The sequence below is a fragment of the Pseudomonas sp. WS 5410 genome (assembly GCF_012985645.1).
Classification (GTDB): Bacteria; Pseudomonadota; Gammaproteobacteria; order Pseudomonadales; family Pseudomonadaceae; genus Aquipseudomonas; species Aquipseudomonas shahriarae.
In genome coordinates this window covers 573,594-630,295 of the sequence record NZ_JAAQWS010000001.1, presented here as the reverse complement: position 1 = coordinate 630,295, position 56,702 = coordinate 573,594, and the positions used below count along the sequence as shown (strand labels likewise).

Below are 56,702 nucleotides of genomic sequence, written 5' to 3'. Positions count from 1 at the left end.
GCGACGAGCGCGTGCTATGGCCCGAACAATGCCAGGGCCTGTACCAGCAATTCGGCCACCCGGTGCTGGGCGCCGGGCTGGCCAGCGCCAGCGCGCAACGCCTGTCCACCCCAGGCATGCAGGTGTTCCGCCGGGGCGGCGTGCGCATCGCTGTGGTTGGCATTACCGACCCTTATGCGCGGGACCAGCAAGGGTCTTTGAAAGAGTGGTTGCACAGCCTGCAACCGGTGCTCACCCAGGCCCGTGAAGAAGCCGACCTGGTGGTGGCCCTGGCCGATGTCGGTACCGGCCCGGGCTTCTGGCTGGCCGAGCGCCTGAGTCAGGTGGACTTGATGTTGTGTGCCCGTGGCCAGGACCTGTGGCCGCAGCCGGTAGAAATCCTGCAAAGCTCCGGCAAGCGCGTCCCGGTGGTGCTGGGCGGGACCCGGGCCAGCGGCGCCTTCCGTATCCGCTGCCAGGCCCAGGCCGGGCAATGGCGCTTTGATGCGCGCTTTTTTGCGGCCCAGGCCAGTGCGTTGGACGCTCCCGCCCAGGCCCACGCCCAGCGCCTGCAACCACGCCTGCAACAACAGCGCGCAGCCCACGCGGCGTGGCTCGACCAACCCTTGGCCAAGGCCCCGGAAAACCTCTGGCGCCGCGATGTACGCGCCGGCAGTTGGGATCGCCTGTTGCATCAGGCCCTGGCCCGCGAGCCCAAGAGCGCAGTACTGCTGCCGGGCCTGCGCTACGACAGCCCCTTGGCCCGTGGCCAGATGATTACCCGCGAACACTTGATCAGCCTGAGCGCCAGCTACCCGGCGCCGGTCGTGGATGTCCCGGCGCAGCAGGTGCGCCAGGTCCTGGAAAACGGCGCCGAACAGCTGTTTGGAGAACCACTGCTATTGGATAACAGCCAGGACTTGCCACGCTGGCTCGGCCAACCCTGGCAGGTCACCTATAGCCCGGGCGGCAAGCGGGTCAGTGAGTTTGCCGAGCCGGTCGGCACCTGCCGCACCTTTGGCCTGGGCTTTGCCGCCGATGCCGGGCAACCGCTGTGGCAGCACCTTGAAGGCTGGTTGCGCGAGCAGCCGGCGGATTGGCAACTGGCGCCGCTGCAATTGCCTGAAGTGCGCTACGTGCAGGGGCATCCGGGATGGCATCCACGGAGCCTGGTCAGTTGAACCGTGCGGGCAACCTGCTGCTGGCAACGCTCCTGGCCTGGCTGGCAGCGCAATGTGTGCTGCAACTGTGGCACGGCATCGCGCAACCGATCGCGCTAAACCCGCCAGCGGCGCCGGTCGCCGACCTGTTGAGCAACCACTGGACACCGCGTCAGGCTCCCAGCGACGACCTGCCGTTGACCACCCTCAAGGTCGATTACCTGGGCAGCCTCAAGGCCACGCCGTTGCGCGCCACGGTACTGGTCCTGCGCTATCAGCAACAAGAACGCACGCTGACCCTGGGTCAGCGTCTGGCTCCCGGCATCGTCCTGCAAGACATTGATGACCGTGGACTGATTTTCGACAATCAAGGGCAGCGCGAGCGCTTGCCATGGCCGACTGAGCGACCGGTGATCGGCCTCAAGCGCAAGGAATGAACCGACGATGCACATGATCAATAAATGCCTGGGCCTGAGCGCATTGTGCCTGGCCTTGAGTGTGACTCCAGCCCACGCCGAAGACGCGCCAGCCTTGTATGAAGTGAACTTCATCGACACCGAACTCACGGACTTTATCGACAGCGTGTCGCGCATCACCAACACCACCTTCATCATCGACCCACGGGTCAAGGGCAAGGTCACGGTGCGCAGCCTCGATATGCTTGGTAGCGAGGCCATCTATGACATCTTCCTCGCCCAGTTGCGCGCCCAGGGTTTTGCTGCGGTCAACCTGCCCAATGGCAGCGTGAAAATCGTGCCGGACCAGGCCGCGCGCCTGGAGCCGGTGCCGGTGGAGTCTGCACGGCAGGCCGTGCAAGCCAACGATGGCATGGCCACCCGGGTATTCAGTGTGCGCAACGCCGCCAGTGAACAGATGCTCAATATCCTCAAGCCGCTGATTGACCCCCGGGTGGGAGTGATCAGCCCGTACCCGTCGGCCAACCTGCTGGTGATCACCGACTGGCGCAGCAACCTCGACCGTATCGATGCGCTGTTGCAGCAACTCGACCAGGTCAGCCAGGAGCCCCTGGAAGTGCTGCCCCTGGTCAATGCCAGCGCCAACGACACCGCACAATTGATGACCCGCCTGCTGGCCCGCGAGCAGGGCGCCGATGGCGCGCAGGTGGTTGCCGACCCGCGCAGCAACGCGTTGCTGGTACGCGGCAGTGCCGACAGCCGCCAGCGGGTGCGCGCGTTGCTCAAGCAATTGGACCAGCCACAAACTGCCTTGCGACCTTCGAACACGGTGGTGATGTACCTGCGCCATGCCAATGCGGCTGAGGTGGTCAAGGTGCTGCGCGGCTTGAGCCAGGACACCCCGGGCGCCGGTGGCGAAGGCGTGCCCACCGAAGGTGCGCCCAAGCAGATGGCGGTCAGCGCCTCAGGCATTCGCATGGAATCGGAGGAGGGCACCAACGCCGTGGTGATGGTCGGCCCGGACAGCGAAATCGCCGCCTACCGCACCATCGTCGAACAACTGGATATCCGCCGCGCCCAGGTGGTGGTGGAAGCAATCATCGCCGAAGTCTCCGACACCCGCGCCCAGGAACTGGGTGTGCAATGGCTGTTTTTGGGCGACTCGTTTGGCGGCGGCGCGGTGAACTTTACCAATGGTGGGACGAGCATCGCTGGCCTGGCCGGGGCCGCTGGCAGCGGCGACACCGCAGGCCTGGGCAAGCTGTTGGCCAATGTGCCAGGGGCGACCGCCGGCTTTGGCAAGCTCAATGGCGGCGGGCTGAACTTCCTTGCGCTGCTCAATGCATTGAAAAGCGAAAGTGGCTTCAACCTGCTCTCGACCCCGACCCTGCTGACCCTGGACAACGCCGAAGCGTCGATCCTGGTGGGCCAGGAAGTACCGTTTGTGACGGGCTCGGTGACACAGAACAACACCAACCCCTACCAGACCATCGAGCGCAAGGAAGTGGGGATCAAGCTGCGGATCAAGCCGCAGATCAATATCGACAACACCGTGCGCCTGGACATCGTGCAAGAGGTCTCGTCGATTGCCGAGAGTACCGGCGCCAGCGATGTGATCACCAACAAGCGCGAGATCAAGACCAAGGTCATGGTCGAAGACAACGGCCTGGTGGTGCTGGGCGGGCTGATCGGCGACGAGGCCAAGAACAGTGACCAGCGTGTGCCGTGGCTCGGCGATATCCCAGGGATAGGGCGGCTGTTCCGCTCCAACGCCAGCCAGCGCACCAAGCAGAACCTGATGGTGTTTATCCGCCCGCGGATCATGCGCGACGGCGAAACCCTGGCCCAACTGAGCAGCGAGAAGTACCGCAACCTCAAGGTCAATTCGAACCTGGCATTGCCCGCGATCTCCGATAACAACGCCTTGCTGCGCCTGTTCCCGGCCAGCCGCGAGCGTCTCGACGAGGGCGTGTGGTGAGTATGTTGTTGCCCTATAGACTGGCACGCCAGGCGGGCCTGGCGCGGGCGCCGGGCGCGCAAGGCTGGACCTTGTGTTTGCGCGAGGATGTCGACACCGACGCCTTGCAGGAAGTGCTGCGCGTGCATGGCCTGCCGACGCTGGTCGAGCACCTCGATCCGGCCCAATACGAACTGCGCCTGGGGGCCTTGTACCAGGCCGGCGAGTCGGCCACGGCAGCGTTGATCGAGGGCATCGGCGAGCAGGTCGATCTCGACAGCCTGATCAACGAACTGCCACGGATCGAAGACCTGCTGGAGAGTGACAACGAAGCGCCGGTGATCCGCCTGATCAATGGCCTGTTCGCTGAAGGCCTGCGTTTGCGGGCCTCGGATATCCATATCGAGACCTTCGAACAGAGCCTGGTGGTGCGCTTGCGGGTGGACGGCCATCTGCGCGAGATCCTGCGCCCGCCACGGGCCTTGTCGGCCATGCTGGTGTCGCGGATCAAGGTCATGGCGCGCCTGGATATCGCCGAAAAACGCCAGCCCCAGGACGGGCGCATTACCTTGCGCTCCGGCGGGCGCGAGGTGGATATCCGGGTTTCGACCTTGCCCGGCATTCACGGCGAACGTGTGGTAATGCGTGTGCTGGACAAGCAGGCCAACCTGCTGGACCTGAACAACCTGGGCATGCCTGCAGAGGTCGAACAGGCCCTGCGCGCCTGCCTGTCGCGGCCCAACGGGATCTTGCTGAGCACTGGGCCCACCGGCTCGGGCAAGACCACCACGCTGTATGCCAGCCTGAATGCGCTGAACGATGGCTCGTGCAATATCCTCACCGTCGAAGACCCAGTGGAGTACGCGATTACCGGCATCGGCCAGACCGCGATCAACCCCCGCGCCGGCATGACCTTCGCCAGCGGCCTGCGGGCGATCCTGCGCCAGGACCCGGACGTGATCATGCTCGGCGAAATCCGCGACCAGGAGACCGCACAGATCGCGGTGCAAGCCAGCCTTACCGGGCACCTGGTGCTGTCGACACTGCACACCAACAGCGCGGTGGGCGCGGTCACGCGGTTGCGGGACATGGGCATCGAACCGTTCCTGATCGCCTCCAGCCTCAAGGGCGTGATGGCCCAGCGTCTGGTGCGGCGTTTGTGCCATTGCGCAACGCCGGCACCGTTGCTGGCCGCCGAACGCCAGTTGTGGCCGGAGCTGGCCCTGCTGGAACACAGCTTTCACCCCCAGGGCTGCGACGACTGCCAGGGCAGTGGTTACCACGGGCGGATCGGCCTCTATGAATTCATCACCCTGGATGCCGGCTTGATCAGCCTGTTGTACGACGGCGCCAGCGAAGCGGCCATGCACGAATACCTCGCCGACAAGCGCCAGAGCCTGACCGCCATGGCCACCGAATGCCTGCGCCGTGGCGAAACCAGCCTGGAGCAGGTTCTGCGTGCGGTGCGCGACTGATGCCGACCTATCGCTACCAGGCGCTGGACCTGCGCGGCAATCGCCGCAAAGCCAGCATCCAGGCGGAAAACGAGCGCCATGCCCGGCAACTGCTGCGTGAGCAGGGCCTGTTTGCCCGTGAGTTGCAGGTGCAGGGCGCAAGCCTGTCGAGCCCGCGCGGGCAACGGTTGAACCATGGGCAACTGTGCGAATTAACCCGCCAGTTGGCCACGCTGTTGAGCGCCGGCATCCCCTTGGTGGATGCCTTGGCCACCCTGGAACGCCAGTTGGCGGAACCGGCGATTCGCAACCTGCTGGTGGCGGTGCGCGGTGCCCTGGGCGAAGGCTTGAGCCTGGCCCAGAGCCTGCGCCGCCAGGGTGGGCAGTTCAATACGCTGTATTGCGCACTGGTCGAGGCCGGCGAGCGCTCGGGCAAATTGGCGCCGGTGCTGGAGCGCCTGGCCGAGCACCTGGAGCAAGTGCAGAAACAACGGCACAAGGCGCGCACGGCGTTGATCTACCCGGCGGTGCTGATCCTGGTGTCGCTGGCGGTGGTGATCGGCCTGATGACCTTTGTGGTGCCCAAGCTCACCGAGCAGTTCAGCCACACCGGGCAAAGCCTGCCGCTGATTACCCGGGTGCTGATCGGCGCCAGCGAGGGCCTGGTGATGCTCGGCCCGTGGTTGCTGGGGCTGGGCTTGTTGCTGGCGCTGGGCGCGCGGGTGTTGCTGCGCCAGGCGGTATGGCGCTTGCGCCGCGACAGTCTGGCCTTGCGCCTGCCGCGCATTGGCGTGCTGTTGTCGGTGCTGGAAAGCGCACGGGTCTCACGCAGCCTGGCGATTTTGCTCGGCAGTGGCGTGCCGTTGCTCGAATCCCTGGAGGTGGCCACCGCCACGGTTGGCAACCGGCAGATCCACCAGGCCCTGGAGGCGGTGCGTGAGCAGGTCGAAGGCGGCGTGACCCTGTACCGCGCCCTGAGTGCCAGCGGACACTTCCCGCCAATGCTGCTGAACATGGTCGCCAGCGGCGAGGCCAGCGGCACCTTGCCCGACATGCTGGAGCGCGTCGCCGACAACCAGGAGCGTGGGTTTGCGCGCCAGGTCGACCTGCTGCTGGCGTTATTCGAACCCCTGATGATTCTGCTGATGGGCGCGGTGGTGCTGTTCATCGTGCTGGCGGTGTTGCTGCCGATCATGCAGCTCAATCAGGGCCTGAGCCTTTGAACAGACAACCTGAAAACGGAGAACTTGAAATGCAAAAGCACGCCATGCCTGGCAATCGTGCGGTCAAGCGTCGCGAGCGCGGCTTTACGCTGATGGAAATCATGGTGGTGATTTTTATCATCGGCCTGTTGATCGCGGTGGTCGCGCCCAGCGTACTCGGCAGCCAGGACAAAGCCATGCGCCAGAAGGCCCTGGCCGACCTGGCGACCCTGGAGCAGGCGCTGGATATGTACCGCCTCGACAACCTGCGATTCCCCACCTCCGAGCAGGGTTTACAGGCCCTGGTCAGCAAGCCGAGCCTGGAACCCTTACCGCGCAGCTGGCGTACCGACGGCTACATCCGCCGGTTGCCCGAGGACCCGTGGGGCAATGCCTATGGCTATCGCACCCCGGGGCAGCATGGCCGGGTGGACCTGTTTTCCCTGGGCGCCGACGGCCAGGAAGGCGGCGAAGGCACCGACGCCGATATCGGTAACTGGGACCTCTAGGCATGCAGCGCAGTCGCGGGTTTTCGCTCCTGGAAATGCTGGTGGTGTTGTTGATCGTCGGCTTGTTCAGTGCCCTGGGCGTGGCCTACCTGGACGCTGGCCAGGCGCCGATGCGCCAGGCCCTGGCCCAACTGGCCAGCGAGGCGCGCAGCCAGGCGGCCCAGGCGCGGCATGCCGGGCAGTTGCTGGGCTTGCGCTGGAATGGCCGCAGCCCGGAGTTCGTGCGCTGGCAGGTGGGGCGGGGTGCGCCTGGGTGGCAGGTCGCACCCTCGCGCGGTGCGCCCTGGCCGGCCGGCTTGCAACCTGACTGGCCGGTGAGCCGCGAGCCCCAGGTGATGTTCACCCCGTCGGGGCTGGCCCGCCCGGTGTCACTCACCTGGCGCTGGGCCGAGGGCCGCCAGCGTTGGCAATGGCAAGCGGACAACACCTTGCATATCGCGACGCTGCCATGAAGCGCCAGCGCGGTTTTACCTTGCTTGAAGTCATGGTCGCCCTGGGGATTGCTGCGTTGATGGCGGTGATGGTCAGCCAGTTGTTGCGCCAGCGCATCGCCACCCATCAAGCGGTCGCGCAACATCGCCTGGGCAGTTTGTGCGCGCGGGAGCTGGAGACGCGGTTTGGCGTGGAACAGTACTGGCCGCAGATCAATGCGGTGAGCGGCGAGCTGCGTCAGGGGCCTGCCACCTGTTACTGGCAACTGACCCTGGGCAACACCGGGGTCAACCGCTTGCGCCGGGGTGAGTTGAGCTTATTTGCCGATCCCCAGCAGCGTCAGCCCCTGGGTCAGTTCAGCCTGTTCCTGGTGCGCCCATGAAGGCGGCGCAGCGTGGCCTGACCCTGATTGAGCTATTGGTAGCTATGGCCCTTACGGCGGTGGTCGGAGTGTTGCTGGCGGCCTTGGTCAATGGCTGGGTCAAGGTGCGTGAGCGCCTGGACGAGCCCGGCAGCGAACCCCAGGTATTGGAGTTCTGCATGGCCCTGGAGCGCCGCTTCGATGGCCTGGTGTTGCGCCAGTTGTATGAGCAGCGCTTGCCCCTGGACCTGGCGTGGCTGGAGTGGCAGCCGAGCCTTGGGCAATTGCAGTGGGTGGCCCTGGGCGCCTGGCCGCCGGCAGAGGGTGCGTCGCGTGTGCAACGTCAGCGCCTGCTGTTCGATGCGCGCCAGCAGCGCTTGAACCTGCTGGTCTCGGCCGACCTGTACGCCGCCGACAAGCCGCGCTGGCAACTCAAGGAGTCACTGGCGCCGGTCGAGCGCGCCACGTTCAGTTTTTACCAGGGCACGCGCTGGCTGGCCTTTCCTTCTACTGTTGCCGCCCAGCCCAATCGCGGCGTGCGGATCGAGTTCGAGCACCATGGAGCCCCTTATGTCTGTACTTTCGCCTTGCCCGATACCCAGCCATGAGCCGGAGCGCAGGCATGTTTGAGCGTCTGCGGGGCAAACCGCGGGAATGGTTGCTGGTGCGCCCGCCGGCCACCGCCGAGGGCCGTTGGCAGTGGTTGCACTACAGCGCGCACCGGGCTTGCGCAAGCGGCGCCTGGCCGCCACCGTCGGCGCTGCTGCAATTGCCGGGTGCCTTGATTATTCCAGCGCTCGATTGCAGTCACTTCTGCCTGCCGGCGCCGCCGGGGCTCAAGCGCCACGAGTGGCCGCAGTTGTTTGAAGAGTATGCGCAGCAGCCTGGCGAAGCGTTGCTGGTCAGCTGCCTGTCCCGCGAGGCCGGGCAGCTTGAGTTGTTGGTGATGCAACGCGAGCAGGTCCAGCAATGGCTGGCCGAGTGCGCCGCGCTTGGGCTGCAGATCACCCATGGCTGGGCGGAGTTGCAGTTGTTGCCGCCAGCAGAGCCTGGGCAGGTGGTGGAGTGGCGGCGCGAATCGCTGCGTTGCCTCAAGGCGCATTCCCGGCAATGGTTGGTGTGGCCGCCGGTATTGGGTGAGCGCTTGCCCCAGGCTTGGCGCGACCTGCCTGGCGAGACGATCGAGGGCGACTGGCCGTCGCGCCTGGCGCGCCTGGAGCAGTTGCCCAGTGTGCTGGAGGGTATGCGGCCGACGCGTACACGGGGGCCGCGAGCGCCACGGGTGAGCCGCGTACAACGACATTTGCTGCTGGGTTGCGTGGCGTTGGCGGCGTGTTGGAGTGCGGTGTATCTGGTGCAGAGTCTGCGTCAGGTTGATGTTTGGAAAGCCCAGGTCAGGGCGCTGGCCGGGCCGGCCAACAACCCGCAACAGGCGCGTACGGCCCTGGCGCGGGTGCAGGGCGAGGCGACCGAATGGCAGGTGCGTCAACAAAAAATCGTGGCCCTGGAGCAGGCGCTCTCGGGCTGGTTGCAGCAGCAACCGGGCTGGTCGGTGTCGCGCATCGAGTTTGACGGCAGCCGTTGGCGCCTGGCCTTGCGCGGCAATGGCCCCCAGCCGCTGCCCGCCGAATGGCAGGCCATGGCCCAGGCTGCCGGCGCGCAATGGACTGACCAGGCGCAACATGTCGCCGGTCAACTGCACCTGAGTTTTGATCTGGGAGAACAACCATGAAAGCCCGGATGCTGGAGTACCTGGCCCACTTCAACCAACTGCCACCCAAGCGCCGCTATGGCCTGTTGGCCGGCTGGTCAACCGTCGGGCTGTTGTTGCTGGTGCTGGTGACACGGCCGCTGCTGGCGGCCTGGCAGGATGCCCGCCAGTGGCAGGCGTTGGCGCAACAGGCCGGCGCGCTGGTGCCGCCAGCGGCGTTCTCCAACGAGCAGTGGCAGGCCCTGGCCGTGTCGCGCCAATGGGTACTGACCCGCGTTGAACAGCAGGGCGACCGCTGGCAATTGCAGGGCGAGCTGCCGGGGCCTCAGGCCCTGCAGCTGCTGCTACGGACCGTGCAGGAGCAGGGTGGGCGACCCGTGCAGTGGAGCCTGGAGCAGGGCGGCGGCCAGGGTTATGCCTTCAGCCTGGAAGTGGCGGCGCGGCCATGAGTCGCGCGGTCATCCTCTGGGGTATTTGGGTGTTCAGCCTGACCGTGCTGCTGGAGCTGCCGGCCGCCTTCGTTGCCCGCCAGTTGCCATGGCCGACCGGCTGGCAGCCCAGCAGCGTTTCGGGCAGCCTGTGGACTGGCCGAGCGGCTCGCGTCGGAGCCCTGGCGCCGGTGGACTGGAAGATCCGGCCGTGGGCGGCGCAAGTGAACCTGGGCTTTCAACAGCGCATCTGGGAGCTGTCGATCCATGGCTGGCCGTGGAACTGGCAGGCGCAGATGGCACCGCGTGCGGTCAGCGCCTGGCCCGCGCCGATGTACGTGCTGGACGGACGTTGGGAAGGGCGATTGCAGGTCAATGGCGCGGGCATGAGTTGCCTTCGGGCCGAAGGCGAATTGCTGGGGCACGAGCTGGCGCTGTTGAGCCCGTGGCTGGTCAAGCTGGGCAATACCCGGATCGAGTTGCAGTGCCGGGATGGGGTGCAGTTGCTAGCGGATCTGCAACTGGCTGGCGAGCATCATTTCAAGGTCGAAGCCAAGCCACAGCGGTTGCAAGTAGACGGGCAGGTGGAGCCGGGTGCTGCCGTGATTCCGCTATTGGTGCAGGCGCGATGGCTGCAGCCCGCTGCCCAGGCGTTCAGCAAGGTGCTGGGTAAACCCTGAGGGTTCGATGGATCACCAAAAACTGTCTATTGTCTATGGGCAGGTAGTCTCGCACTTGCGTGTGCGTGGTGTGATTTTCGGTGCGGGTTGTTAGGGCGCCCTGGCGCCCGGAGCGTTCATGGAAAAGCTCAACGTTGGCCCCAAGTCGTCGCTGCAAGGCAAGGTTTCCAATCTTTCTACTGCACGGGCTTATCTGCTCGCCTGTTCGCTGCTGCTACTGGCCATGTTTCTGTTGGTCGGGGTGTTGCTGGTGTCCATTGCCGAGCACTTGAATCACGATGCCGGCGAGCACAGCCGCATTGATATCGAAAACGCCCTGCTGTCGGTTGAGCGCGTCGCTGGTTCGACGGTCAAGGACTATGCGTTTTGGGGGGATGCCTACGAGCACCTGCATCAAAAGGTGGATGTGGACTGGGCGTTTGGCCGGCAAAACATCGGCACGACGCTGTTTTCCGACTTCGGTTTCCAGGGGGTGTTTGTTGTCGATCCAGCCGGTCGCACGGTGTATTCGCTGATTGACGGCCAGTTGCAGAGCGTCGCCGTGCAGGACTGGTTGCACCTGCCGATCGAGCCCCTGCTGGCCCAGGCCCGGCAGGCCGCGACCAACAGCCAATCGGTGACCCGCCTGATACAGGCCGATGGCATGCCGGCGGTGTTGGCCGCCGCTGCGCTGACGCCTGGCACCGATCCGAACGTAGAGGCCGATAGCGGTCCCGCTTCGGTGTTGATCTTCATTGCCAAGCTGGCGCCGCAACGGCTGGCTGCACTAGGCGAGGATTTTGGTGTGCAAGGTCTGCGGGTCGCCCCGGCCGGCGGGGCGGCGGCGGGCGCACCGAGCCTGAGCCTCAGGGACAATGCAGGTGTTGTGCAATGGACCGCGGAGGATCCTGGGCGCCAGTTGCTGGGGCTGGTTGTGCCGCTGGTGACAGTTGCCGGCCTGATCTTTGCCTTGATGGCCTGGGTTATCCAGCGCCGCAGTACCGCTGCCGCGCGGCTCATGGACCTTAATTACGCCACCCTGCAAGCCAGTCGTGCGGCGCTGGCGGTCAGCGAGGAGCGCTTTCGTGATGTGGCCGAAGCGGCGTCCGACTGGATCTGGGAAGTCGATACCCAACTGCGGTTTACCTACCTCTCGGAGCGCTTTGATGTAATTACCGGCCTTGTCGGGGCCAACTGCCTGGGGTTGGCGGTGGATCAGCTGCTGACCTCTGATCAGGGCCTGTTGGCCATCTGGTTCAAGGACCACGCCCATCGCCCGAATGCCATCGTGCAGTGCAGCTATGTGTCTGGCGAGGGTCAGCGACGCATTTGCCGGCTATCGGTGCGCGAGATACCTGGCCAGGGTTATCGAGGCACCGCCAGCGACATCACCGAAGAGGTCGAGGCCCGGCGGCGCATTGAATATCTGTCGCAACACGATGCCTTGACGGGGCTGGCCAACCGCACGCGCATGCAGGAATTCCTCGAGGGCAAGCTCAAGGCGGTGCCGACCCTGGCAAGGCCGTTGGTCATGCTCAGTATTGATCTTGACCGCTTCAAGCCGGTCAACGACCTGCTGGGGCACGCGGCTGGCGATGATGTACTCAACCAGGTGTCCCGGCGTTTACAGGGCTGCCTGCGTGGGGATGATCTGGTGGCGCGCATAGGTGGCGATGAGTTTATGTTGGTGGTGGCGGGCGTGAGCTCGCCGCTGGAGGTGGAAGGCCTGTGTCGGCGCCTGATCGACTGCATCGAACAGCCGTTTTACATCACCGAACATGAAGTGTTTATCAGTGCCAGCATTGGCATTGCCATGGCGCCGGCGGACGCGACCCTGGCCGAAGAGCTGCTGCGCTATGCCGATATCGCCCTCTACGAAGCCAAGGAAGGCGGGCGTAACACCTGGCGCTTTTATGCGGGCGATATGAACGCACGCATCATTGAGCGGCGCCAACTGGAAGCCGATTTGCGCCAGGCGATCAAGCACGGCGAACTGCGCCTGGATTTCCAGCCGCGCTACCGCATTGAAGGCAAGCGCCTGGCCGGTGCCGAGGCCCTGGTGCGTTGGGAGCACCCAAGGCGCGGGCTGCTGGGCCCCGACGTATTCGTCCCCATCGCCGAAGAAACCGGGCTGATCCTGCCGTTGAGCAACTGGGTGCTGCACGCGGCCTGCCAGACGGCCGCAGGCTGGCCTGACGACGTGATGATTTCAGTCAACCTGTCCTCCACCGAGTTCCAGCGTGGGCACTTGGTGTCGCGGGTCAAAGCGGTGTTGCTGGAGACGGGCTTGAACCCGGCGCGGCTGGAGCTGGAGCTGACCGAAAGTGTGATGCTCAATGACGAGAAAGTCGCCTTGAGCATCATGCAAGGCCTCAAGGCCCTGGGCGTGCGCTTGCTGATGGATGACTTTGGCACCGGCTACTCGTCGCTGAGTTATCTGCGCTCATTCCCCTTCGACGGGCTGAAGATCGACCGCAGCTTTGTCGGCGGCCTGACCTCCGGTGGTGGCGATCAGTCGATCATCCAGGCGATTGTCGGCCTGGGCCGGGCGCTCTCGCTGACGGTGACCGCCGAAGGCGTGGAGACCCTCGACCAACTCACGGCGCTGAAGGACGTGCAGTGCGATGAAGCGCAGGGTTTCTACCTCAGCGTGCCGGTGGATGCCCAGGCGATCAGCGCGCTGATCACGGGCCGGACTGCTTAGCCGCTCCTGACCCTGCTTGCACTGACCGCATATAGATAATATGTTAACAATATAACTATAAATGGTCTGTGGGAGGGGGTATGCCTGCCTTGTTCAACCCTTGCGTTGAGTTCGCCAACTGGAATCGTGACTTGCGTGCAGTCTGCGGCAATTTCAGCACCGCGCAGTCAGATCGACACAGCCTGTTTATTGGCAGCGTCCACGGCCAGGACGTGTGTGGCCTGGAGTTGGCGCATATCCGCACCAATGCCGGGCTGATCAGCCGCCATCACACCCACGGCGATGGCGACGACGACCGCCACTGTTTTCTGATCCTGCAGGGCAGCGGCCATCAACGCATCCGCCAGCAGCACCGGGTGATTGACCTGGGGCCCGACGATATCGCCCTGGTGGACTCGGCCCAGGCCTTCGAGATTGAGCCCCAGGGGCTGGTACAGAATATCTCGGTGCATCTGTCCCGCGCCGAGGTCGCCCGGCAATTCGGCCAGCAGCGCCTGTTTGGCAAGCTGGCGCGCAACAGCGTCGCCACCCATATGATTCGTGCATTGGTGCGCTCCCTGGAGGATGCGCAACTGAGTGAAGGCTATGGTGGCGAGAACGATGGCCCGGCCGTGGAGCAGGCCCTGATCGGCCTGGCGGTTGCCGGTCTGGACGAGCGCGCTGAGGGCCAGCCGGGCTTTGCCTGCGTGGGCCAGGACGACATTTATGGCCTGGCCACGCGCCTGGTGGAAGCCTCCCTGCAAGAGACCGAACTGAGCCCCGAATACCTGGCGCGGCACCTGAATGTCTCAGTGCGCCAACTCTACCGGCTGTTCGAGCAGCGGCATGAAAGCATCGCGCGCTACATCCAGCAGCGCCGCCTGGAGCGGGTGGCCCAGGACCTGCGTGCGCGGGATTTGCGGCATGAGTCAATCACCCAGATCGCCTTCAAGTGGGGGTTTGTCGATGCCGCGCATTTCAGTCGCGCCTTCAAGCGGCATTTCCAGCATGCGCCCCGGGACTTTCGCCAGCAGCCGCTATAGGCCGCGCTTTGGCAGGGAATGCCAAGGGCTTTGGCAGCCTCCGTCAAGTGGCCGCAGGTGGCAGACCCTCTAATAGCGTGGCCTGAGTCGATTAATGTTGGAGAACAATAACAATGAATACACGGAGCCTGCTGTTGGGCGCGCCTCTGCTATTGAGCGCGTTCGCCACCCTGGCCTTGGCCGGGCCGGCCCAGGTCGATGGGCCGCGCATCATCGCCGCCGACCGTGAGCCCGGTAACTGGATGAGCCACGGTCGCACCTACGATGAACAACGCTACAGCCCGCTGAACAGCGTGAATGCCGACAATATCGGCCAACTGGGCATGGCCTGGACCACCAAGCTGGATATCGACAGTGGCACCGAGGCCACGCCGCTGGTGGTCGATGGGGTGATGTACACCACGGGTGCCTTCAGCATCGTCTATGCGATCAATGCGGCCACGGGTGAGTTGTTGTGGAAGTACGATCCCAAGGTCCCTGCCGAGAACCTTGGCCAGGGCTGCTGCGGTCCGGTCAACCGTGGCGTGGCGGTGTGGCAGGGCAAGGTCTATGTGGGCAGTTTCGATGGGCGCTTGATTGCGCTGGATGCCGGCACTGGCCAGCCGGTGTGGAGCGTCGACACCCTCATTGATCGCAGCAAAAGCTACTCGATTACTGGCGCGCCACGCATCGTCAAGGGCAAGGTATTGATCGGCAACGGGGGCGCCGAATTTGGCGTGCGCGGTTATGTCACCGCCTATGACGCCGACACGGGTAAGCAAATCTGGCGCTTCTACACCGTGCCGGGTGACCCCAAGCTGCCGCCGGAAAATGCGGCGATGGCCAAGGCCATGAAAACCTGGGACGGTGACGGCTGGGTCAAGTGGGGTGGCGGCGGCACGGTGTGGGACTCGATGGCCTACGACCCGCAACTGGACCTGCTCTACGTGGGCACCGGCAATGGCTCGCCGTGGAACTACCAGTTCCGCAGCAATGGCAAGGGCGACAACCTGTATGTGTCATCCATCCTGGCGCTGCGCCCGGACACCGGCGAGTACGTCTGGCACTACCAGATCACCCCGCAGGACCAGTGGGACTTCACCGCGACCCAGCACATGATCCTCGCCGATATCGAGATGAATGGCAGCGTACGCAAGGTGATCATGCAGGCGCCGAAAAACGGCTTTTTCTATGTGCTGGATCGCACCAACGGCAAACTGTTGTCGGCAAAGAATTTCGTGCCGGTGAACTGGGCCAGTGGCATCGACCTGCAGACTGGGCGGCCGATCCTTACCGGCGCGGCGGACTATTCCAAGGAACCCAAGGTGGTGCAGCCAAGTTTCCTTGGCGGGCATAACTGGCACCCCATGTCCTACAGCCCGAAAACCGGCTACGTGTACATTCCGGCGCAGTACACCCTGGCCGAGTTGAAAGCGGCCAAGGCCCCGCAGTTCCCGGCGAACAAGTCGGTGGTGAACTTCGGCCTGGATGTGCCGGACCTGCCGGAAGACCCGAAAGTCCTCAACCAGATCCGGGATGCTTGGAGCGGAGAGTTGATCGCCTGGGACCCGGTCAAGCAGAAGGCGGCCTGGAAACAACCCTATGTCAGCGCCGGCAACGGCGGCACCCTCGCCACGGCCGGCAACCTGGTGTTCCAGGGCACGGCCGATGGGCGGGTGGTGGCCTATCGCGCTGACACCGGTCAGCCGCTGTGGGAACACCGGGCCAACTCCGGGGTGATGGCGGGGCCGGTTACTTATACGGTCAATGGCGAGCAGTACGTGGCGTTTTCCGTGGGGTGGGGCGGGATCCTGCCGCTGTTGACCGGCCCGCTGACCAACAAGGGCAAGGTGCGCGCTGAATCGCGGGTGATTGCCTTCAAGCTCGGTGCCACCGGTGAGCTGCCACCCCCCAAGGCCGCGCCGGTACTGCCGACTACCCGCCAGGTACTCACGGCGACCCCCGAGCAACTGGTGCAGGCGCGTGGCATGTTCAATGGCCTGTGTGCCGGTTGCCATGGCCTGAACGCGATCAGCGGCGGGGTCGTGCCCGACCTGCGTTACCTGGATGACAACAAGCACGCGGCATTTCCGGCCTTTGTCAGTGGCGCGTTGATCAATAAGGGCATGCCGAACTTCTCCGACATTCTGCAGCGCGAAGACATGGAGTTGCTGCGCCAGTACCTGGTCAAGCGCACCCGGGATCTGCAGGCCGACCTCAACGCCATTCACTGATCTCCCCTTGTTTGAACTGTGCCGGGCGACGTCTTTTGACGTCGTCATGGCCGAGTGTTGCCTCCAATAACAGTAACGGTACTTGCCATGAAAACACTTAGCATCCTGACCCTGCTCTTCAGCCTGGTTCCATTGGCTCACGCCGACGTCAAGCCGGACCCCGGCGACTATACCGCCTTGCCCCAGGGCACCGATGTGGTGGTGCTGTACCAGCAGAACCCACGGGGCGACAAGGTTTACTCGGGCGGCAAGAAAGTCGCCGACAACCTTGACCTGGACATGACCGTCGGGGTGTTGCGCCTGATCCACTTCACCGAGTTCTTCAACACCGGCCTGACCTGGGACCCGCAAATAGTCATTCCTTTCGGTTACCAGAAGACCGGCGCCAGCGACAGCAAGCACTCAGGGTTGGGCGACATTACGTTTGGCGGCACGCTGTGGACCCTCGCGGACCAGACCAACAACCAGCACCTGGGCTGGTCGGCGTTTGTCACCGCGCCCACGGGCAGTGACAAGAACCAGGGTTTTGCCCTGAGCAACAACCGTTGGGCCCTGGATTTCCAGGTGGGCTATATCAAGGGGCTGACCGACAAAATCACCTGGGATGTGATTGCCGAGACGGAGTTCTACGGTGAACAGCGCGCCACCGATGCCAAGAAAGATCCGCTGCTGCAACTGCACAACCACCTGCGCTACAACTTCACTCCAGAGACTTACGCGGCCATCTCCTATCGGCACAATTGGGGCGCCCGCGAGACGCTGGACCATGAAACCCTGGCCACCAGCCGCAGCAATGGCACGCTGGGCTTCACCGTGGCCACGATGGTGGGCAAGCAGGTACAGGTGCTGGGGCAATTGATGCATGACACGGCGGTGCGCGAAGGGGTGAAGATCGACAATTCGCTGCAGTTTCGCCTGGCGTATTTCTACTGACGCTGTCTGTAGGCGCTGTCTCGCGGGGCGTGACAGCGCGGTCTTATTGTTGGGCGAGGATGCTTTCGAGCAACCCGGGAAATCGCTCGGCCAACACATCGGCCCGCAACGAATTCATATGGGTCGTGCCCACGCTGCGCGTATGCACCAGCCCGGCATCACGTAAAACCCGGAAGTGGTGGGACATGCTGGACTTCGGCCGCCCGCCATCCAACTCGCCGCAACTGGCTTCTTCTACGCCGGCCAGGCAGCGCACGATGTCCAGGCGCACAGGGTCACTCAACGCATAGAGCAGGCGTTCGAGGGTCAAGTCTTCGGGGGAGGGGTGTTTAAAGGCTCGCATGAACCGAATGATAACAGGGCTGGCATTGTTTACCATAGTTCGATTAAGATCGAACTATCGAATCAAACGTCACCCTCGTTTCAGGAGCTTTTTCATGTCTGCATTGTTCGAACCCTTCAAGCTCAAAGACGTTACGTTGCGCAATCGCATCGCCATTCCACCGATGTGCCAGTACCTGGCCGATGACGGCATGGTCAATGACTGGCATCACGTCCACCTCGCCAGCCTGGCCCGTGGCGGCGCCGGCCTGGTGGTGGTCGAGGCCACCGCCGTGGCTCCCGAAGGCCGGATCACGCCGGGTTGCGCGGGTATCTGGAGCGATGCCCATGCCCAAGCCTTTGTGCCCATGGTGCAAGCGATCAAGGCGGCAGGCGCGGTGCCCGGCATCCAGATCGCCCACGCCGGGCGCAAGGCCAGTGCCAACCGCCCATGGGAAGGCGACGACCATATTGCCGCCGACGATGCCCGTGGCTGGCAAACCCTGGCACCCTCGGCGATCGCGTTTGGCGCGAACCTGCCGAAAGTCCCCCAGGCCATGACCCTGGAGGATATCGCCCGGGTGCAACAGGACTTCGTTCAAGCCGCACGCCGTGCCCGTGACGCCGGTTTTGAGTGGATCGAACTGCATTTCGCCCACGGTTACCTGGGCCAGAGCTTTTTCTCGGAGCACTCCAACCAGCGCACCGATGCCTACGGTGGCAGCTTCGACAACCGCAGCCGTTTCCTCCTGGAAACCCTGGCCGCCGTGCGTGAAGTCTGGCCGGAAAACCTGCCGCTGACCGCGCGTTTCGGGGTGCTCGAATATGACGGGCGTGACGAACAGACCCTGTGTGAGTCCATCGAACTGGCCCGTCGTTTCAAGGACGGCGGCCTGGACCTGTTGAGCGTCAGTGTCGGCTTCACCATCCCCGACACCAACATCCCTTGGGGGCCAGCGTTTATGGGGCCGATTGCCGAGCGCGTACGCCGCGAAGCCGGTCTGCCGGTCACGTCGGCCTGGGGTTTCGGTACACCGCAACTGGCTGAAGGGGCGTTGCAGGCCGGTCATCTCGACCTGGTTTCCGTGGGCCGTGCGCACCTGGCCGACCCACACTGGGCATACTTCGCCGCCAAGGAACTGGGGGTGGACAAGGCTTCCTGGACCCTGCCGGCGCCTTACGCGCATTGGCTTGAGCGCTATCGCTAAGGGGTGACCGTGTTGTGTGTGGGAGCTGTCGAGCTTTAGCGAGGCTGCGATGGCGTCCTGTCGGCGATCCATATATCGACTGATCCAGCGCTATCGCAGGCAAGCCAGCTCCCACATTGGAGAGTCTTTACTCAGCCGTCGCAGCCTCTGCGACGGCTTTTTTGTGGGCCATGAAAAGTACAATCTTCCATCCGGAACGTGCATGTTGCGCTGCGACCAAGCGCCACATACTGGGCGTGTCTTTACGAACGTTCCCGGTTGTTTCAAGCCTCCTGCCGAGTGAGCAGGGCGCAGGCAGGCCAGGAATGGGGATATCCAATAATAAAGAGAGCGCCCATGAAAAAGCCAAACCCTCTGTTGGAAGACCTCAAGTCGGTCTTACCCGCGATTGCTGCCAATGCCTTCGCCGCCGAGAAAGATCGCAGCGTACCTGCCGAGAACATCGCGTTGCTCAAGGGCATCGGCATGCACCGGGCATTTCTGCCGAAAAAGTACGGAGGCATGGAAATCTCCCTGCCGCAGTTTGCCCAGTGCATCGCTTTGCTGGCCGGCGCTTGCGCAAGCACCGCGTGGGCCATGAGCCTGCTGTGTACCCATAGCCATCAGATGGCTATGTTCTCGGTCAAGTTGCAAGACGAGGTCTGGGGCGTCGACCCCGACGCCACCGCCAGCAGCAGCATCGCGCCATTTGGGCGTACTGAAGAAGTGCCGGGTGGCGTGACCTTCAGCGGTGAGATGGGCTGGAGTTCGGGTTGTGACCACGCCGAATGGGCGATCATGGGCTTTCGCCGCAAAAACGCCGAAGGCACCCAGGATTACTGCTTCGCGGTACTGCCGCGCAGTGATTATCAGATTCGTGACGACTGGTATGCCGTGGGCATGCGTGGCAGCGGCAGCAAGACCCTGATCGTCGATCAGGCTTTCGTGCCCGAGCACCGTATCCAGAAGGCCAAGGACATGATGGAAGGCAAGTCGGCGGGCTTCGGCCTGTACCCCGATAGCAGGATTTTCTTCGCCCCCTACCGTCCGTATTTTGCCAGTGGTTTCTCCACCGTCGGCCTGGGAGTCGCCGAGCGCATGCTCGAGGTGTTCCGCGAAAAAACCAAAAACCGTGTGCGCGCCTACACCGGTGCGGCCGTCGGCGCCGCGACCCCTGCGTTGATGCGTCTGGCCGAGTCTACTCACCAGGTGGCCGCCGCACGCGCCTTGCTGGAAAAAAGCTGGGACGAGATCGCCGAGCACAGCGAGCGCCATGAATATCCAAGCCGCGGCACCCTGGCGTTCTGGCGGACCAACCAGGGCTACGCCACTAAAATGTGCATCCAGGCGGTGGATCGCCTGATGGAGGCGGCGGGCGGTGGCGCCTGGTTTGAAACCAACGAACTGCAGCGCCTGTTCCGCGACGTTCACCTCGCCGGCGCCCATGCCTACACCGACTATGACGTTTGCGCACAGATTCTCGGGCGCGAATTGATGGGCCTGGAGCCTGACCCGGCGATGGTCTGACCACGCTACGCTTACCTATAAGAATAATCAGGGCAGGGCCTTCAGCCTGTCCGGGAGTCTTGCATGTCTATTGAAAACCAAGTCGATACCCGCGCCTTTCGCCGTGCCCTGGGCAATTTCGCCACCGGTGTCACCGTGGTCACCGCCGCCGACGCCAGCGGGCGCAAGGTCGGTGTCACCGCCAACAGTTTTAATTCGGTGTCTTTGGACCCGCCGCTGATTCTCTGGAGCATCGACAAACGCTCCACCAGTCACGCCGTGTTTGAAGCCGCCACGCACTTTGCGGTGAATGTGCTGGCCGCCGATCAGATTGACCTGTCGAACAACTTTGCCCGGCCCCGGGAGGACCGTTTTGCCGAGATCGGATACCAGGCGGGTGCGGGCGGGGCGCCGGTGTTGGCCGACTGTTCGGCACGCTTTGAGTGTGAGAAGTACCAGCAGGTCGATGGGGGTGATCACTGGATCATGATTGGCAAAGTGGTGGCCTTCGACGACTGCGGCCGCTCACCGTTGCTCTATCACCAGGGCGCCTATTCCATGGTCCTGCCACACACCCGCATGACCCGCCGTGAGGAGGGCCAGCCAGCGAGCAGCCATTTCCAGGGGCGCCTGAGCCATAACCTCTATTACCTGATGACCCAGGCGCTGCGGGCCTATCAGGCCAGCTACCAGCCCCGCCAACTGTCCACCGGCCTGCGCACCAGTGAAGCGCGGATGCTGATGGTGCTGGAGAACGATGCCGGCCTGAGCCTGGCCGAGTTGCAGCGCGAAGTGGCAATGCCGGTGCGCGAGATCGAAGAGGCGGTGAACAACCTCAAGCGCAAGGCGTTGGTACGCGATGATCAGGACCGGGTAAAGCTCACCACCAAGGGCATCGACGAAACCGAGTCGTTGTGGACCATCGCCCGAGAGCAGCAGGACACGGTCTTCAGCCAATTCAGCGAGGAGCAACTGGAGACCTTCAAGACGGTACTCAAGGCAGTGATCCGGCACTGAGCGCGACGGGTCAATCCAGGTGTTGGAATTCTTTGACGATAAAGTCGATAAACACCCGGGTCTTGGCCGGCAGGTGGTGTCGTGAGGGGTAGACGAGGTTGATTTCCAGGCGAGGCAGGCTCCAGTCGCTGAGGATCGGCACCAGGCGCCCGGCGACGATATCGTCGTGGATCACATAAGTGGGTTGCGCGAGAATGCCCTGGCCCTGCAGCGCGGCCGCGCGCAACAGATAGCCGTCGTTGGATTCCAGCGCCGGAGTGGCGGGCACCGTGATGGTCTGGTCTTCGCGCTGGAACGTCAGCTCATAGGGATCGGTGGCGTAGGTGTAGAGCAACAGTTGATGCTCGGCCAACGCCTGCGGATGTTGCGGGCGGCCGCAGCGCTCGAGGTAGTCCGGCGAGGCAGCCAGTATGCGTCGGGTATCGGTCAGGCGGCGGATCACCAGGCTGGAGTCCGGCTCACTGTCACGGGTGCGCAGGGCGACGTCGATGTTGTCGTCAATGATGTCGTGGTAGCGGTTCTCGGCCACGATATCCAGGCGTACATCCGGGTACTGCTCCTTGAACTGGGGCACCAGCGGCAGGATATGTTGCAGGCACAGGGATAAGGATGCGGTCACACGCAACACCCCATGGGGGTGGTTTTTGCTCGCGCTGACGGCCTCGGTCGCGCCTTGCATCGCCGTGAGGGCTGCCTTGGAATTGGTGTAGAACACCTTGCCGACTTCGGTGACGAACAAGCGCCGGGTGCTGCGCTCGATCAGCCTCACGCCCAGGCGATTCTCCAGTGCCGCCAAGTGCCGGCTGGCCGCCGCACTGGACAGGTCCAGGGCGTCTGCGGCCTTGGTCACGCTGCCCAGCTCCGCGACCTTTACAAACAACTCATATTCGGTCCAGCGATCCATCAGCATTGCTCCACTGCGCGCAAGGGTGTTTTCCAGTTACAGCATTTTTCAGGTGTATGCCGACCGTTAAGCTTTTTTTGCCCCTGCCAGTCTAGCCGTTGAGTGCAGGGAAAAACTTGATTGGAGTCGAAATGAGCAAGCATCTGGATGTGGTGAAAAAGTACTTCAAGTATTGCGTCGACGGTAAGGATGTTGAGCGCGTAGCGGAATTTTTTGCCGACGATGTGGTGGTTCACCGCCCCGATTGTCCGGCACCTATCGTCGGTGTCGAACCGTTCAAACAGGCCTTGCGCCTGAACGTGACCGAGCGCTACGAGTCGATCGCGACAACCTTCCAGAAAGAAGTGGTGGCCGGTGATGTGGTGGTGGTTGCGTTGATGCATCACGCCAAGGGTTCCAACACCTGGCATGGTTTTGATGTGAGCGGCAAAGACCTGTCCTGGAGCGCGTTGACGTACTTCCGGTTCAATGCCGAAGGCAAAGTGGTCGAGGAAATCGTCGAGCGCAATGAGCTGTTCATGGCCAAGCAACTGGGGATTGTCGAGTACGACTGACCCGGGCGATTCCCCTGCAGGGACGCAGGCGCACAGCGCACTTTCACTGTGCCAGTGAAACTCTTGACGCGTGCGGGTGGTTTTTCTCGGCGGGGCGAAGGGTAACGATGGACTCGCTGTTTTTGCCTATTTTGATTGGAGTCCTTTTATGGATCTGGTAAGCCTGTCCAAGCGTCGTTATACAACCAAACTCTTCGATTCATCGCGCAAGATTCCCGTGGCAACCATTGAATTGTTGCTGGAACAACTGCGCAACAGCCCGTCTTCCGTCAACTCGCAGCCCTGGCACTTTGTCATTGCCCACGAAGACGAGGGTAAAGCTCGGATTGCGGACAGTATGCAGGGTGGTTTTGAGTTCAATCGCGCGAAGACCCTCGATGCCTCCCATGTGATTGTGCTCTGCACGCGTACCCAGATGCCCGAGGAGTACCTGCAGGCGCTGCTGGAGCAAGAAGCCAGCGATGGGCGTTTTGTGGATGAGCAGGCCAAGGCCGGGCAGGACAAAGGCCGGCGGCGGTTTGTCGATCTGCATCGTTATGACTACAAAGACCTGCAACACTGGATGGAAAAGCAGACTTACCTGGCCCTGGGCACGCTGTTGCTCGGCGCTGCTGCCCTGGGCCTGGATGCCACGCCCATGGAAGGCTTTGACAGTAAGGCGCTGGATGCCGAACTGGGTTTGCGCGAGCGCGGCTTTACCAGCCTGGTGGTGGTGAGTGTGGGTTACCACAGCCATGAGGATTTTAATGCGGGCCTGCCCAAGTCCCGCTTGCCGGCGCCGGTGTTGTTCGAATTTATCTAAGGGGGGCTGTGGCGAGCGGGGCAAACCCGCTTGCCGTTCAGCTAAGAGAGGGTGCAGGCAATCGGTAACCTGTGGCGAGGGAGCTTGCTCCGGTTGGGGCGCGAAGCGGCCCTAAAATGCGACTGCTACGCACAATAAGCCATAGGCCCCAAGCTTGCTGTCAGCTCACCGGTGCCAGCCACCCACGCAGCATCTGCGGATGGCGCGCCAGCCACTCCCTGGCCGCCTCATCCGCCGAGCGTTCACCCCGATTGAATGCATCATCCAGCTCGGCAACGATCGGGTTCGACAGACGAATATTATCCAGCACCTGAATCTCTGCCCGGGTCAGCAACGCCAGGCGATCTTCCCGTGCCAGCAGCACTGCCCGATCCACATTACCGAGCAAACCCCTGGGGTCCTTCAGTTCGCGGATACGGTAGCGGTGGTGCAGGAACTGCGGATGCCACAAGGGCACGATGCCCCAGTGCCCTTGGCGATACAGGGCCTCAAAAGCGTCGACGCAATCGTCCTGAGTGCCGGTGCGGAATTGGTAGCCGGCGTCGCTCAAGCCGTACTCATCCATGATTTTCAGGGAAAACCGGGTAATTCCCGCACCCAACCCAATGCCCTGAATCAGCGGGTGCATCCGCGCGCGAACCTCGGGTTTGCGCAGGTCGTCGATGGATGCCACGTCAGCCTCGCTTACATAGTCGGGCACGCCCCACATGGCATAGGGCTGGTAATGCAGGCCCAGTTCACGGGCGGGCACGGCCTGTCGGTACACGCCATGGCTGCATGGCAGCCAGGCCGAGGCCAACATGTCGATGGTGCCTTCGCGCAAGCGCTCGAAATTCACTTCGTGCAGGGCATATTGCCGTTCGACAGTCAGGCCCATGCGCTGCAGGACCAGCGCCACCACGGCGGCAGTGGCGCGATGGAAGGACAGATCGGTGACGCCCAGGCGCACCACACGCGAGCCATTGGCGATATTGGCCAGGGAAAAATCCTGGTGGGTCACGGTCGGCGTTTTTGCTGGGCGCCGGGGAGGGGTTCTGCGCATGTTGCTTCCTTCAAGAGCAGCGGCTGATCACGGAGCTAGAGGGTGGGGGCCGGCGCTGCATCAATCTTCACGCGCAGCAGGCTGTAGGGCTTCTGGCGCGAGTCGCGACCTGCGTGGAAGATGCCCTGGCGATGCAACTGGTTGGCCATGAAGTACAGGTAGCCGTCCGGCCCGATGGACAGGGTGTCGGGCCAGAGCACACGCGGGTCGTGGACGATGGTCTGCCACTGTCCATCCGCCAGGCGTTTGCGCACGCTGTTGTGTTCGTAGTCGCCGGCATACAGGGCGCCGGATGCATCGGCTTCGAGGCCATCGGAAGCGCCTTTTTCCCCCAGGTCCTTGACCGCCATATCCAGCCGCGCTTCGCTGACCGAGGTGTCACGCAGCAACGCGGTGGGTACCGAGTACAGATGGCGGCTGGACAGCGGGCAGAAGTACAGCGTCTGGCCGTCAGCGGACAGGGCGATGCCATCGGACGCTACCGCAAACGGACGGGTGCTGCCGTCGGCGTTGCGAACCTGCAAGACCTGGCCTTCGACCTTGGGCACGAAGTTCGGGTCTACCGAGGTCGAGGTGGCACCGCTGAGTCGGCGCAGGGCAGTGCCGCTGGCAATGTCCATGACGATGATCGCCCCGGGGCCGCTCAGGGAAGAGTCGGTGATGTAGATCACCCCTTCATCGCCCACCCGGAAGTCAAAACGCATATCGTTGACGTAGGTGCTGGGCAGCATCACGTTTTTCGGGAACACCAGGGTCTTGACCACTTTGTTGGTGGCCAGATCGACGGCTACCAGCTTGGCACCGCCCGGCGTTGGCGAGGCGAAACCGGGGGCGGCAGTGTCCAGTATCCAGATCCGCCCGCGACCATCGGCCACCACACTTTGCACGCTGATAAAACCCTTGGCCGGGTCTTTCGGATCGGCCTGGTTCATAGCCAGGTCAGGGTAGGGCACGACCTGGCCATCGCGCAGTTCACCCACGGTGAACGGCACCGCGTCGCCCCAGCGTGGAAAATTGACAAAGATCCGCCCGTTTTCGGCAACGCTGACGCCGGTGGGCATGGCGTCGTGGAAGGCGAACACCTGCTCGAGGGTGCCAATGGTTTGCTCGCTGGGCATCGGTTCGGCCTGAGCCGCCTGGCTGCTGATGGCAATCGACAAGGCCAGGGCAGACCAGATAAAGGAGTGCTTGAAGTGCATGAAAAGCTCCGGGAATCCGCAGGAAGGGGCGCGTTGCAGCCCATGGTGTGCGTTCCCGGTCCATGGAAAAACCCACGAATGGCGCTAACAGTTTCATCGCAATCGAGAAAGTGCAGGGCGTTTGAGCCTTGATTTGCGGCGGTTCCAGGTAAATCTGCGGTTGCATGCGCCACTGTTCGCCCGCCAACAGTCAATCAACAGTTTGCTGATTAACCGTGTGTGGCATGGCTATGGAGCTGTCGCAAAGTGAGGAATCATGGGGTTCTCAATCTTGGCGTAACTCGTGCAACGGAGCGCACCTGGCTATATAACTAACGCATCCACGTCGCTCTGCACGCGGGTTTATACCGGCGCAGGCGATGGCATGAGCATTCTTCGGGCAACCAGTAAGGGCGTATTTGCATGAGTGAAACCGAACGCGGACAGGCGACAAAGGCCATCCGCAACGCCGATGTGCTGATCATCGGCGGGGGCCTGAGCGGCACGCTGCTGGCCGTGCAGCTGTTGCGTTTGCCCGGCACGCGGAAGGTTCTGGTGATCGAGCCGCGCACGGAACTGGGGCGAGGCGAAGCCTATAGCGCGGTGGAGCTGGGGCACACCCTCAATGGCAATGCGGCGCGCATGAGTGTGGACCCGGACAACGCCGATGACTTGACCCGCTGGTTGAGCGAGTACATCGCCGCCGGCGGCTGGCCGGAATCGGACCAGCAGCACGTGCCGGTCAGCGAGCTGTTTCCACCCCGGGGGATCTTTGGCGTGTACGCGCAACAGCGGCTGGCGCAGGCTCGGGCGGGATCGGCGTCAACCGTGGAGCATATTCGCGCCGAGGTCATCGACGTGCAGGTAGAGCCGGGCGGCGTGCGCCTGACCCTGGATGATGGCCAGGCACTGCGCGGTGCCCGGGCCGTACTGGCCACCGGTATGTTTCCGGCGGCGCGCACGCCACAAACCCACTCCAGCGGTTTGAATGCGGCGGCGGTTGATCCGTGGGATGTGCGCGCCATGACGCAACTGGACCCACACGCCACGGTGTTGATCATCGGCTCCGGCCTGACCATGGTCGACGCCGTGGTGTCACTGGAACAGGCTGGCCATCGCGGGCCGATCGAGATCTTTTCGCGCCATGGCCTGTTGCCCCATGTGCGCCGGCAACCCCCGACGTGGGCGGACTTTCTCGCCGACGATCATGGCCTGCGCAGCCCACTGCAATTACTGCGGGCAGTGCGCCGCGAATGCCAGAAAGCCCTGGCCCAGGGCATCGACTGGCAAGCACCGCTGGACACCGTGCGCGTCCATATCGGTCGTTTGTGGAGCCAGGCCAGCGAGCGCGAGAAACGCCAGTTCGTGCGCCATGTGCGGCCCTGGTGGGAGAGCCATCATCATCGCTCGCCACCCCTGAGCGCCGAACTGCTGGCGCGCCTGCACGGGGAGGGGCGCCTGCGTATCCACGCGGCCTCGTTCCTGGGCCTGGAGCCCACGGTAAACGGCGAAGTGACCCTGCGCCTGCGCCGTCGTGGCGAACAGCACACCACCCACTTCAGTGGCGCGGCGTTGATCAACTCCAGCGGGATCGAATACGACTGGCGCCGCGTGGCCCGGCCGTTGCCCAGGCAATTACTGGCACGCGGCTTGATCAAACCCGGGCCCTTGGCATTGGGGATAGCGGCGGATGCCTCGGGTGCGGTACTGGATGAGCACGGCGTTGTGAGTGAGCGACTCTTCGCCATGGGCCCGCCGCTGCGCGGTATGTGGTGGGAGAGCACGGCGGTGACGGATGTGGCGCTTCAGGCCAAGGCACTGGCGCTAAAGCTGGCGCAACTCTAAAGGTGGGAGCTGTGGTGCATCCAAAATCGCCCCGCCGACAAGGCCCCCTGTGGGAGCGGGCTTGCTCGCGATGGCGGCGGTTCAGTCACTGTTTCTGGCGGCTGATCCACCGCTATCGCAGGCAAGCCAGCTCCCACCTTTGATTTGTGGTGGAGCCAACATTCTCTGCCTCAGTGAGATCCCCTGTGGGGGCGGGCTTGCTCGCGAAAGCGGCAGTCCAGTCACTGTTTTTGGCGGCTGACCCACCGCCATCGCAGGCAAGCCAGCTCCCACATTTGATTTGTGCTGGGCCAAAATCATCTGCTCCAGTGAGATCCCCTGTGGGAGCGGGCTTGCCCGCGATGGCGGCAGTTCAGTCACTGTTGCTGGCGGCTGACCCACCGCCATCGCAGGCAAGCCAGCTCCCACATTTGACTTGTGGTGGAGCCAACATTCTCTGCCTCAGTGAGATCCCCTGTGGGAGCTGGCTTGCTCGCGATGGCGGCAGTTCAGTCACTGTTTCTGGCGGCTGATCCACCGCTATCGCAGGCAAGCCAACTCCCACCTTTGATTTGTGGTGGGGCCAAAATTATCTGCCTGAGTGAGATTCCCTGTGGGAGCGGGCTTGCTCGCGAAAGCGGTAGTCCAGTTACTGTTTCTGGCGGCTGACCCACCGCCATCGCAGGCAAGCCAACTCCCACATTTTGGATCTACGTTTATCTTGGGGTTGCATCCAGCCTGACAAACCCGGGCTTGAGTCCGAATACCTCTACGCCTTGGGCGGTAGACTGGCCCGTGGTGACTGTCATCCGTTCCATCGGCTGGTCCATTGCCGCCCGGTACTCCACGCTCATGGTCCCGGCATCATGGCTGATCGCCTGGGCAGGCACGATGATCGCCTGGTCATTGTTGTAGGTCACGACGGTCAGGCGTGCGCTCATGCCCAGGCGGACCCTTTGCAGTTGTTTCTCGGTCAGTTTGGGAATCGACAGGGTCACCGGAAATTGCGCGCTGCCCTGGCTGTCATTGGCGATCGCCAGGCCGCTGACCACGCTGACCGAGCCGCTCAGGTGCTCGCCATCGAAACCGTCGCCCATGACTTCCACCGGCTGGCCCTGATGCAGCTGGTTGATATCCAGCTCCGAGACTTTGGCGACGATCTTCAGGCGTTCGATATTGGCCAGCCCGAACAACACCTGGCCCTGGCTGACCTTGCTGCCCGCCTGTACCGGCGCGTTGCTGTTGCCGCTGCCTTGCGGGGTGGCGCTGCCCGGTGGCGGCACGACGATCCCGGAAAACGGCGCCTTGACCTCCTGACCTTCGAGCAGTTTGCGCAGGGCGTCGTACTTGACCGTGGCGTTGGTCAATTCCATGTCTGCAATCTGCCGGTATTCACCCTTGCCCTGATCAAGGGCCTGTTGCAGTTCACTGCGGGCGGCGGTCAGGTCCAACTGTTGCTGCTGGGCCTGTTGCTTGAGGTCGTCCAGTTCGTTGCGTGGGATGATGCCGCGCTTGAACAGGTTCTCGCTCTCAACCAGTTTGCGCTGGGTGTTGTCGGCGCTCATTTGCGAGGTGCGCAGGCTGCGTCGGGCGCGGCTGACGGTGGGGCCGCTGTCCCAGTCCTGCATTTCCTGCACGGTCCGCCGGGCCTTGAGCTGGGCGGAGAGCGCTTCACGCAGTTGCACTTCGAGGGTGGCGGGGTCCATGCGTAACAGAACCTGGCCGGCTTCGACCCGTTGCCCCTGTTCCACCAGGTTGGCCTGCACATTGCCGTCGAAGGGGGCTGTCAGGGTGACGGTGGTGTCCGGTTCGATCTTGCCCACCAGGCCGATCTGGTGCACCAGGGCTTCGCGCTTGACCTCCAGCCATTGCTCGGCCGTGCCGGTCTGATCGGCGGCAGGCGTTGGGCGACTGAGCAGCGCGAATCCGCCAGCGCCCAGCAGTATCAGCAGTGCAACGCCCAGCAGGGCTTTTTTAGTAGTCATTGAGGGCGATTTCCCAACTTTCCAAGGTCATGCCCAGCGTCAGGTCGAGCTGGGTCTGGGCATTCAGGTAAGCAATCAGGGCATTGAGGCGGGCGTTTTCGGCGTTGCGCAAGTCCGCTTCGAAACTCAGCACCTGGAAGTTGGTGGAGCGCCCGGCGCCGAGCTTGTCCCGTTCGATCTCGATCTTGCGCCGGGACAGTTCCACCGCCCGCTGGGCAATTTCATACTGGCGCCAGCGGGTGCCAAGGTCGCGCACCACGTTATTGACGCTACGCTCCAGTTCCTGGCGCGCATCGGTGATCAGGATGGCCTGGTTCTCCACATTGACCCGTGCGCGCACTTCGGCCTGGCGGGTACTGATATCGCCGATGGGAATGCGCACCTGGACCCCGGCATAACTGTCCCAGCGCCGGTTGCTGGTACTGCCCGCGTCGTTGTCGGTGTTGGCGCGGATCTGATTGGCGCCGCCCACCAGGTCGACCTGCCAGCGCCCGGAATCCTTGGCCAGCACCAGGTTGAGGTCGGCCTGTTGGCTGCCCAGCAGCGCCGAAAGGTATTCGGGCTGCTGGTTCTGCGCCAGGTTAAAGGCCTCACGCTTGTCGATGTCCATGCGCGTGGCCTCCAGGGCTTCGGTGGCACGGATCGGGGTCGCCAGGTCCAGGGCCAGCAGGCGCAGCAACGCCAGGCGGCTCATGTCCAGTTGGTTCTGGGCTTCCTCGACCCCCAGTTGCTGGGAGGCGATGTCGGCCTCGGTCTGCACGATTTCGAACTCGGCCATGCGCCCGGCATTGATCAAGGCCTTATTCACGTCCAGTAGGGTATTGGAGCGCTTGAGGGCTTCCTGGGCGATGCTCAGTTGCTCCTGGGCACGCAGCAAGTCGCGGTAGGTGGCGATGATCTGGCTGATGGTCTGCGCGACGTTGGCCTTGAGGTTCAGGCGGTTGGCTTGCTCGGACAGGCGTGACAGCCGTAGCGGGGCGGTGGTGGCATCCCAGCCGGCGCCACGCATCAGTGGCTGGATGATGGCCAGGTCCAGGCCGTCGCTGCGGTAGCGCCCGGCATGGTTGGCGTTGTTCAGTTGCTGGGTCCAGCCCATGCTCAGGCGGGTGCCGTACTCGCCGAGCAAGCTGGTGGTGGGTGACAGGTTGGCATTGCGGGCGCGGTCGTCGCTGCCCTGGGTGGTGCGGTAGGCACTGTTGAGCACCAGCTTGGGGTTGAAGGCATCTTCGGCCACTCGCAAGTCGAACTTCTGCGCCACTCGTTGCAGGTAGGCGCTGCGAATCGCCGGGTTGTTGCGCAGGCCCAGGTACACCGCGTCGCCCAGGGTCAGGGTGGTGAGCTGGGCATTGAGCGAGACACTGTGCTCATAGCCGCTGCGGGTGGTGGTCGGCGCCGAAGGGCGGATCACGATATCGGCGGCCACGCAGGGCAGGCTCACCAGGGCAATCAGCCACAGCAGGGGTTTATTCATCGCGCAGGGCCTCCACCGGCTGCAAGCGTGACGCCGAGACTGCCGGGTAGATCCCGAAAAACAATCCCACCAGCAAGGTGCTGCCCACGCCCAGGGGCAGGGCCGACACCGCCAGGGAAAACTGCCAGCCCGACAGCCAGGCATAGAGATAGGCGGCCCCCATGCCCAGCACCGCGCCGCACAGGGCGCCGACGGCGGTGAGGGTCACGGCTTCGAGCAGGAACAGGTTGCGGATGTCGCGCTGGCGAGCGCCGAGGGCCATGCGGATGCCGATTTCCCGGCGGCGTTCCGAAACGTTCATCAGCATCACATTCATCACCCCGACCCCACCGCCCACCAGGGAGATGGCGCCCAGGGCCAGCAACAGATAGGCGAAGGTGCGGCTTTGCCGGGTCATGCCGTCGATCATTTGCTGGGGGATCTGGATCTCGACGGTGTGCTCGGTAAGTTGCGCGCCCAAGGCCTTGGTGGTCTCGACGGCGATGTGCTCCATGTCCTGGCCGGCTGCTGCGCGCAGGACCACGCTGCCAACCTGCGGCGAGGAATAGATACGGCGCATGCCGGCTGCCGGGATGAACAGTGACTCGTTGGTTTGCACCGGAATCAGCATCGACCGCGGCTGGTTCTGCAGGATGCCGATGACCAGGTACAGGTAGTCGTTGACCCGCACCCGGTCGCCCAGGCGCAGCGGGTCACCGGGCGCGCTTAACGCCTGGGCGATCTGGTCGCCGACCACCGCGTAGGTTTCGCCGCTGTCGAACTCGGACAGGAAGCGCCCTTCGCGCAGCGCCAGGCGCATCGCCTCCTTGAGGCCAGGGGTGCTGCCAATCAAGCCGGCGTTGGTGGTGCGGCCATGAAAGATCACCGGCCCGCTGAATGAGGAAATCGCGCCGATGTGGGCGATGCCCGGCACGGCCTGGCGTACGGCTTGTAGATCGAGGTGGGTGGGCATGTGCGCATTGCTGTTGCCTTTGGGCGGGAACTGCGCCACCAGGGTGTCGGTGCCCATGTCCTTGAAAATCATCGCGGCATCTTCGGCGGCGTTATGTCCGATATTGATCAGCGCGACTACCGATGAACTGCCGATGACGATCCCCAGCAGGGCCAGGATCGAGCGCTTACCCAGGGTGCGCAGGCTGACAAAGGCTTCATGCAACAACTGGCTCAGGCTCTGTTCGACCCGCAGGCTCATACGCACTCTGCCTCGTGGACCACGCCGTTGCGCACCAGGATCTGGCGATCCAGGCGTTCGGCGATATGCGGGTCGTGGGTGACGATGATCAGCGTGACGCCTTGATCGTGGTTCAGGGCCAGCAGCAGGTCCATGATGTCCTGGGCGGTGTGACTGTCGAGATTGCCGGTGGGTTCGTCGGCCAGAATCACCGCCGGTGCGCCCACCAGCGCGCGGGCAATCGCCACCCGCTGGCGCTGGCCACCGGACAGGTCGGCGGGGCGATGATGGGCCCGTTCGGCCAGCCCAACTTGCTCCAGCATATGCAGGGCCCGCGCCACCGACTCCTGGCGCGACACACCGCGATAGCCCAGGGGCAGGGCAACGTTGTCCAGGGCGCTGAGGCGCGGCAGCAGGTTGAAACTCTGGAACACAAAGCCGATCTGCTGGTTGCGGATCGCGGCCAGTTGATCCGGCGTGGCGTGGAAAATGTCATGGCCGGCGAAGTGATAGGCGCCGCAGTCGGGCAGGTCCAGCAGGCCGAGGATATTGAGCAGGGTACTTTTGCCGGAGCCCGAAGCTCCGAGAATGCCGCAGCTTTCTCCGCGGGTGATAGAGAGGCTGACGTCATTGAGAATGGCCAGGTGCTGTCCGGCCAATTGGTAGCTTTTGCCGATGCCTTGCAGAGAAATAAAGCCTGGGAGCGTTGGAGTATCTGTCATCATGACTACGCCTTGCGCTGCGGCTATCCGGCTTGCTCCTGAAAATCGTTGTAACATCTTCAGGGCCTGCGTCACGATTGCCAATAGCTGGTTTTTATTCTTTTTTTAAAAACATTGTTTGAATAGTAACTGTGATGCCACAGCTTCGCCAGCCACAGAAATAGAGCGGTTGTTCTGGTGGCAGAGCCTATACCGGTGGCAGGAAAACGCCTGGTCCTGCCCTGGGCAAGCCGTTTACAGGGCGAGCGGCAACGCGCTTGGATAGTATGGTGCAGTGTCACTACTTGCTTTCAAGCATCCGCCCCGGTATAAAAAATCAAATTTTTTTTTAAAACATATTTCCCCCGTGGAACTTATATGGTCGCGAAGAAACTCAGCGCTCCAAATGTAACCAAGACTCGACTGCTGGATGCGACAGAGGCTCTTTTCATCAAGTACGGCTACGACGCCGTGCTGTTGCGGCAAATCACCGAGAAGGCTCAGGTCAATCTCGCCGCAGTAAATTATCACTTCGGGGACAAGGACTCCCTGATGAAAACATTACTGATGCAACGCCTGGAGCCGCTCAACGAGCAGCGCCTGGAATTGCTCGCCCGGTGCGAGGCCGAGTCTGACGGCCCGCTCGACTGCGACACCTTGCTGGGTGTGCTGTTCGCCCCGGCCATGGGCCTGGAGCGCAGTGATCCGGCCAGCGGCGAGGGGCGGTCCTTTATTCGTTTCCTCGGGCGGGTCTACAGCGATACCTCACCGTTTATCCAGGAATACCTCAAGGTGCATTACCAGCCGGTGTTCCAGCGCTTCTTCGAAGCCTTCGCCCTGGCGTTGCCCGACCTGCCGCGCAATGAGCTGGGGGTGCGCCTGCAATTTGCCCTCAAGGCGATTTCCGGGGTGATGGCCGGGACCGAACTGCGCCTGCTGATGAACTCCATGAGCCTCGGGCGCCCGGCCACCGACGCCGAAGTCATGGCCAAGCTGATCACCCTGGTCTCGGCGGCCATTCGTGTGCCGCAGCAAAGCCCGGAAGCTGAAACGGCGCTGGCGCGGGTACTTGATACCCAGCGTGCGATTCGCGGCCAGTCGGCGCTGCCGGCAACCGGTAAAGTTGCGCGCTGAGCAAATCACGCGCAAAAAAAAGCCCGCTGGGGCGGCGGGCTTGATGTACAACGTTTGTAACGGATGAGGCTTCACAGTACGTCTGCGGATGTGAATAAAACGTGAAAAAAATGTGGATCCAATATTAAGTTGCAGCGTTTTTCAGATTTTCCATGCCTTGGCACTTTTCGCCAATCGGGCGTGCATCGCGTCGACATTTGCCGCCAGTTGCGCGGTCAATAACCGATAGCCATCCAACGCACTGTGCACTGGCGCCTCCAGGGCAGCTTGGGGATCAGGCGCAGCAAGGCTGGTTCGTTCCAAGCGTTGCGTGGCGCCGGATTGCAGGGCCCGCGCCATCCCGATCAACTGCACACGAATCTGCCGATGCTCCGCCTTGAGCGCCAGTTGCAAGCGTGCCATGGCCTGCTCATCCCGTGGGTCAGGGCGGGTATTGCCGAGAATTTCCAGGGTGCTGATGCACATCCGTAGATGGCGCTGGATCCCATCCAGCTCGGTCATGGAAATCCGCACTTCCTTGGACACCGACGGCATCAACGAACGCAGTTGCAACATCGCCGCATTCAAGCGATTGAGCAGCTTGAGGTGTTCGTCATCGGTGACCGACTGGCCACTGATGATCCGGCTGTAGATGGCGGCGCAGTCGCGCAGCGCGCTGGCCAGGTTGTAGCGCCAGGAGTACACGGCATACAGCGGCAGGGCGAAGGAAAACGCCAGGGCCAGGGCGATGCCGATCAGGATGTCGACGGTGCGCCACAGGCCATCGGACAGTGGGTTGTCCCCGTGGCCGGCGACGATAAACACGGTGATCCCCGACAGCAACGCGGTGTATCCACCCTTGCCGATGGCGTGATAGGAAAAAAAGCCACACACCACCGACATCAACAGGTAGGTCAACAAGGGTTGGCCCAGATAAGCCTGTTGCGCCACCAGCAGTAGGCCGACACTGGCCCCGATCAGCGTGCCATAGGCCCGCTCTACCGCTTTCTTGCCGATATTGCCGTGGTGCTGCAGGCCGCCAATCACCACCAGCATGGTCACCGAGGCCCATTCACCGTGGGGCAGGTTGATACCGGTGGTCAGCAGGATGGTCGCGAGCAGGCCGATGGACACCCGTACCGCGTGGATCAGTTTGGCATGACGATAACGGCGATAGGGGTCGAGCAGTGGCCGCAACAGGCGGCGGGCGAAGGGCGGCAGATTCATCGGGATTAAGAAGGCCTCATCGTTAGATGTTATGAGGTCCAATGTGGGAGCTGGCTTGCCTGCGATCGCATCACCTCGGAGTCACTGACACACCGAGGCACCTGCATCGCGGGCAAGCCCGCGCCTACATGGGAGCAGTTTAGAAAATATAGTCGGTGGTCAAAAAGCTCGACGCCCGGTCCCGAATGATATCGCTGATCAGTGCTTTGTTGCTGTCCTGGAACTTGGTTGCCACCAGGGTGCGGATCGAGAACACCCGCAGGGCGTCATGCACCGACAACGTGCCTTCGGCCGAGTTCTTGCGGCCATTGAACGGGAAGGTGTCCGGGCCGCGCTGGCATTGGGCGTTGATATTGATCCGGCCCACCTGGTTGGCGAAGGTGTCCACCAGGCGCCCGACTTGCGCCGGGTCGGTGCCGAAGATACTCAACTGTTGGCCGAAATCCGACTCCAGGACGTAGTCGATCACCGTGTCCAGGTCGCGGTAGGGCACGATCGGCACCACCGGGCCGAACTGCTCCTCGTGGTACACCCGCATCTGTGGGGTCACCGGGTACAGCACCGCCGGGTAGAAGAACGAGCCACGGCTGGCACCGCCATTGGCGTTCACTACCTTGGCCCCGTGTTGCGCCGCGTCGGCTACCAGACCGTTGAGGTAATCCACCTTGCCTGCTTCCGGCAGCGGCGTCAGCGACACACCTTCGTCCCAGGGCATTCCCGGTTTGAGGCTGGCGAGTTTGTGGTTGAACTTCTCGATAAAACGTTCGACCACGGCTTCATGCACAAACAGGATTTTCAACGCGGTACAGCGCTGGCCGTTGAACGACAGCGAGCCGGTGACCGCTTCGTTGACCGCGTTATCCAGGTCGACCTCAGGCAATACGATGCCGGGGTTCTTCGCATCCAGCCCCAGGGCTGCTCGCAAGCGATGTGGGCGCGGGTGCAGCTTCTTCAAGTCACTGGCTGCCTTGTTGGTGCCGATAAACGCAAAGATATCCACCTTGCCGCTGGCCATCAGCGCACTGACGGTCTCGCGGCCGCTGCCATAAATCACATTGATGACGCCGGCCGGGAAGCTGTCGCGGAAGGCCTCCAGCAATGGCCGGATCAACAGGACGCCGAGCTTGGCCGGCTTGAACACCACGGTGTTGCCCATGATCAGCGCCGGGATCAGTGTGGTGAAGGTTTCATTGAGCGGGTAGTTGTAGGGGCCCATGCACAGGGCGACGCCCATGGGCACGCGGCGGATCTGCCCGAGGGTGTCCTGTTCCAGCTCGAAGCGGCTGGAGCGGCGGTCCAGCTCCTTGAGGGCATTGATGGTGTCGGTGATGTAGTCGCAGGTGCGGTCGAATTCCTTCTGGGAATCCTTGAGGTTCTTGCCGATTTCCCACATCAGCAGTTTCACCACGGCATCGCGCTGTTCGCGCATGCGCCGCAAAAACGCCTCGACATGCTGGATACGCTCGACCACCCGCATCGTAGGCCATTGGCCCTGGCCACGGTCGTAGGCCCGAACTGCGGCGTCGAGGGCGAGCAGGGCGGTCTCGGCATCCAGCAGCGGCGTGCTGCCGATAATCACTGGGGTGTCGCCGTCGGCACCGGCCAACTGGACAGGGCTGCGCACCTGGGCCAACGGGCCGTTCCAGGTGCGTAACTGGCCGTCCACCAGATAGTCGCGTTGCTCGATGGGGGCGGCGAGGCGAAATTGTTCGGGAATGCCTTCGGCGGTCGGGAACAGATTGGCAAGCAGGTGAGTGGTGGTCATGTCGCTACCCCTGGAGTGGTTGCACAGCTTGAGTCAGAGATTCCCCCATCGGAGGGCTCTGTTGCAAGGCTTACACGCATTTCCCTACGCACACTGGGGCGCGGCGGGTAAACTACGCGGCTTTCTTGAAGGAGTTCATATGAGTCAGTACCAGCCGGGCATTCTTGCCGCACCGGTGCCGTTGCAGGCACGCCATCTGTTTTTCGCCATCGAGTCCATCGACGCCGTGCCGGCAGCGCTCGACGCGCTGGTGCAGTTGGTCGACTCGGCAGTGGTGGTGGGTTTGGGTGAGCCGCTGGTCAAGGCACTGGGCGCGCACATCGAAGGGCTGCGCAGTTTTGCGCCCATCTCGGCGCCGGGTGCCCACAACCCGTCCACCCAACAGGCGCTGTGGTGCTGGTTGCATGGCGAAGACCGTGGTGAGTTGCTGTTGCGCAGCCGGGCCTTTGAAAAAGCCCTGGCGCCGGGCTTTCGCCTGGTGCAGATGACTGAAGGTTTCCGCTATAAGACCGGCTTTGACCTGACCGACTACGAAGACGGCACCGAAAACCCCCATGACGACGCGGCCGTCGAAGCCGCCGTTGCCGGCAGTGGCGCCAGCTTTGCCGCAATCCAGCAATGGCAACACGACCTGGACGGTTTCGCCGCCTTGCCGGCCCAGGAGCGCGACCACATCATCGGGCGTCGCCATGGCGATAACGAAGAGCTGGACGACGCCCCCGAGTCCGCCCACGTCAAGCGCACCGCCCAGGAGAGCTTCACCCCCGAAGCCTTTGTGGTGCGCCGTTCCATGCCCTGGGCCGAAAATGGCCAGGCCGGGTTGATGTTCCTCGCGTTCGGCCACTCCTTTGACGCCTTTGAAGCTCAGTTGCGCCGCATGAGCGGCCTGGAAGACGGGATTGTCGATGGCCTGTACCGCATCAGCACACCGTTGACTGGTGGCTACTACTGGTGCCCGCCGCTCAAGGATGGGCGTCTGGACCTGGGCGCGATCTTCGCGGCCTGAGCCAAACGCTTGTAGGAGCCCACAAACGGGCTCCTATGAGGTCAGGCGCCGCGCATGGCTTCCAGCCACGCTGGATCCAGGCGCGTTTGTTCAGCCTTGATTCCCAGCGCCTTCATCTGCGCCTTATGTTTCTCGATCTCTCCGACCAGTTGCGCCTGGGCGCTGGAATTGGCGTCCAGTTCATGCATCTGCGTCAGCCCCAGGTGATAGAACCGCAGCAGCTTCATCGCCGTCGGGTCGTTGGCCTGGACCCGCTCGGTCACCTTGTGCATCACATTGGTCACCCGCATCAGGCTGCGCTTGAGCTGCCAGCCATAGATCGCCGGCGCCAGCCAGGCCTGTGACCAGAGCGGACCGCGTACGAGGGCGATAGTCAGCACTACGCCGGCCGCCACTCCCCCGATATTGAAACGAAAGTTGTCGCCGCCGGGCTCGCCAAACAGCATCACGGCCAGGCTCGACAGCAGCATGGCCAGGGCGATGAAGATCACCGCGACAATCAGCGTGCTGCGGCGGGTCTGCTGGCGATAGGTTTGCGGATCGACAGGTTTGATCTCAAACATGCGGGATGCAGTCTCCATGAACTAAGTAGGGGTATTGCGCGGCGCGGCATCTTCTCATGGTTTGTGGGTGGGCGTGAGAAAGTTGAACGATGGCAGCCGGGGTTTTCTCTAACGCATGTATGCATCGTCAGCAAAGCGAAGGAGATGACTGTGACTGAACAATCGAACAAGCCCGATGGCCCGCATTCGTCGGAACACGCCAGTGATCAGCACGATTTGGGGTTTGACCCAGACTCACCGGATGTGGCCGACCCGCAGGTCGACCCGGTCGGCCCGGCCATTGCGCCGTTGGACAAGAAGCACAAAGCCGGCAAGCAGCCGGCTTATGATCCCTTGGGCGATCTGAAACCATAACTTCACGCCCATCAGTGCAGGAGCTGGCAAACCAGCTCCTGCCGCAGCCCCTACAGGCGCTTGGGGGCGATCCAGGTGACGTCGGTGATGCCGTATTTCTCCGCCCATGGCCGCGTGGTCTTCTTGGTGCGCTCGTGGCCAGGACGGCCAATGCGCCCCACGTGGGCCACCCCGGCGTCACAGCTGGCCCAATGCCATGCCTCGGCGTTATTCATCACCTCCGCACGCACTACAAAAGACTTGGGCTCGCCATGCAGCCTGTATTGGATGGTGTAGATCGTTGCCGTGCCCATATTGCCTCCCTGTTTTGATATGGAGTTGATGCAATTAGGTTCAGAAAGGTTCAGAAAGTTTGCGCCCCATTCCTACGATCTATTGCCACAGATCAGTATTGGCAGCGGCAACGGTTACGGGTATTAGTGAAACCTTCGCCCGCGCCCAAGGATCGCGCCATGTCCCAGGATTCACCGAACCTGACCCACAGCCGCCTGTACCTGCAACGCCTGGGGTATGACAGCCCGCCAGCACCCACATTGGAAACCCTGGCGCAGTTGCAATTGCGCCATGTCTATACCTTCGCCTTCGAAAACCTCTCGGTGTTGGCGCAACTGCCAGTGCCCCTTGATCTGGCCAGCATCGAGCAAAAAGTCCTGTTCGACGGGCGGGGAGGTTATTGCTACGAACTGAACCAGATGTTCCTGGCCTTGTTGCAAGAGCTGGGCTTCGATGCTCGGGGCATCACCGGTCGAGTAGTCATAGGCGGGCCGCCTGATGCCCACACCCCGCGTACCCATCGCCTGAGCCTGGTGACCCTGGCGGGTGTGCGCTACATCAGCGATGTCGCGTTTGGTGGCATGGTGCCAAGCAGCCCGTTGCAGCTGGACAATCTGGCGCCACAGGCCACGGCCCATGAACCCTATCGCCTGACCTTGAAGGACGGCAGCTACACCCTGTGGGCCCAGGTTGGCGAGGAATGGCGAGGGCTGTACGTGTTCGACCTGCAGCCGCAGTCGCACTTCGACTATGAACTGGGCAACTGGTATGTCTCGACCCACCCCGATTCGCCGTTCATCAAACAGTTGAAAGTGGCGCTGATCGGGCCCGGCCTGCGGCGTACGTTAAACAACGGCAACTACGCCGTTCATCACGTGGGCGGTGACAGCGAAAAACGCTCGATCACCGACGTCGACCAATTGCTGGAACTGCTGCGTGAAGCGTTTGGTTTACGCGTGCCCAAGCACCCACAGCTACGCCCGCGACTGGCGCAACTATTGGCCGATAGCTGATAGGCCTACTCTGGAAGGCCTGATCCAGAGCCTTCGCTGAAGCGTTTTACCTCCAACTCCAAGGCAAATTAAATCGAACCTTTTGCAAAACAGGGGGTTCGAACCGTTTCTTGAATAATTTGCCCACCTAAAAAAGGAGATGTAAAACGATGTCCAAACTATTCGGAAAAATCCTCAAGAACTCCTCGGTCCTGGCCTTGGTTGCCGCACCGGCGATGGTATTCGCTGCGCCGTCCACCGATCCGATTTCCACCTTCGGTATCCTCGGCAGCTACAACGACTTCAAGCTTGAAGGCGGTAGCGAAAGCGACAAGGACCATATGCCGGAAGCCGGCCTGTTCTATAACTTTGGCAACAAGCTGACTGCCGAATCCGGCTTTATCTATCAGGCCGGCGTGGACGCCAAGTTTGGCAAGAAAAGCGACAACAAACTCAAGGAGGGCCAGGCCGACCTCGACCTGGGCTGGCGCGCCGCGCTGGATGCGCGCAACTTTGTCGACGTGCTGGTCGGCGGTGGCTACAGCTGGACCCGTTATGAGCCGGACTCTGGCGACTACGACATGAAACTCACCAACAAGTCGCCGTTTGCCAAGGCGGCGGTGGGTTACAACCATCAGTTCGACAGCATGACCATGCGCGTCGAAGTGGGCGCCCGCCATACCATTGACGGCCGCGCCAAGCTCAAGGTTGACGGCATTGGCAGCGACACCGTGGACCTCAAGGACCGCACCAATCCCTACGCCGAAGTCAGCTTGCTGATGAACCAGAACGGCGACCTGCCGGTGATGGCGGGCCTGTACTACACCCGTACCGAGTACAAGCTCGACGCGGACTCCGAAGTGGCCGATAACACCAAGCTCAAGCGCGATGAGTACGGCTTCAAGGTCGGTCTGGCTTTCTAAGCCGGCTATTGCGGGCGCCGGCGTTCTGTAATGGAGCGCCGGTCGCCCGACCCTGTCCGCCCAAGCCCCCCTTTGTGTCCCCCAATACCCTCAACGCCGCGCCGTCCCTGACTTAGTGTGAACCCAGCTGTTCATACTAAAAAAGAGAGGCTGGCTATGTGGTCTACGACCTCCCGCCGCATGGGTTTGCTGCTGGCCTTGCTTGGCCTGCTGGCCGCCTGTGACGACAAACCGCAACATCCCCCGCAGCCTGCCACGGCAAGCAACGCCATGCCTGCCGACCCGGCGCTGGCCCAGCTCTACGACACCAGTTGCAAACTGTGTCACGCCAACCCTGCCTCCGGCGCGCCGTTGACCGGCGACAGCCAGGCCTGGAGCCCGCGTGTTGCCCTGGGCGCGGACACCCTGCTGGACCACACCCTCAACGGCTACAACGGCATGCCGCCGATGGGCCTGTGCATGCAGTGTTCCGAGGACCAGTTCCTGGGGCTGATCAGTTTTATGGCCGGTGTTCATATCCAATAACAACAATGGGGTAGGTAATGGTGCTTTCACGCAGGCAACTGTTGCAGCGCTCGGCGGTGGCCGGCGCATTTCTGGCAATCAGCAGTAACCCGGCGCTGGCCCAATTGGCCCGGGCGCCGCGCTTGATCCCCTGGCGCAATTGGTCGGGCGCTCAAAGCTGCCTGCCCCTTGAGCGGCTGGCGCCCAAGGACCTGGGGGAGTTGGTGCAGATCATTCGCCAGGCACCGGGCAAGATCCGCCCGGTGGGCTCGGGCCATTCATTCAGTGCCCTGGTACCGACAGATGGCACATTACTGTCACTGAGTTTTTTCAATGGCTTGCTCGAGCACGATGCCAGCAGTCTGCAAGCCACCTTCGCCGCCGGCACGCCCATGTCACGCATGGGGCCGGCGCTCAAGGCTGTCGGCCAGGCCCTGCCGAACATGGCGGACATCGACTATCAGACCCTGGCCGGCGCCATTTCCACCTCGACCCATGGCACCGGGGTTGGGTTTACCTCGTACTCAGCCGGTGTCACCGGCCTGCAACTGGTGACGGCCGACGGCGAGGTGCTGGACTGCGACGCCGGGCGTGAGCGCGAGTTGTTCAACGCCGCACGGGTGTCGCTGGGCGCGCTCGGCGTGACCACCCGCGTGCGCATGCAAAACCGCACCCCTTACCGTCTGCGTGAGCGCCAATGGATAGCGCCGACCGAAGAGCTGTTGGAGGATGTGGCGAACAACACCCGCGAGAACCAGCATTGGGAGATGCTGGTGGTGACACATTCCGACTACGCGCTGTCCATCGCCCTCAACGAAACCACCGACGCGCCAACCCCGCCAATCGACCCGGCAGAGGCGGGCGGCAATGAGTTTGTGTCGATTATCGAGAACCTCGACAAATATGCCAGCGACTTCCCCGCAACCCGCCGCACGCTGCTGAACAGCCTGCGCTATTTCGCCAGTTTCCAGGACCGTGTGGCTGAATCGTTCGAGGTCTACGCCAACGTGCGCAATGTGCGGTTCAACGAGATGGAGTATTCGGTGCCCGCCGAACACGGTCCGGCCTGCCTGCGGGAAATCCTCAAGCTGATCCGCGAAAAAGACCTGCGCACCTGGTTTCCCATCGAGTACCGCTACGTCAAGGCTGACGATATTCCCTTGAGCATGTTTGAAGGCCGCGACAGCTGTTCGATCTCGGTGCACCAGCACTACACCATGGACCATCACAACTTTTTTGCCGCGATCGAGCCCATCTTCTGGAAATACGCCGGCCGGCCGCACTGGGGCAAATTGCATACCCTCAATGCCCGCGCCCTGCAGGCCCTGTATCCGCGTTGGAACGAGTTCGCGCGGGTGCGCCAGGCCCTGGACCCCGGCGGCAAATTCCTTAATGCACACCTGTCATCAATCCTGGGAGTAGCCTGATGAACCGCAGACACTTCATGGTCGGCACCCTCGGCGCCGGTGCGTTGCTGGTGGCGGGCGCGGCGCTGCTGCGTCCGGCTGACCGGGGCTCGCCCTACAGCGAATATTTTCGCCAGTTGAACCAGCAGCTCAAAGCCCATGGGCCGATGCGTCCGGTGCTGCTGATTGACCTGGATCGCCTGGATCACAATATCGACATCGTCATGCAGTCGGTGCAGCGCGGAGGTAAACACCTACGGCTGGTGGAAAAATCCCTGCCTGCGCCGGGCCTGTTGGCCTACATTGCCAAGCGCGCCGGCACCCAGCGCCTGATGTCGTTTCACCAACCCTTTCTCAACCATGACGCCCAGGTGTTTCCCGACGCCGATATCCTGCTGGGCAAGCCGTTGCCGGTGCGTTCTGCCGAGCTGTTCTATCAAGGCCATCAGGGGCCCTTCGACCCCGCCCGGCAATTGCAGTGGCTGCTGGATACGCCACAGCGCCTGCAACAATACCTGGCGCTGGCCCAGGGCCTGGGCACACGGCTGCGGATCAATATCGAACTGGATGTGGGCCTGCACCGCGGCGGTATCAGCGATAACACGGTGCTGGGGCAGATGCTGGGGTTGATCAGTGCACACCCCAGGCACCTGGAATTTGCCGGCTTCATGGGCTATGACCCGTTTGTCGGCATGGGCGTGCCGGGCATCCTTGGCTCGCCCCAGACGTTGTTCGACAAGGTCATGCAGCGCTACAACGGCTTTGTCGACTTCACCCGCCAGCAGTTTGCAGGGCTGTGGCATGCCGGCCTGACGCTCAACACCGCTGGCAGCCCCAGCTATGGGATGCATGAGCAGGAGCAACTGAGCAGTGAAGTTTCCGTGGGCACCGCCATGCTCAAGCCAACGCACTATGATTTGCCATCCCTCAGCGAGCACGTCCCGGCGGCCTACATTGCCACGCCAGTGCTCAAAAGCACCGGCGCGGTCAACATCCCGGCGCTGGATGATAAATCCCGGTTGTTGTCCTGGTGGGATCGCAACCAGCGCGCGACGTTTTTTATCTATGGTGGCAACTGGATGGCCGAGTTCGAGTCGCCCTCGGGGCTGCAAAGTAATGGCTTGTATGGCCGCAGCTCCAATCAGGAGATGGTCAATGGCTCGCCGGGGGTTGGCTTGAACATCGACGATCAGGTGTTCATGCGCCCGACCCAGACTGAATCGGTGCTCTTGCAGTTTGGCGATCTGCTGGCGGTGCGCGGCGGTAAAATTGTCGACAGTTGGCCGGTTTACAGCGGTTGAAATGACGCACTCCTGCGCAGGAACTGGCCTGTGGCAAGGGGGGCTTGTTGTGGCAAGCCCCCTCGCTTCAGGCGGATCCTACAACGCAAACGGAATCGTCAGCTTGGCCCACAACATATCGCCTTCCGGCCGGTTCTCTACATCAAACTCCTTGGCCCAACGAATCTCCGCACTGGCGTACTTGAGAAAGGTGAAGTACACCGCCGGCCCCACCGCAAACACCTGGCCCCGCACCCCATCGTCGACATCTTCGCCGTAGATATTGGTGACAGTGCGCCCGTACTGCTTATCGTCAGTCGTCTGCTTGAGATAGTAGCCATTGATACCCAGGCTCAGGTTGTCGGTCACCTTGTAGCTGGCCGAGTAGTCGAAGTGGAAAATCTGCCCGGAACGGTAGTCCGTGGCGTGGTTTTCCTTGTTGAAACTGTAGGTGGTCTTGATCGACAGCTCAGTGCGCTCGTCAGGCAGCCATGTCACCGACACCAGGGGCTTGTAGGTGTAGAAGTTGTTGCTGGTATTGGCCAGGCGGGAAGCATCGTACTCACCGGTAGGCACGGTGATTTCCACGGCGGCACCCAGGGTCAGGTTTTTGCCCAGGTCCCACAGGATTATCGGCGCGATGGTGGTGTCACCCATGCTTTCGCGCTGGTCAGACATGCCGAACAGCGCCACTTGTTGCTTGAGGTAAGGCTGCGCGATGTAGCCGCCCAACCGCCCGCCAAACACCCGCAACGGGCTCAGGTAATCCAGGCGCGGGATGATCGCGTCCGAGCGGATCTTCACCTGCGGCACTTTGCCCCCCAGGGAACTGATGTCCAGTTTCGTCGCTTCATAGTGGTTGTAGTAAAGGTTGAAAGCGAACATGTGGTCCGGCAGGTGATCGACATCCAGGGGCAGGATGTAAAAGCCGTCGGTACCAGGGCCGATATTGTCTACGCCGCCCTCGGTGGCCAGGGTCGGCAGGCTGATGCTGATAAGCGCCAGGGCAAAGGGCAGGGGGGCAAGCGCACGGGTCGGATTCATGTCAGGGCTCATTATTATTGTTGGAAGGTCGGCCCTCACCGGGGCCTGGCCCATACAAATAAGCCCTTGGCGCCCTAGTGGGCAGGGTATTGGCGGCCACATAAGGGGGCTTTGCCGGACAGCGTTCATTCAGAGTGCGGCGAGCCTTGCAAGCACCTATGATTGTCAGGATGTTTCTAAAACAATAACCGGGCATACAGTCGGGAATCGCAGATCCATGCACAGCAAAACCGTTGATCCACATTACGAATTGGCCCTGGTCTCGCCCTTTCTCCTGCAAACCCTGGGGCAGGTTGTGGCGAAAAAGGGCGCCAATGCCGAGCATCTTTGCCGTGGCCTGGGGTTCACCCTGGCGGACCTGGACGACCCGGCGCTGCGCATTTCCTACCGCCAGGCCGTGGCGATGATCCAGCGGGCCCTCAAGGTCATGCCTGAGCAGGGTCTGGGCCTGTGTGTCGGCAATCAGAATGTGCTGGGCACCCTGGGTTTGCTGGGGCATGTCATTTCGTTGTGCAAGACCCTGCGCGATGCCTTTGCCGTGGGCGAACGGCACCAGCACACCTCCGGCGGCATCGCCACCTCGCGCACCCTTGAAGGCGCGCTGGAGGTCATGGTCGAGGTCGAATGCCTGCTGCCCTATGCCGACGTCCAGGTTTTTGCCGCCGAAGAGTTCTTTGCCAGCCTCATGGTCTACGGTCGGACCCTGGTGGGCAGCGAATTCAAGCCGTTGCGCATGGAGTTCATGCATGCGCCGCCGGTGTATGCCGCCGAGTACCAGCGCTTGTTCGGTGATGATGTGCGTTTTGGCTGCCTGCACAACCGCATGGTGCTTGAGGCCCGCTGGCTCGACGTGCAATTGCCCAATCACCATGCCCTGGCATTGCGCCAGGCCCTTGGCCTGCTGGAACTGGAAAGTGCCCAGCTGCACCGCAAAATGGACCTGATCCAGGCGGTGGAGCGCGCTATTTCCCGCGACTTGCAGGGCAGTCAATTGGAGAAGGTCGCCAGTGACCTGAACATGAGCGGGCGCACCCTGCGTCGGCGCCTGACCGACCACGGGCTGACGTTCGAAGCCTTGCTGGAACAGGTGCGTCGTGCCCGGACCATGGGTTTGCTGGGCAACCCCGGGCTGTCCATCGAGCGTATTACCCAAGAGGTCGGCTACAGTGACGTACGCAGCTTTCGCCGGGCGTTCAAGCGCTGGACGGGGCTCAGTCCCAGTGCGTTTCGCAGCGTGGGCTGAGGACCGGCGCGTGGCCGTGGATTTGCATTGAACCCTGTGGCGCGGGCAGTGCCACATGATGGCAACGCACACTTATCTGGAGGTTGGCATGCGCACCATTGATCTGGCGGGTACCCCGGTTCCGGTCATCGGCCAAGGCACTTGGCGTATGGGGGAAGATTCTGCACGGCGAACAGCGGAAGTCGCTGCCCTGCAATTGGGTATCGACGAGGGCATGACCCTGATCGACACCGCCGAGATGTACGGCGAAGGCGGTGCGGAAGAAGTGGTCGGGGAGGCGATCCAGGGGCGCCGGGACCAGGTGTTCCTGGTCAGCAAGGTCTACCCGCACAACGCCAGTAAAACCGGGGTCCCACGGGCCTGCGAAGCCAGCCTCAAGCGCCTGGGCACCGATCACATCGACTTGTATCTGCTGCACTGGCGCGGGCAATACCCTCTTGCAGAAACGGTTGACGCCTTTGAGCGGCTGCGTGATGCCGGCAAGATCGGGCGCTGGGGCGTGTCCAACTTCGACGTATCGGATCTTCAGGAGCTGGCATCACCCGCCTGCGCCACCAATCAGGTGCTCTACAACATCGAGCAGCGCGGCATTGAGTTCGACCTGCTGCCCTGGTGGCAACAACACAACCTGCCGTTGATGGCGTACTGCCCGATCGCCCAGGGAGGAGACCTACTGAGCAGCCCCACCCTCAAGCAGATTGCCCGTCGACACGAGGCCACACCGGCTCAAGTGGCCCTGGCATGGGTACTGCGGCAGGACCGCGTTATCGCCATCCCCAAAGCCGTGAGCCCCGAACACGTGCGCCTCAACGCGGCGGCGGCCAGGCTGGTTCTTGACGAGCATGACCTGGATGCCATCGACCGGGTATTCGGCGCGCCAATCCGCAAGCATCCGTTGGCGATGGTGTGACACACCCGACTGCTACGGCATCGCAGCTTGCGACGCCGTTGCCGCCGGGTCGGGCTTCAGCCGGCCACCGGGCTGCGCCAGTCGTCAGAGCCTGAAGTGCCCGAAACCTCATGGGTCCAGACGATTTTGCGGTAGGTAAAGTGCACATCTTCCAGGTGGGTGAAATGCGCATTTCCCGGATCCTGGCAGTTGGGCATCCGTGACTGGATGTCGACGATGATCGCGTCCTCCAGCTCGATGGTGAAGTAGTGCTCCTGGGTACCGGCGGATGATGTGCGATACCACTCAAGGCGGCACTTGACCATTTCCCCGGACGTCAGCGCGCTGAACAGCAGCGGCGAAGATTTATCGAATACCTTGCTGATCATCAGCGGCTTATGGACACGCTGGCCGGTGGGCTGGCCCGATTGCGGGTCGCGGGGAATGATGACCTGATGCTGGAATGCCTCGACCAGGATCTGATCCTCGTGGCCTTCCTGATAGATGTTGCCTACCGAATCCTGGGTGAACGTGCCTGCCGTGATCAAACCTTGCTTGGTGCCGGTGATCGAGAGGTATGCGGGTGTTGGCATGATGGGTTTCCTTGCCTGACAGATAAGTTTGCGCCGAGGGGCGCCGTTGCCGGATGGGCGCTGCTTACTAACAAGAAGTGTGCCGGATTTCAGTCGGCCTAATAAAATAAGGGCGCTTGTTCGTGGTGGAGACTTAATAGGCGCCGAGTTAGAAGGGTTTTAGTCTTTAAAGTTGAGTTTGTTTGCGCAGTAGTGCGCAGTTAATTGCCTGGTCAGCGTACGTCGCAGTGTTGATAGGTGAATATATAGTTTTAATGCAGCTTGCTTGGAAAGTGTGCGCAGCTTTTTGCGCAAGGGTGCTGGCAGGTATATCGCCCAATAAAATTGGCTGTTTTATTGGGTGGGAAGAGGGTCGTTGAGCACGCTTAGTTACAAAATTGCGGGCCGCTTTGATTTTGTAGGAATCTCCTTAAGTGCGCCTGGCTGACTTGCCCAATAAAATACAGCTGGCTATGGTTCGTACTTGTCGCTACACGGAAACGGAATTCAGTAAGTGAGGTGTTGGCGTTTATATAGATGCTTGCCTTACTTTAATTGAGCATTGATCAGCACACTGCGGCCCATCATGGTTTATTCAGACAAGCTATCTGCTTATTACTTGAAACTTGCCCGGTCGCCGATTTCGGTTGACTGTTTTGCAGGGGAGGATATGCGTTTTTCGGCGGGATACGAAGCGCTGGAAAGTGAGCTGGAAAAAGCCCGCTCGATCCATGGCAACAGCCAGCCGGACTGGCAGTCCGTGGTGGACCAAAGTGAAGCCTTGTTGCGTCACGAATCCAAGGATTTGCGGGTGGTTGCCTGGTTGACATGGGCTCTGTATCAACGCGAGTCCTTTTCCGGCCTGCTCGCCGGGCTCGGCCTGTTGCGCGACCTGTGTGAGCACCATTGGGCGACGGTTCACCCCCTCAAGCAGCGTACCCGCATTGCGGCCTTTGGCTGGTTGGTACAGCGCATTGAACCGGTGTTGGCCCAGAGTTTTTCGCTCAAGCACCAGCGTTCCCTGTTCCAGTGCCTGGCCGAGCAATTGTCCGACCTTGACCAGTTGTGGGTCAGGCACCTGGGGGACGATGCGCCGTTGCTACTGGCTGCGCGCAGGCAACTGGCGGACAAGCTGCAACAGGCCCAGGAGAACGATCCGCCGCCATCCGGGGTGAGCGGGGTGGTTGCCCAGGTCAAGCAGGTCGCAACCCAACTGCTGGCGCCTGAGCCGGTGGTGAACAACGAAAAAGACGTTCACAGGCTCCTGCGTACGCTGCAGGACGGCGCTCGACCGCTGTGTACCTGGTGGCTGCGCCAGAACGCCACTGACCTGCGGGCCTTGCGCCTGAACCGGACGCTAGGCTGGCTGGGTATCACTGGTCTTCCCGACAGCAACAGCGAACAGATAACGCCGTTGCGTGGGTTGCTGCCCGACAAACTCAAGCGCTACCAGGAGCGCTTTGCCCAAGGGCATTACGCCGACCTGTTGCTGGAGCTTGAGGCCAGCCTGGCGGGCGCGCCTTTCTGGTTTGACGGCGTGCGCATGCTCTGGGAGTGCCTCCAGGCGCTGCAGGCCGAACTGGCGATGGTCGAGACAGAGATTCAGTTCGCCCTGTTGCTGCAACGATTACCGGGGGTCGCTCAATTGCGCTTCCACGATGGAACACCCTTTGCCGACGCTACCACTCGCGGGTGGATCGACAGCCAGGTCAGTCACCACCTGCAGGCAAGGGTGCCGCCCAGGAATATTGCCAGAGTTGGTCCGGCGCCATGGGAGGAGGCCTTGCAGACGGTCGCTCCGTTGCTGCGCAAGGAGGGGCTGAAGGCCGCTGTTCAGGCCTACAAAAACGCCATGCAGGCTGCGCGAGGTGACCGTGCCCGGTTTTATTGGCGCCTGGGCCTGGCTCGGTTGTGTATCCAGGGTGCCAAGCATGAGTTGGCCAGGATCCAGCTTGAACAGCTTGAGCAGGAGTTGCAGCACGGCAGCCTGCATCGCTGGGAACCGGACCTGACCCTGGAGGTGTTGCAACTGCTGTACGCCTGTTACGACGTATTGCCCCAGGGCCATGGTCTGCGCGAGCGCAAGGACGATGTCTATCGCAAGCTGTGTCAGGTCGATCTGGAAGCGGTACTCCAATAGGTTTTCCGTCATTACGCAAAGGAGAAACATCATGGCCAAAGAAGGTTCGGTCGCCCCCAAGGAACGCATCAACATCACGTTCAAACCGGCCATAGGCGGTGCCCAGGAAGAAGTTGAGCTACCCCTGAAGCTGCTGGTCCTGGGTGACTTCACCCAGCGCGAAGACACGCGCAAGGTCGAAGACCGCAAGCCCATCAGTATCGACAAAAACACGTTCGACGAGGTGCTGGCCAAGCAAGCCTTGAGTCTGCAGCTGGGTGTTCCCAATCGATTGCAGGAAACCGATGAAGCCGATGAGTTACCCATCCAGGTCCGCATCAACGCCATGCGGGACTTCAACCCGGCCCAACTGGTCGAGCAGGTTCCGCAATTGAAAAAACTGATGGAGTTACGTGAGGCGCTGGTCGCGCTCAAAGGCCCCCTGGGCAATACACCGAGCTTTCGCAAGGCCATAGAAAGCGCCTTGGCCGATGACCAGGCCCGTGCACGGGTATTGGCCGAACTGGGGCTGAACAGCCCCAACCCATGACTTTCTCAGTAAAAGGACACTGACCTTATGACCACTAGCCCTAGCGCCCAGGCCACCCCCCTGGATAGCGCATACAGCATTCTCGACGACATCATCGCCCAGACCCGCCTGACGGCCGATGATGGAACCTACGACATCGCCAGGCGCGGTGTGGCGGCCTTTATCGAGGAATTGATCAAGCCACAAAACCGAGGCGAGCCGGTCAAGAAACAACTGGTGGACCGCATGATTGCCGAGATCGACGCCAAGCTCAGCCGGCAAATGGACGAAATCCTCCACCATCCCGACTTCCAGGCACTGGAAGCGGCCTGGCGGGGTTTGCAGCTGCTGGTGGATCGCACCGACTTCCGGGAAAACATCAAGATCGAGCTGCTCAACGTCTCGCGGCAGGACCTGCTGGACGATTTCGAGGACTCGCCGGAGGTTGTGCAGTCGGGCCTCTACAAACATACCTACAGTGCCGAATACGGTCAGTTTGGTGGTCAGCCTGTCGGCGCCATTATCGCCAACTATTTCCTGTCGCCCAGCGCGCCTGACGTCAAGCTGATGCAATACGTATCCAGCGTCGCCTGCATGGCTCATGCACCGTTCATTGCCGCCGCCGGGCCGGGTTTCTTCGGTCTGGAGAGCTTTACCGGCCTGCCGGACCTGAAGGATCTGAAAGACCATTTCGAGGGGCCGCAGTTTGCCAAATGGCAGAGCTTCCGCCAGAGCGAGGATGCCCGTTACGTGGCCTTGACGGTGCCACGCTTTCTCCTGCGAACGCCCTACGACCCGGCGGACTGCCCGGTCAAGACCTTCGCCTATAACGAGCATGTGGTCAGCAGTCATGAGCATTATCTGTGGGGCAATACGGCCTACGCCTTTGCCACGCGCCTGACTGACAGCTTCGCCCGCTTCCGTTGGTGCCCCAACATCATTGGCCCGCAAAGCGGGGGCACGGTGGAAGATCTGCCGCTGCATCACTTCCAGAGCATGGGCGAAATCGAAACCAAGATCCCCACCGAGGTGCTGGTCTCCGACCGTCGTGAGTACGAGCTGGCGGAGGAGGGCTTCATTGCCCTGACGATGCGCAAGGGCAGCGACAACGCGGCGTTCTTTTCCGCCAGTTCCGTGCAGAAACCCAAGCGCTTCGGCATCAGCGCCGAGGGCAAGGCCGCCGAGTTGAACTACAGGCTGGGCACCCAACTGCCGTACATGATGATCGTCAACCGCCTGGCGCACTATTTGAAAGTGCTGCAGCGCGAGCAGTTGGGTTCATGGAAGGAGCGCACCGACCTGGAGTTGGAGCTCAACAAGTGGATCCGCCAGTACGTGGCCGACCAGGAGAACCCCAGCGCCGAGGTGCGGGGGCGACGTCCGCTGCGGGCGGCACGGGTCGTTGTCAGTGACGTCGATGGCGAGCCGGGCTGGTATCGCATCAACCTCAGCGTACGCCCGCATTTCAAATACATGGGGGCGGATTTCACCCTGTTCCTGGTTGGCAAGCTCGATAAAGAATGAGCCGGGGGCCTGAGATGAGTCACTACAGCGGCTTCCTTGAGCGCCTTGCAGGCACCGCGCCTCAGTCGACGGGGCGCACGCCACTCGCCTGTGTCGCCGCGTCGGTGGCCACCCACCTGGGCAACATGCTCAGCACCCGGGCGGGCAGTGTGCAGACGCTGCCCGACTATGGCCTGCCGGACCTCAATGACATGCGTCTGAGCCTGCACGAATCCCTCAGCCAGGCACGCTTTCTGATCGAGCGGTTTATCGCGGCCTACGAACCGCGCTTGAGCAACGTACGGGTCGTTGCGTTGCCACGGGATCGCGACCCGCTGGCCCTGGCCTTTGATATCCAGGGCGCGTTGACCATCGACGGCGTCGTGCAGAACGTGGTGTTTTGCGCAAGCCTGACGGGCAACGGACGTGTCGAGGTCGCCCCAGGTGTCCTTTAACCGCTATTACCAGAGCGAACTCAATGCCTTGCGGCAGTTGGGGCGACGCTTCTGCGAACGCAATCCGGCGCTTGCCCCGTTCCTCGGGGACAGTGGCCGGGATCCGGATGTCGAGCGGTTACTTGAGGGCTTTGCGTTCCTGACGGGCCGCTTGCGACAGAAGCTCGACGACCAGTTGCCCGAGCTCAGCCATTCGCTGATGCACCTGTTGTGGCCCAACTACATGCGCCCGTTACCCGCGTTCAGCATGTTGCAGTTCGCACCGCTGCTGCGTGCCGGGCCGGCGGTCACGGTCGAGCGGGACACGCCGGTGGAAAGTGTGGCGATTGACGGTGAGCGTTGCCGTTTTCGCACCTGTTACGCAACGGATGTGCTGCCCCTGCAAATCAGCGCGCTGGTTTACTCGGCCCAGGGGGAGGGGGCCTTGTTGAGCCTGCGCCTGGAGATGACCGCCGAAGGGCATATGGGCGAACTGGTGCTTGAGCACCTGCGCTTGCATTTTGCCGGGGAACGCTACGTCAGCCAGATGCTGTACGTGAGTCTGCTGCGCCACCTGCACGGTATCGAACTGCTGGTACTCGATGGCCAGGGCGAACCGCTGCTGGCCCATGACGGGCAGGTGCGGTCACTGCAACTGCCGGCCTGCGGGGTTCAGCCAGCAGGTTTTTCAGAAGCAGAGGCATTGCTGCCTTATCCGCCGAATGCGTTCACTGGGTATCGGCATCTGCAGGAGTATTTTGCGTTTCCAGAGAAGTATCTGTTTGTCGACGTCGGTGCTCTGGATGTTCTGCAAACCTTGCCGGTTGACGTGCTCAAACAGGTGCGGGGCGTTGAGTTGCGCTTCAAGCTTGGCCAGCGCAATCCCGAGCAGGTGCAGCCCACACTGGACAACGTGAAGCTGTTTTGCACGCCGGTGGTCAACCTGTTCAAGCACGATGGAGTGCCGATCCGACTGGATGGCCGGCAGGACGAGTATCTGCTGCTGGGGGCTGACTATGCGCCAGGCCATTGCGCGGTGTTCTCCGTCGACCAGGTCACGGGATGGCGTCCGGGTGGCCTGGGCTACCAGACGTATGTGCCATTCGAGTCGTTCGAGCACGATGAGCAGACCGCGTGCTACAGCATCCGCCAGCGGCCCTCCGTGCAACACAGCGGGCTGGATACCTACCTGAGCTTTGGCAGTCGCCAGTCCGGTGATCAGGAAACCCTGTCTGTCGAGATGACCTGCACCAACCATGATTTGCCACGCAAATTGCGTATCGGTGACATCAATCAAGCGTGCGAGCAAACACCCGAATTCCTGTCCTTCAGCAATATCACGGCAGCCACCCCTGGCATTGCGCCCCCGCTGGACAGCGACTTTCTCTGGAAGCTGATCAGCAACATGTCGCTCAACTACCTGTCCCTGAGCGATATCAATGCGCTGAAAGTGGTGCTCGAGACCTATGACCTGCCGCGCTACCACGATCGCCAGGCGGAAAAAGTCAGCATCCGCAGGCTGGGCGGGTTGCGCTCGATCAGCCAGCGGCCGATTGACAGATTACACGGCGGTTTGCCGATTCGAGGTGTGGCAATCGACCTGACCGTCGACCTCCAGCACTTCCTCGGAGAGGGCGACCTGTTTGTGTTTGCCTCAGTCCTCAACGAGTTTTTTGCCCTGTATGCGAGCCTCAACTCGTATCACGAACTGCGTGTTACCAGCACACAAGGAGAGGTGTACCTATGGCCATCCCGGATGGGACTGCAGGCTCTGCTTTAACCGAACTGTCGCGGACCATTCGCGAGTACTCGCTGTTCCAGGCGATCTCGCAGGTGATCGAGCGTTTGCGTGACGCCCATCCGTCCCTGGGCGATGAGGCGCTGTATGAACGCCTGGAGTTCCAGGCCAACCCGGGGTTGGGGTTTCCCGGCAACGATATTGACCGGGTGACGTTCTTTGTCGAGGGCGGGCAACTGCGCGCACGTTTGCGCCTCAACGTATTGGGACTGGTGGGGGCGAATTCGCCACTGCCGGCGTTTTATGGTGAACACGCATTGACCGAACGGGCGGGCGGTAATCCTGTCGGCGACTTTCTCGACCTGTTTCACCACCGCCTGCATCGGTTGATGCTGCCTTTGTGGCGCAAGTACCGCTACCGGGCGTGCTTTCGGGCGGGAGCCAGCGATCCGTTTTCCGAGCAGATGTTCGCCCTGATAGGCCTGGGCGGCCGTGCCGTTCGAGGCGCGACGCAACTGGACTGGAAACGCCTGCTGCCCTACCTGGGGTTGCTGGGTATGCGCGCCCATTCGGCGACGCTTATCGAAACGGTGCTGCGTTACTACTTCAAGCACCCGCAGTTGCTGATCGAACAGTGCGTCAAGCGCAAGGTGGTGATTGCCCGCAGGCAACGCAACCAATTGGGCCAGGCCAGCAGCCTTCTGGGCCAGAACCTGGTCCTGGGGCGGCAGGTCGTCGACCGTGCCGGCAAGTTCAGGGTGCATATCCAGAACCTCGACTGGCAGCGGTTTCATGATTTTCTGCCCACCGGCGCAAGCCACTCTCCGCTTGGCGCGCTGGTGCGTTTCGCCGTGCGCGATCCGCTGGACTATGACCTGCGTCTGGTGCTGCGTACTGAGGAGGTGCGGGCGCTGCATATAGGCCAGCGCAATGTGTGCCGGCTGGGATGGACCAGTTGGATGGGGCAGGCGCGCGCGGATGGCGTGCTCACCCTGGCCAATAAACTCGCTAGAAACGGATGACGATGATGAATGTGGACTTGCAACAACTGATTCGCGTGTTGACGACGCACACTCGCCGAGACCTGGAGCGTGCCGCCGAACGCTGTGTGACCCGGGGCGGGACGCAAGTCCTGGTGGAGGACATGTTGCTGGCGCTACTGGAGCACCCGCAAGGATTGCTGGTGCGCGCGCTGCAAGATGCCGGTGTCGAACAGGGCGAGTTGCAAGCCACCCTGCAGCCCAGGGTGGGCCAGGGCACTTCACGCAATCCGGTGTTTGCGCCGTTGCTGGTGCAATGGTTGCAGCAAGCGCTGGCGGTTGCCCAACTGGAATTGGCGCAATCCCAGGTCGGTGACGCAGCCTTGATCCTCGCCTTGCTGCGTAACCCACAGTCTCACGCAGGCAGTCGTTATCAGGTGCTGCTGGCGCGCCTCGATGCGCAGCGCCTGCTTGAATTCGCCTTGAGCGCCGAGATTGAGGGTTCCCGTGGGACAGCCGGCGCCAACAATGAGTCGTTGTTGCAGCGCTTCACCCATGATCTGACTCAGCAAGCCTTAGAGGGGCGGGTTGACCCGGTATTGTGCCGCGACGCAGAAATCCGCCAGTTGACCGATATCCTGGCGCGTCGGCGCAAGAACAATCCGATCATTGTCGGTGAGGCCGGTGTCGGCAAGACTGCGCTGGTCGAGGGGCTGGCCCGGCAGATCGCCTGTGGGCAGGTGCCGCCGGTGCTCAAGGATACGCGCCTGCTGGTCCTCGACATGGGGCTGCTGCAGGCCGGTGCCAGCATCAAGGGCGAGTTCGAGCGGCGGCTCAAGGGCGTTATCGACGAAGTGAATGCCTCACCGGTGCCGGTGATCCTGTTTATTGACGAGGCACACACCTTGATCGGTGCCGGCAGCGCGCCCGGCAGCGGCGATGCGGCGAACCTGCTCAAGCCGGCGCTGGCCCGTGGCGAGCTGCGTACCATCGCCGCCACCACCTGGTCGGAGTACAAGAAATACTTCGAAAAGGATCCCGCATTGGCCCGGCGCTTTCAGCCGGTGCATGTCCAGGAGCCCAGTGTCGATGACGCAGTGATCATCCTGCGTGGTCTGACTGCGGTGTATGAAGCCAGCCATGGCGTGTACGTGCGCGATGACGCCGTGGTTGCCGCCGCGCAGTTGTCTGCCCGTTACCTGGCGGGGCGACAGTTACCCGACAAGGCCGTGGATCTGCTCGATACGGCCTGCGCCCGTGTGCGCATCAGCCTGGTGACAGCCCCGCCGGCGTTGCAGGCCGTGGCGGCGCAACTGGCTGAAAGCACCGGCCAGCACCAGGCGCTTTGCCGCGATAGGGACGCTGGGTTACCTATAGATCCGGGCGCGCTGCAGGTTCTGGCTGCACGCCTGCAAACCATCAGTTGCGAACACGAGCACCTC

The 56,702-nt window shown here is 62.3% G+C and carries 53 protein-coding genes (2 of these 53 cut by a window edge); 39 read left to right on the top strand and 14 right to left on the bottom strand.

The features are described 5' to 3' along the window. The 16 genes from HBO24_RS02665 to HBO24_RS02590 all read left to right on the top strand — a co-directional run. Positions 1-1,160 carry the 3' portion of a lipoprotein UxpA gene (locus tag HBO24_RS02665; RefSeq protein ID WP_170059252.1) on the top strand. The gene continues 493 nt to the left of window position 1, outside the view, so the window shows 1,160 of its 1,653 coding nt (coding positions 494-1,653); its start codon lies off the left edge, out of view; it ends in the stop codon at positions 1,158-1,160. Continuing rightward, on the top strand, positions 1,133-1,576 hold the full coding sequence (locus tag HBO24_RS02660; RefSeq protein WP_057440946.1) for a hypothetical protein: 444 nt from the start codon (positions 1,133-1,135) through the stop codon (positions 1,574-1,576). The genes HBO24_RS02665 and HBO24_RS02660 overlap by 28 nt, the downstream gene beginning before the upstream one ends. A 13-nt stretch (positions 1,577-1,589) precedes the next feature. Then, the gene (gene gspD, locus HBO24_RS02655; RefSeq protein ID WP_057440992.1) at positions 1,590-3,533 is read left to right on the top strand and encodes a type II secretion system secretin GspD; all 1,944 of its coding nucleotides are present in this window, start codon (positions 1,590-1,592) and stop codon (positions 3,531-3,533) included. Between the two features lie 5 nt (positions 3,534-3,538). Next, positions 3,539-4,987 carry an ATPase, T2SS/T4P/T4SS family gene (locus tag HBO24_RS02650; protein WP_081044222.1) on the top strand — a complete coding sequence of 483 codons (1,449 nt, stop codon included), beginning with the start codon at positions 3,539-3,541 and terminating at the stop codon, positions 4,985-4,987. Further along, on the top strand, positions 4,987-6,189 hold the full coding sequence (gspF, locus tag HBO24_RS02645) for a type II secretion system inner membrane protein GspF (RefSeq protein ID WP_057440948.1): 1,203 nt from the start codon (positions 4,987-4,989) through the stop codon (positions 6,187-6,189). The genes HBO24_RS02650 and gspF overlap by 1 nt, the downstream gene beginning before the upstream one ends. A 29-nt stretch (positions 6,190-6,218) precedes the next feature. After that, a complete protein-coding gene (gene gspG, locus HBO24_RS02640) occupies positions 6,219-6,677 on the top strand; it encodes a type II secretion system major pseudopilin GspG (RefSeq protein WP_269749501.1) in 459 nt (152 codons plus the stop codon). Positions 6,678-6,679: 2 nt separating this feature from the next. Further along, a complete protein-coding gene (gene gspH, locus HBO24_RS02635) occupies positions 6,680-7,129 on the top strand; it encodes a type II secretion system minor pseudopilin GspH (RefSeq protein ID WP_169989783.1) in 450 nt (149 codons plus the stop codon). Then, on the top strand, positions 7,126-7,491 hold the full coding sequence (locus tag HBO24_RS02630) for a type II secretion system protein (RefSeq protein ID WP_057440952.1): 366 nt from the start codon (positions 7,126-7,128) through the stop codon (positions 7,489-7,491). Before gspH ends, HBO24_RS02630 begins: the two co-directional genes overlap by 4 nt. After that, positions 7,488-8,078, top strand: coding sequence for a prepilin-type N-terminal cleavage/methylation domain-containing protein (locus HBO24_RS02625; RefSeq protein ID WP_057440954.1), 591 nt, complete (start codon positions 7,488-7,490; stop codon positions 8,076-8,078). Before HBO24_RS02630 ends, HBO24_RS02625 begins: the two co-directional genes overlap by 4 nt. 14 nt (positions 8,079-8,092) lie before the next feature. Then, positions 8,093-9,202 (top strand): hypothetical protein, encoded by a 1,110-nt coding sequence (locus HBO24_RS02620; RefSeq protein WP_057440956.1) that lies wholly within the window; start codon positions 8,093-8,095, stop codon positions 9,200-9,202. Continuing rightward, positions 9,199-9,630 (top strand): type II secretion system protein GspM, encoded by a 432-nt coding sequence (gene gspM, locus HBO24_RS02615; protein WP_170044174.1) that lies wholly within the window; start codon positions 9,199-9,201, stop codon positions 9,628-9,630. Before HBO24_RS02620 ends, gspM begins: the two co-directional genes overlap by 4 nt. After that, on the top strand, positions 9,627-10,289 hold the full coding sequence (locus HBO24_RS02610) for a general secretion pathway protein GspN (RefSeq protein ID WP_170059251.1): 663 nt from the start codon (positions 9,627-9,629) through the stop codon (positions 10,287-10,289). The genes gspM and HBO24_RS02610 overlap by 4 nt, the downstream gene beginning before the upstream one ends. 118 nt (positions 10,290-10,407) lie before the next feature. Next, positions 10,408-12,972 carry an EAL domain-containing protein gene (locus HBO24_RS02605; protein WP_170059250.1) on the top strand — a complete coding sequence of 855 codons (2,565 nt, stop codon included), beginning with the start codon at positions 10,408-10,410 and terminating at the stop codon, positions 12,970-12,972. A gap of 80 nt (positions 12,973-13,052) precedes the next feature. After that, the gene (gene feaR, locus HBO24_RS02600; RefSeq protein WP_057440965.1) at positions 13,053-13,994 is read left to right on the top strand and encodes a transcriptional regulator FeaR; all 942 of its coding nucleotides are present in this window, start codon (positions 13,053-13,055) and stop codon (positions 13,992-13,994) included. 113 nt (positions 13,995-14,107) lie between these two features. Next, a complete protein-coding gene (locus HBO24_RS02595; protein WP_170059249.1) occupies positions 14,108-16,207 on the top strand; it encodes a PQQ-dependent dehydrogenase, methanol/ethanol family in 2,100 nt (699 codons plus the stop codon). A gap of 87 nt (positions 16,208-16,294) precedes the next feature. Beyond that, positions 16,295-17,140, top strand: coding sequence for a transporter (locus HBO24_RS02590; RefSeq protein WP_115128378.1), 846 nt, complete (start codon positions 16,295-16,297; stop codon positions 17,138-17,140). 43 nt (positions 17,141-17,183) lie between these two features. Here HBO24_RS02590 and HBO24_RS02585 read toward each other — a convergent pair whose 3' ends face one another. Beyond that, the gene (locus HBO24_RS02585) at positions 17,184-17,519 is read right to left on the bottom strand and encodes a helix-turn-helix domain-containing protein (RefSeq protein WP_057440971.1); all 336 of its coding nucleotides are present in this window, start codon (positions 17,517-17,519) and stop codon (positions 17,184-17,186) included. Positions 17,520-17,577: 58 nt separating this feature from the next. On the opposite strand from HBO24_RS02585, the gene HBO24_RS02580 reads away from it, so the two are divergent. The 3 genes from HBO24_RS02580 to HBO24_RS02570 all read left to right on the top strand — a co-directional run bounded on the left by HBO24_RS02580 (position 17,578) and on the right by HBO24_RS02570 (position 21,171). Next, on the top strand, positions 17,578-18,669 hold the full coding sequence (locus HBO24_RS02580; protein ID WP_057440973.1) for an NADH:flavin oxidoreductase/NADH oxidase: 1,092 nt from the start codon (positions 17,578-17,580) through the stop codon (positions 18,667-18,669). Positions 18,670-19,005: 336 nt separating this feature from the next. Then, positions 19,006-20,175 (top strand): p-hydroxyphenylacetate 3-hydroxylase oxygenase component, encoded by a 1,170-nt coding sequence (locus HBO24_RS02575; protein WP_057440975.1) that lies wholly within the window; start codon positions 19,006-19,008, stop codon positions 20,173-20,175. A 63-nt stretch (positions 20,176-20,238) separates the two neighbouring features. Beyond that, positions 20,239-21,171 carry a p-hydroxyphenylacetate 3-hydroxylase reductase component gene (locus tag HBO24_RS02570; protein ID WP_057440979.1) on the top strand — a complete coding sequence of 311 codons (933 nt, stop codon included), beginning with the start codon at positions 20,239-20,241 and terminating at the stop codon, positions 21,169-21,171. 10 nt (positions 21,172-21,181) lie between these two features. Here the strand turns inward: HBO24_RS02570 and HBO24_RS02565 are convergent, their stop codons facing one another. Continuing rightward, complete coding sequence (locus tag HBO24_RS02565; RefSeq protein ID WP_057440999.1) at positions 21,182-22,075, bottom strand: LysR family transcriptional regulator; 894 nt, start codon at positions 22,073-22,075, stop codon at positions 21,182-21,184. Positions 22,076-22,206: 131 nt separating this feature from the next. On the opposite strand from HBO24_RS02565, the gene HBO24_RS02560 reads away from it, so the two are divergent. Further along, a complete protein-coding gene (locus tag HBO24_RS02560) occupies positions 22,207-22,629 on the top strand; it encodes an ester cyclase (RefSeq protein WP_057440981.1) in 423 nt (140 codons plus the stop codon). A 148-nt stretch (positions 22,630-22,777) separates the two neighbouring features. Next, complete coding sequence (locus tag HBO24_RS02555) at positions 22,778-23,431, top strand: oxygen-insensitive NAD(P)H-dependent nitroreductase NfsB (RefSeq protein WP_057440983.1); 654 nt, start codon at positions 22,778-22,780, stop codon at positions 23,429-23,431. 160 nt (positions 23,432-23,591) lie between these two features. On the opposite strand, the gene HBO24_RS02550 is transcribed toward HBO24_RS02555, so the two are convergent. Both HBO24_RS02550 and HBO24_RS02545 read right to left on the bottom strand, forming a co-directional pair. Then, positions 23,592-24,473 carry a glycine betaine ABC transporter substrate-binding protein gene (locus tag HBO24_RS02550; RefSeq protein WP_169960647.1) on the bottom strand — a complete coding sequence of 294 codons (882 nt, stop codon included), beginning with the start codon at positions 24,471-24,473 and terminating at the stop codon, positions 23,592-23,594. Positions 24,474-24,508: 35 nt separating this feature from the next. Beyond that, positions 24,509-25,591, bottom strand: coding sequence for a major royal jelly family protein (locus tag HBO24_RS02545; protein ID WP_262152843.1), 1,083 nt, complete (start codon positions 25,589-25,591; stop codon positions 24,509-24,511). 483 nt (positions 25,592-26,074) lie between these two features. Between HBO24_RS02545 and HBO24_RS02540 the strand changes: the two genes are divergently transcribed. Continuing rightward, positions 26,075-27,496: an FAD/NAD(P)-binding protein gene (locus HBO24_RS02540; RefSeq protein WP_170059247.1), complete on the top strand. Its 1,422-nt coding sequence runs from the start codon at positions 26,075-26,077 to the stop codon at positions 27,494-27,496. 695 nt (positions 27,497-28,191) lie between these two features. Here the strand turns inward: HBO24_RS02540 and HBO24_RS02535 are convergent. From HBO24_RS02535 to HBO24_RS02520, 4 genes are read right to left on the bottom strand one after another with little or no spacing between them, the layout of a single operon-like run. Beyond that, a complete protein-coding gene (locus tag HBO24_RS02535; RefSeq protein ID WP_057436942.1) occupies positions 28,192-29,460 on the bottom strand; it encodes an HlyD family efflux transporter periplasmic adaptor subunit in 1,269 nt (422 codons plus the stop codon). Continuing rightward, positions 29,450-30,931 carry a TolC family protein gene (locus HBO24_RS02530; RefSeq protein WP_057959328.1) on the bottom strand — a complete coding sequence of 494 codons (1,482 nt, stop codon included), beginning with the start codon at positions 30,929-30,931 and terminating at the stop codon, positions 29,450-29,452. Before HBO24_RS02530 ends, HBO24_RS02535 begins: the two co-directional genes overlap by 11 nt. Further along, positions 30,924-32,123 (bottom strand): ABC transporter permease, encoded by a 1,200-nt coding sequence (locus HBO24_RS02525; protein WP_169960650.1) that lies wholly within the window; start codon positions 32,121-32,123, stop codon positions 30,924-30,926. The genes HBO24_RS02530 and HBO24_RS02525 overlap by 8 nt, the downstream gene beginning before the upstream one ends. Continuing rightward, positions 32,120-32,827 (bottom strand): ABC transporter ATP-binding protein, encoded by a 708-nt coding sequence (locus tag HBO24_RS02520; RefSeq protein WP_115128368.1) that lies wholly within the window; start codon positions 32,825-32,827, stop codon positions 32,120-32,122. Before HBO24_RS02520 ends, HBO24_RS02525 begins: the two co-directional genes overlap by 4 nt. Before the next feature lie 354 nt (positions 32,828-33,181). Between HBO24_RS02520 and HBO24_RS02515 the strand changes: the two genes are divergently transcribed. Further along, positions 33,182-33,937 (top strand): TetR/AcrR family transcriptional regulator, encoded by a 756-nt coding sequence (locus HBO24_RS02515; protein WP_057445041.1) that lies wholly within the window; start codon positions 33,182-33,184, stop codon positions 33,935-33,937. 141 nt (positions 33,938-34,078) lie between these two features. On the opposite strand, the gene HBO24_RS02510 is transcribed toward HBO24_RS02515, so the two are convergent. After that, positions 34,079-35,143 (bottom strand): FUSC family protein, encoded by a 1,065-nt coding sequence (locus HBO24_RS02510; protein WP_057436936.1) that lies wholly within the window; start codon positions 35,141-35,143, stop codon positions 34,079-34,081. A 139-nt stretch (positions 35,144-35,282) separates the two neighbouring features. After that, a complete protein-coding gene (locus HBO24_RS02505; protein WP_115128367.1) occupies positions 35,283-36,908 on the bottom strand; it encodes an NADP-dependent glyceraldehyde-3-phosphate dehydrogenase in 1,626 nt (541 codons plus the stop codon). A 139-nt stretch (positions 36,909-37,047) separates the two neighbouring features. On the opposite strand from HBO24_RS02505, the gene HBO24_RS02500 reads away from it, so the two are divergent. After that, positions 37,048-37,914, top strand: a complete 867-nt coding sequence (locus tag HBO24_RS02500; RefSeq protein ID WP_057959333.1) for a Dyp-type peroxidase — start codon at positions 37,048-37,050, stop codon at positions 37,912-37,914. A gap of 41 nt (positions 37,915-37,955) precedes the next feature. Here the strand turns inward: HBO24_RS02500 and HBO24_RS02495 are convergent, their stop codons facing one another. After that, positions 37,956-38,477, bottom strand: coding sequence for a DUF3087 domain-containing protein (locus HBO24_RS02495; protein ID WP_057959334.1), 522 nt, complete (start codon positions 38,475-38,477; stop codon positions 37,956-37,958). Between the two features lie 150 nt (positions 38,478-38,627). On the opposite strand from HBO24_RS02495, the gene HBO24_RS02490 reads away from it, so the two are divergent. Continuing rightward, positions 38,628-38,831 (top strand): DUF6021 family protein, encoded by a 204-nt coding sequence (locus tag HBO24_RS02490; RefSeq protein ID WP_232544792.1) that lies wholly within the window; start codon positions 38,628-38,630, stop codon positions 38,829-38,831. A 50-nt stretch (positions 38,832-38,881) separates the two neighbouring features. Here the strand turns inward: HBO24_RS02490 and HBO24_RS02485 are convergent, their stop codons facing one another. Continuing rightward, positions 38,882-39,124 carry a DUF6555 family protein gene (locus tag HBO24_RS02485; protein ID WP_057436926.1) on the bottom strand — a complete coding sequence of 81 codons (243 nt, stop codon included), beginning with the start codon at positions 39,122-39,124 and terminating at the stop codon, positions 38,882-38,884. 159 nt (positions 39,125-39,283) lie between these two features. Between HBO24_RS02485 and HBO24_RS02480 the strand changes: the two genes are divergently transcribed. The 5 genes from HBO24_RS02480 (at position 39,284) to HBO24_RS02460 (ending at position 44,230) form a co-directional block, all read left to right on the top strand. Further along, positions 39,284-40,117 carry an arylamine N-acetyltransferase gene (locus HBO24_RS02480; protein WP_170059246.1) on the top strand — a complete coding sequence of 278 codons (834 nt, stop codon included), beginning with the start codon at positions 39,284-39,286 and terminating at the stop codon, positions 40,115-40,117. Positions 40,118-40,266: 149 nt separating this feature from the next. Further along, positions 40,267-41,019: an outer membrane beta-barrel protein gene (locus HBO24_RS02475; protein WP_057436922.1), complete on the top strand. Its 753-nt coding sequence runs from the start codon at positions 40,267-40,269 to the stop codon at positions 41,017-41,019. A gap of 156 nt (positions 41,020-41,175) precedes the next feature. Next, the gene (locus tag HBO24_RS02470) at positions 41,176-41,544 is read left to right on the top strand and encodes a c-type cytochrome (protein ID WP_115128364.1); all 369 of its coding nucleotides are present in this window, start codon (positions 41,176-41,178) and stop codon (positions 41,542-41,544) included. Positions 41,545-41,621: 77 nt separating this feature from the next. Further along, on the top strand, positions 41,622-42,950 hold the full coding sequence (locus tag HBO24_RS02465) for a D-arabinono-1,4-lactone oxidase (RefSeq protein ID WP_169960698.1): 1,329 nt from the start codon (positions 41,622-41,624) through the stop codon (positions 42,948-42,950). Between the two features lie 68 nt (positions 42,951-43,018). Continuing rightward, the gene (locus HBO24_RS02460; protein WP_170044296.1) at positions 43,019-44,230 is read left to right on the top strand and encodes a DSD1 family PLP-dependent enzyme; all 1,212 of its coding nucleotides are present in this window, start codon (positions 43,019-43,021) and stop codon (positions 44,228-44,230) included. A gap of 78 nt (positions 44,231-44,308) precedes the next feature. Here the strand turns inward: HBO24_RS02460 and HBO24_RS02455 are convergent, their stop codons facing one another. Continuing rightward, positions 44,309-45,253 carry a transporter gene (locus HBO24_RS02455; RefSeq protein ID WP_115128363.1) on the bottom strand — a complete coding sequence of 315 codons (945 nt, stop codon included), beginning with the start codon at positions 45,251-45,253 and terminating at the stop codon, positions 44,309-44,311. Between the two features lie 217 nt (positions 45,254-45,470). On the opposite strand from HBO24_RS02455, the gene HBO24_RS02450 reads away from it, so the two are divergent. Continuing rightward, a complete protein-coding gene (locus HBO24_RS02450) occupies positions 45,471-46,496 on the top strand; it encodes an AraC family transcriptional regulator (protein ID WP_057436906.1) in 1,026 nt (341 codons plus the stop codon). 88 nt (positions 46,497-46,584) lie between these two features. Continuing rightward, on the top strand, positions 46,585-47,406 hold the full coding sequence (locus HBO24_RS02445) for an aldo/keto reductase (RefSeq protein ID WP_057436903.1): 822 nt from the start codon (positions 46,585-46,587) through the stop codon (positions 47,404-47,406). Between the two features lie 56 nt (positions 47,407-47,462). On the opposite strand, the gene HBO24_RS02440 is transcribed toward HBO24_RS02445, so the two are convergent. Further along, complete coding sequence (locus HBO24_RS02440; RefSeq protein ID WP_029291189.1) at positions 47,463-47,978, bottom strand: Hcp family type VI secretion system effector; 516 nt, start codon at positions 47,976-47,978, stop codon at positions 47,463-47,465. Positions 47,979-48,543: 565 nt separating this feature from the next. On the opposite strand from HBO24_RS02440, the gene tssA reads away from it, so the two are divergent. The 7 genes in view from tssA to tssH are tightly spaced (at most 31 nt apart) and all read left to right on the top strand, a layout consistent with a single transcriptional unit that may run on beyond the window. Beyond that, complete coding sequence (tssA, locus tag HBO24_RS02435; protein WP_169989798.1) at positions 48,544-50,097, top strand: type VI secretion system protein TssA; 1,554 nt, start codon at positions 48,544-48,546, stop codon at positions 50,095-50,097. Between the two features lie 31 nt (positions 50,098-50,128). Further along, positions 50,129-50,626, top strand: a complete 498-nt coding sequence (gene tssB / locus HBO24_RS02430; protein ID WP_128592968.1) for a type VI secretion system contractile sheath small subunit — start codon at positions 50,129-50,131, stop codon at positions 50,624-50,626. Positions 50,627-50,653: 27 nt separating this feature from the next. Beyond that, the gene (gene tssC / locus HBO24_RS02425) at positions 50,654-52,129 is read left to right on the top strand and encodes a type VI secretion system contractile sheath large subunit (RefSeq protein WP_169989800.1); all 1,476 of its coding nucleotides are present in this window, start codon (positions 50,654-50,656) and stop codon (positions 52,127-52,129) included. Positions 52,130-52,143: 14 nt separating this feature from the next. Continuing rightward, a complete protein-coding gene (gene tssE, locus HBO24_RS02420; protein ID WP_169989801.1) occupies positions 52,144-52,563 on the top strand; it encodes a type VI secretion system baseplate subunit TssE in 420 nt (139 codons plus the stop codon). After that, complete coding sequence (gene tssF / locus HBO24_RS02415) at positions 52,553-54,322, top strand: type VI secretion system baseplate subunit TssF (protein ID WP_170059245.1); 1,770 nt, start codon at positions 52,553-52,555, stop codon at positions 54,320-54,322. The genes tssE and tssF overlap by 11 nt, the downstream gene beginning before the upstream one ends. After that, positions 54,286-55,302 carry a type VI secretion system baseplate subunit TssG gene (tssG, locus tag HBO24_RS02410; RefSeq protein ID WP_170059244.1) on the top strand — a complete coding sequence of 339 codons (1,017 nt, stop codon included), beginning with the start codon at positions 54,286-54,288 and terminating at the stop codon, positions 55,300-55,302. The genes tssF and tssG overlap by 37 nt, the downstream gene beginning before the upstream one ends. A gap of 2 nt (positions 55,303-55,304) precedes the next feature. Further along, positions 55,305-56,702 carry the 5' portion of a type VI secretion system ATPase TssH gene (gene tssH / locus HBO24_RS02405; RefSeq protein ID WP_170059310.1) on the top strand. Its footprint extends 1,176 nt past the window's final position, so 1,398 of the gene's 2,574 nt are visible here — the first part of the coding sequence; its start codon is at positions 55,305-55,307; its stop codon lies beyond the right edge, outside the window.

Coding starts and splice junctions, on each gene's coding strand:
- HBO24_RS02660 (WP_057440946.1), top strand. CDS start 1,133: ATGGCATCCACGGAGCCTGGTCAGTTGAACCGTGCGGGCAACCTGCTG.
- gspD (WP_057440992.1), top strand. CDS start 1,590: ATGATCAATAAATGCCTGGGCCTGAGCGCATTGTGCCTGGCCTTGAGT.
- gspF (WP_057440948.1), top strand. CDS start 4,987: ATGCCGACCTATCGCTACCAGGCGCTGGACCTGCGCGGCAATCGCCGC.
- gspG (WP_269749501.1), top strand. CDS start 6,219: ATGCAAAAGCACGCCATGCCTGGCAATCGTGCGGTCAAGCGTCGCGAG.
- gspH (WP_169989783.1), top strand. CDS start 6,680: ATGCAGCGCAGTCGCGGGTTTTCGCTCCTGGAAATGCTGGTGGTGTTG.
- HBO24_RS02630 (WP_057440952.1), top strand. CDS start 7,126: ATGAAGCGCCAGCGCGGTTTTACCTTGCTTGAAGTCATGGTCGCCCTG.
- HBO24_RS02625 (WP_057440954.1), top strand. CDS start 7,488: ATGAAGGCGGCGCAGCGTGGCCTGACCCTGATTGAGCTATTGGTAGCT.
- HBO24_RS02620 (WP_057440956.1), top strand. CDS start 8,093: ATGTTTGAGCGTCTGCGGGGCAAACCGCGGGAATGGTTGCTGGTGCGC.
- gspM (WP_170044174.1), top strand. CDS start 9,199: ATGAAAGCCCGGATGCTGGAGTACCTGGCCCACTTCAACCAACTGCCA.
- HBO24_RS02610 (WP_170059251.1), top strand. CDS start 9,627: ATGAGTCGCGCGGTCATCCTCTGGGGTATTTGGGTGTTCAGCCTGACC.
- HBO24_RS02605 (WP_170059250.1), top strand. CDS start 10,408: ATGGAAAAGCTCAACGTTGGCCCCAAGTCGTCGCTGCAAGGCAAGGTT.
- feaR (WP_057440965.1), top strand. CDS start 13,053: ATGCCTGCCTTGTTCAACCCTTGCGTTGAGTTCGCCAACTGGAATCGT.
- HBO24_RS02595 (WP_170059249.1), top strand. CDS start 14,108: ATGAATACACGGAGCCTGCTGTTGGGCGCGCCTCTGCTATTGAGCGCG.
- HBO24_RS02590 (WP_115128378.1), top strand. CDS start 16,295: ATGAAAACACTTAGCATCCTGACCCTGCTCTTCAGCCTGGTTCCATTG.
- HBO24_RS02585 (WP_057440971.1), bottom strand. CDS start 17,519: ATGGTAAACAATGCCAGCCCTGTTATCATTCGGTTCATGCGAGCCTTT.
- HBO24_RS02580 (WP_057440973.1), top strand. CDS start 17,578: ATGTCTGCATTGTTCGAACCCTTCAAGCTCAAAGACGTTACGTTGCGC.
- HBO24_RS02575 (WP_057440975.1), top strand. CDS start 19,006: ATGAAAAAGCCAAACCCTCTGTTGGAAGACCTCAAGTCGGTCTTACCC.
- HBO24_RS02570 (WP_057440979.1), top strand. CDS start 20,239: ATGTCTATTGAAAACCAAGTCGATACCCGCGCCTTTCGCCGTGCCCTG.
- HBO24_RS02565 (WP_057440999.1), bottom strand. CDS start 22,075: ATGGATCGCTGGACCGAATATGAGTTGTTTGTAAAGGTCGCGGAGCTG.
- HBO24_RS02560 (WP_057440981.1), top strand. CDS start 22,207: ATGAGCAAGCATCTGGATGTGGTGAAAAAGTACTTCAAGTATTGCGTC.
- HBO24_RS02555 (WP_057440983.1), top strand. CDS start 22,778: ATGGATCTGGTAAGCCTGTCCAAGCGTCGTTATACAACCAAACTCTTC.
- HBO24_RS02550 (WP_169960647.1), bottom strand. CDS start 24,473: ATGCGCAGAACCCCTCCCCGGCGCCCAGCAAAAACGCCGACCGTGACC.
- HBO24_RS02545 (WP_262152843.1), bottom strand. CDS start 25,591: ATGCCCAGCGAGCAAACCATTGGCACCCTCGAGCAGGTGTTCGCCTTC.
- HBO24_RS02540 (WP_170059247.1), top strand. CDS start 26,075: ATGAGTGAAACCGAACGCGGACAGGCGACAAAGGCCATCCGCAACGCC.
- HBO24_RS02535 (WP_057436942.1), bottom strand. CDS start 29,460: ATGACTACTAAAAAAGCCCTGCTGGGCGTTGCACTGCTGATACTGCTG.
- HBO24_RS02530 (WP_057959328.1), bottom strand. CDS start 30,931: ATGAATAAACCCCTGCTGTGGCTGATTGCCCTGGTGAGCCTGCCCTGC.
- HBO24_RS02525 (WP_169960650.1), bottom strand. CDS start 32,123: ATGAGCCTGCGGGTCGAACAGAGCCTGAGCCAGTTGTTGCATGAAGCC.
- HBO24_RS02520 (WP_115128368.1), bottom strand. CDS start 32,827: ATGATGACAGATACTCCAACGCTCCCAGGCTTTATTTCTCTGCAAGGC.
- HBO24_RS02515 (WP_057445041.1), top strand. CDS start 33,182: ATGGTCGCGAAGAAACTCAGCGCTCCAAATGTAACCAAGACTCGACTG.
- HBO24_RS02510 (WP_057436936.1), bottom strand. CDS start 35,143: ATGAATCTGCCGCCCTTCGCCCGCCGCCTGTTGCGGCCACTGCTCGAC.
- HBO24_RS02505 (WP_115128367.1), bottom strand. CDS start 36,908: ATGACCACCACTCACCTGCTTGCCAATCTGTTCCCGACCGCCGAAGGC.
- HBO24_RS02500 (WP_057959333.1), top strand. CDS start 37,048: ATGAGTCAGTACCAGCCGGGCATTCTTGCCGCACCGGTGCCGTTGCAG.
- HBO24_RS02495 (WP_057959334.1), bottom strand. CDS start 38,477: ATGTTTGAGATCAAACCTGTCGATCCGCAAACCTATCGCCAGCAGACC.
- HBO24_RS02485 (WP_057436926.1), bottom strand. CDS start 39,124: ATGGGCACGGCAACGATCTACACCATCCAATACAGGCTGCATGGCGAG.
- HBO24_RS02480 (WP_170059246.1), top strand. CDS start 39,284: ATGTCCCAGGATTCACCGAACCTGACCCACAGCCGCCTGTACCTGCAA.
- HBO24_RS02475 (WP_057436922.1), top strand. CDS start 40,267: ATGTCCAAACTATTCGGAAAAATCCTCAAGAACTCCTCGGTCCTGGCC.
- HBO24_RS02470 (WP_115128364.1), top strand. CDS start 41,176: ATGTGGTCTACGACCTCCCGCCGCATGGGTTTGCTGCTGGCCTTGCTT.
- HBO24_RS02455 (WP_115128363.1), bottom strand. CDS start 45,253: ATGAATCCGACCCGTGCGCTTGCCCCCCTGCCCTTTGCCCTGGCGCTT.
- HBO24_RS02450 (WP_057436906.1), top strand. CDS start 45,471: ATGCACAGCAAAACCGTTGATCCACATTACGAATTGGCCCTGGTCTCG.
- HBO24_RS02445 (WP_057436903.1), top strand. CDS start 46,585: ATGCGCACCATTGATCTGGCGGGTACCCCGGTTCCGGTCATCGGCCAA.
- HBO24_RS02440 (WP_029291189.1), bottom strand. CDS start 47,978: ATGCCAACACCCGCATACCTCTCGATCACCGGCACCAAGCAAGGTTTG.
- tssA (WP_169989798.1), top strand. CDS start 48,544: ATGGTTTATTCAGACAAGCTATCTGCTTATTACTTGAAACTTGCCCGG.
- tssB (WP_128592968.1), top strand. CDS start 50,129: ATGGCCAAAGAAGGTTCGGTCGCCCCCAAGGAACGCATCAACATCACG.
- tssC (WP_169989800.1), top strand. CDS start 50,654: ATGACCACTAGCCCTAGCGCCCAGGCCACCCCCCTGGATAGCGCATAC.
- tssE (WP_169989801.1), top strand. CDS start 52,144: ATGAGTCACTACAGCGGCTTCCTTGAGCGCCTTGCAGGCACCGCGCCT.
- tssG (WP_170059244.1), top strand. CDS start 54,286: ATGGCCATCCCGGATGGGACTGCAGGCTCTGCTTTAACCGAACTGTCG.